Origin of the sequence: Acinetobacter sp. YH16042 (genome assembly GCF_013417245.1) — a bacterium.
Lineage (GTDB): Bacteria > Pseudomonadota > Gammaproteobacteria > Pseudomonadales > Moraxellaceae > Acinetobacter > Acinetobacter amyesii.
On the sequence record NZ_VPEJ01000025.1, the window covers coordinates 1 to 45709 of the forward strand.

At 37.7% G+C, this 45709-nt stretch carries 41 protein-coding genes, 12 pseudogenes and 1 other annotated feature; of the genes and pseudogenes, 26 read left to right on the top strand and 27 right to left on the bottom strand.

Annotated features, from left to right (window positions below; all coding sequences use genetic code 11):
* Positions 1-156: 156 nt before the first annotated feature.
* Both FTV37_RS14145 and FTV37_RS14150 read left to right on the top strand, forming a co-directional pair.
* Positions 157-1539 (top strand): transposase, encoded by a 1383-nt coding sequence (locus FTV37_RS14145; RefSeq protein ID WP_180060142.1) that lies wholly within the window; start codon positions 157-159, stop codon positions 1537-1539.
* Between the two features lie 30 nt (positions 1540-1569).
* A complete protein-coding gene (locus FTV37_RS14150) occupies positions 1570-1788 on the top strand; it encodes a hypothetical protein (protein ID WP_000550047.1) in 219 nt (72 codons plus the stop codon).
* Between the two features lie 144 nt (positions 1789-1932).
* Here the strand turns inward: FTV37_RS14150 and FTV37_RS18180 are convergent, their stop codons facing one another.
* Genes FTV37_RS18180 through FTV37_RS14165 form a run of 4 tightly spaced genes read right to left on the bottom strand, consistent with a single transcriptional unit; the run spans position 1933 to position 8081 of the window.
* Positions 1933-2040, bottom strand: a complete 108-nt coding sequence (locus tag FTV37_RS18180; RefSeq protein ID WP_372551473.1) for a hypothetical protein — start codon at positions 2038-2040, stop codon at positions 1933-1935.
* Positions 2041-2100: 60 nt separating this feature from the next.
* Entirely contained in the window at positions 2101-5301 is a 3201-nt protein-coding gene (locus FTV37_RS14155) for a site-specific integrase (protein ID WP_127800785.1), read from the bottom strand.
* A gap of 4 nt (positions 5302-5305) precedes the next feature.
* Positions 5306-7645: a hypothetical protein gene (locus tag FTV37_RS14160; RefSeq protein WP_127800787.1), complete on the bottom strand. Its 2340-nt coding sequence runs from the start codon at positions 7643-7645 to the stop codon at positions 5306-5308.
* The gene (locus FTV37_RS14165) at positions 7632-8081 is read right to left on the bottom strand and encodes a hypothetical protein (protein WP_002046161.1); all 450 of its coding nucleotides are present in this window, start codon (positions 8079-8081) and stop codon (positions 7632-7634) included. The genes FTV37_RS14160 and FTV37_RS14165 overlap by 14 nt, the downstream gene beginning before the upstream one ends.
* Positions 8082-8398: 317 nt before the next feature.
* On the opposite strand from FTV37_RS14165, the gene FTV37_RS14170 reads away from it, so the two are divergent.
* The 7 genes and pseudogenes from FTV37_RS14170 to FTV37_RS14200 form a co-directional block, all read left to right on the top strand.
* Positions 8399-8566, top strand: coding sequence for a YhfG family protein (locus tag FTV37_RS14170; protein WP_000946583.1), 168 nt, complete (start codon positions 8399-8401; stop codon positions 8564-8566).
* Between the two features lie 12 nt (positions 8567-8578).
* Entirely contained in the window at positions 8579-9175 is a 597-nt protein-coding gene (locus FTV37_RS14175) for a putative adenosine monophosphate-protein transferase Fic (RefSeq protein ID WP_000362164.1), read from the top strand.
* A 349-nt stretch (positions 9176-9524) separates the two neighbouring features.
* A complete protein-coding gene (locus tag FTV37_RS14180; protein ID WP_004726728.1) occupies positions 9525-9782 on the top strand; it encodes a hypothetical protein in 258 nt (85 codons plus the stop codon).
* Between the two features lie 920 nt (positions 9783-10702).
* Positions 10703-11008 (top strand): helix-turn-helix domain-containing protein, encoded by a 306-nt coding sequence (locus FTV37_RS14185; protein WP_000366814.1) that lies wholly within the window; start codon positions 10703-10705, stop codon positions 11006-11008.
* Positions 11008-12273 carry a type II toxin-antitoxin system HipA family toxin gene (locus FTV37_RS14190; protein ID WP_000934717.1) on the top strand — a complete coding sequence of 422 codons (1266 nt, stop codon included), beginning with the start codon at positions 11008-11010 and terminating at the stop codon, positions 12271-12273. The genes FTV37_RS14185 and FTV37_RS14190 overlap by 1 nt, the downstream gene beginning before the upstream one ends.
* A 747-nt stretch (positions 12274-13020) precedes the next feature.
* Complete coding sequence (locus FTV37_RS14195; protein WP_179990953.1) at positions 13021-13215, top strand: heavy-metal-associated domain-containing protein; 195 nt, start codon at positions 13021-13023, stop codon at positions 13213-13215.
* Positions 13216-13391: 176 nt separating this feature from the next.
* Positions 13392-13613: pseudogene (locus tag FTV37_RS14200) on the top strand (cation transporter); the annotation flags it as partial.
* A 113-nt stretch (positions 13614-13726) separates the two neighbouring features.
* On the opposite strand, the pseudogene FTV37_RS14205 reads toward FTV37_RS14200, so the two are convergent.
* The 6 genes and pseudogenes from FTV37_RS14205 to FTV37_RS14230 form a co-directional block, all read right to left on the bottom strand.
* Positions 13727-14191: pseudogene (locus tag FTV37_RS14205) on the bottom strand (reverse transcriptase N-terminal domain-containing protein); the annotation flags it as partial.
* Positions 14192-14766: 575 nt separating this feature from the next.
* Positions 14767-16141, bottom strand: a pseudogene (locus tag FTV37_RS14210) (IS66 family transposase); the annotation flags it as partial.
* Positions 16142-16215: 74 nt separating this feature from the next.
* Entirely contained in the window at positions 16216-16551 is a 336-nt protein-coding gene (tnpB, locus tag FTV37_RS14215; protein WP_000619347.1) for an IS66 family insertion sequence element accessory protein TnpB, read from the bottom strand.
* Positions 16548-16931: a transposase gene (locus tag FTV37_RS14220; RefSeq protein WP_179990955.1), complete on the bottom strand. Its 384-nt coding sequence runs from the start codon at positions 16929-16931 to the stop codon at positions 16548-16550. The genes tnpB (FTV37_RS14215) and FTV37_RS14220 overlap by 4 nt, the downstream gene beginning before the upstream one ends.
* A 430-nt stretch (positions 16932-17361) precedes the next feature.
* On the bottom strand, positions 17362-18273 hold the full coding sequence (locus FTV37_RS14225) for a ParB/RepB/Spo0J family partition protein (RefSeq protein ID WP_127800993.1): 912 nt from the start codon (positions 18271-18273) through the stop codon (positions 17362-17364).
* Between the two features lie 13 nt (positions 18274-18286).
* Complete coding sequence (locus FTV37_RS14230) at positions 18287-19060, bottom strand: ParA family protein (RefSeq protein WP_127800991.1); 774 nt, start codon at positions 19058-19060, stop codon at positions 18287-18289.
* A gap of 856 nt (positions 19061-19916) precedes the next feature.
* On the opposite strand from FTV37_RS14230, the gene FTV37_RS14235 reads away from it, so the two are divergent.
* Positions 19917-21089, top strand: coding sequence for a replication initiation protein (locus FTV37_RS14235; RefSeq protein WP_127800989.1), 1173 nt, complete (start codon positions 19917-19919; stop codon positions 21087-21089).
* Between the two features lie 152 nt (positions 21090-21241).
* On the opposite strand, the pseudogene FTV37_RS14240 reads toward FTV37_RS14235, so the two are convergent.
* Both FTV37_RS14240 and FTV37_RS14245 read right to left on the bottom strand, forming a co-directional pair.
* Positions 21242-21655: pseudogene (locus FTV37_RS14240) on the bottom strand (integrase core domain-containing protein); the annotation flags it as partial.
* Positions 21656-21709: 54 nt separating this feature from the next.
* Entirely contained in the window at positions 21710-22642 is a 933-nt protein-coding gene (locus tag FTV37_RS14245; protein WP_180022931.1) for an IS5-like element IS17 family transposase, read from the bottom strand.
* Positions 22643-23210: 568 nt separating this feature from the next.
* Here FTV37_RS14245 and FTV37_RS14250 point away from each other — a divergent pair.
* From FTV37_RS14250 to FTV37_RS14275, 6 genes are read left to right on the top strand one after another with little or no spacing between them, the layout of a single operon-like run.
* On the top strand, positions 23211-24746 hold the full coding sequence (locus tag FTV37_RS14250) for a phosphorylase (RefSeq protein WP_159153817.1): 1536 nt from the start codon (positions 23211-23213) through the stop codon (positions 24744-24746).
* A gap of 19 nt (positions 24747-24765) precedes the next feature.
* Complete coding sequence (locus tag FTV37_RS14255; RefSeq protein ID WP_151208075.1) at positions 24766-25713, top strand: CBASS oligonucleotide cyclase; 948 nt, start codon at positions 24766-24768, stop codon at positions 25711-25713.
* Positions 25714-25716: 3 nt separating this feature from the next.
* Positions 25717-26214, top strand: coding sequence for a four-carbon acid sugar kinase family protein (locus FTV37_RS14260; protein ID WP_151208077.1), 498 nt, complete (start codon positions 25717-25719; stop codon positions 26212-26214).
* Positions 26211-27107, top strand: coding sequence for an ATP-binding protein (locus tag FTV37_RS14265; RefSeq protein WP_127798918.1), 897 nt, complete (start codon positions 26211-26213; stop codon positions 27105-27107). The genes FTV37_RS14260 and FTV37_RS14265 overlap by 4 nt, the downstream gene beginning before the upstream one ends.
* A 28-nt stretch (positions 27108-27135) precedes the next feature.
* A complete protein-coding gene (locus FTV37_RS14270) occupies positions 27136-27675 on the top strand; it encodes a 3'-5' exonuclease (protein ID WP_127798920.1) in 540 nt (179 codons plus the stop codon).
* Between the two features lie 40 nt (positions 27676-27715).
* Positions 27716-28231, top strand: coding sequence for a hypothetical protein (locus tag FTV37_RS14275; protein ID WP_127798922.1), 516 nt, complete (start codon positions 27716-27718; stop codon positions 28229-28231).
* 154 nt (positions 28232-28385) lie between these two features.
* On the opposite strand, the gene FTV37_RS14280 is transcribed toward FTV37_RS14275, so the two are convergent.
* Positions 28386-28952, bottom strand: a complete 567-nt coding sequence (locus FTV37_RS14280; protein WP_180023089.1) for an IS630 family transposase — start codon at positions 28950-28952, stop codon at positions 28386-28388.
* The gene (locus FTV37_RS14285; protein ID WP_004973749.1) at positions 28942-29397 is read right to left on the bottom strand and encodes a helix-turn-helix domain-containing protein; all 456 of its coding nucleotides are present in this window, start codon (positions 29395-29397) and stop codon (positions 28942-28944) included. Before FTV37_RS14285 ends, FTV37_RS14280 begins: the two co-directional genes overlap by 11 nt.
* 177 nt (positions 29398-29574) lie before the next feature.
* On the opposite strand from FTV37_RS14285, the gene FTV37_RS14290 reads away from it, so the two are divergent.
* Positions 29575-30794, top strand: a protein-coding gene (locus FTV37_RS14290) for an IS3 family transposase (RefSeq protein ID WP_159153816.1) whose coding sequence is annotated in 2 segments (ribosomal slippage) — positions 29575-29851 and positions 29851-30794 — 1221 coding nt in all. Because the reading frame shifts where the segments join, the coding sequence is not laid out codon by codon here.
* Positions 29850-29966 (top strand) — a sequence feature (AL1L pseudoknot). Its footprint overlaps the gene before it by 117 nt.
* A 121-nt stretch (positions 30795-30915) precedes the next feature.
* Here the strand turns inward: FTV37_RS14290 and istB (FTV37_RS14295) are convergent.
* Positions 30916-31689: an IS21-like element ISAba8 family helper ATPase IstB gene (gene istB / locus FTV37_RS14295; RefSeq protein WP_180060248.1), complete on the bottom strand. Its 774-nt coding sequence runs from the start codon at positions 31687-31689 to the stop codon at positions 30916-30918.
* Entirely contained in the window at positions 31689-32708 is a 1020-nt protein-coding gene (istA, locus tag FTV37_RS14300) for an IS21-like element ISAba8 family transposase (RefSeq protein ID WP_159153814.1), read from the bottom strand. Before istA ends, istB (FTV37_RS14295) begins: the two co-directional genes overlap by 1 nt.
* A 520-nt stretch (positions 32709-33228) precedes the next feature.
* Here istA and FTV37_RS14305 point away from each other — a divergent pair.
* A pseudogene (locus FTV37_RS14305) lies at positions 33229-33600 on the top strand (ISNCY family transposase); the annotation flags it as partial.
* Between the two features lie 75 nt (positions 33601-33675).
* On the opposite strand, the gene FTV37_RS14310 reads toward FTV37_RS14305, so the two are convergent.
* Both FTV37_RS14310 and FTV37_RS14315 read right to left on the bottom strand, forming a co-directional pair.
* Positions 33676-33996 carry a hypothetical protein gene (locus tag FTV37_RS14310; RefSeq protein WP_127800962.1) on the bottom strand — a complete coding sequence of 107 codons (321 nt, stop codon included), beginning with the start codon at positions 33994-33996 and terminating at the stop codon, positions 33676-33678.
* A complete protein-coding gene (locus FTV37_RS14315; RefSeq protein ID WP_127800960.1) occupies positions 33996-34277 on the bottom strand; it encodes a type II toxin-antitoxin system RelB/DinJ family antitoxin in 282 nt (93 codons plus the stop codon). The genes FTV37_RS14310 and FTV37_RS14315 overlap by 1 nt, the downstream gene beginning before the upstream one ends.
* A 156-nt stretch (positions 34278-34433) precedes the next feature.
* Here FTV37_RS14315 and FTV37_RS14320 point away from each other — a divergent pair, with 156 nt between their 5' ends.
* Both FTV37_RS14320 and tnpB (FTV37_RS14325) read left to right on the top strand, forming a co-directional pair.
* Positions 34434-34817 carry a transposase gene (locus tag FTV37_RS14320; RefSeq protein WP_163143575.1) on the top strand — a complete coding sequence of 128 codons (384 nt, stop codon included), beginning with the start codon at positions 34434-34436 and terminating at the stop codon, positions 34815-34817.
* On the top strand, positions 34814-35149 hold the full coding sequence (gene tnpB, locus FTV37_RS14325) for an IS66 family insertion sequence element accessory protein TnpB (protein WP_004780063.1): 336 nt from the start codon (positions 34814-34816) through the stop codon (positions 35147-35149). The genes FTV37_RS14320 and tnpB (FTV37_RS14325) overlap by 4 nt, the downstream gene beginning before the upstream one ends.
* 248 nt (positions 35150-35397) lie before the next feature.
* Here tnpB (FTV37_RS14325) and istB (FTV37_RS14330) read toward each other — a convergent pair.
* From istB (FTV37_RS14330) to FTV37_RS14345, 4 genes and pseudogenes are all read right to left on the bottom strand, one after another.
* Positions 35398-35652 (bottom strand): annotated as a pseudogene (gene istB, locus FTV37_RS14330) (IS21-like element ISAba8 family helper ATPase IstB); the annotation flags it as partial.
* A gap of 53 nt (positions 35653-35705) precedes the next feature.
* Positions 35706-36046, bottom strand: a pseudogene (locus tag FTV37_RS14335) (transposase); the annotation flags it as partial.
* Between the two features lie 35 nt (positions 36047-36081).
* Positions 36082-37172 (bottom strand): annotated as a pseudogene (locus FTV37_RS14340) (IS3 family transposase).
* Positions 37173-37270: 98 nt separating this feature from the next.
* Entirely contained in the window at positions 37271-37816 is a 546-nt protein-coding gene (locus FTV37_RS14345; protein WP_127800924.1) for a DNA-binding protein, read from the bottom strand.
* Between the two features lie 105 nt (positions 37817-37921).
* On the opposite strand from FTV37_RS14345, the pseudogene FTV37_RS14350 reads away from it, so the two are divergent.
* The 6 genes and pseudogenes from FTV37_RS14350 to FTV37_RS14375 form a co-directional block, all read left to right on the top strand.
* Positions 37922-38407: pseudogene (locus FTV37_RS14350) on the top strand (IS3 family transposase); the annotation flags it as partial.
* Positions 38408-38699: 292 nt separating this feature from the next.
* A complete protein-coding gene (locus FTV37_RS14355) occupies positions 38700-39023 on the top strand; it encodes a transcriptional regulator (protein WP_104505828.1) in 324 nt (107 codons plus the stop codon).
* Positions 39004-39318, top strand: a complete 315-nt coding sequence (locus FTV37_RS14360; RefSeq protein ID WP_104505827.1) for a DNA-binding transcriptional regulator — start codon at positions 39004-39006, stop codon at positions 39316-39318. Before FTV37_RS14355 ends, FTV37_RS14360 begins: the two co-directional genes overlap by 20 nt.
* A gap of 38 nt (positions 39319-39356) precedes the next feature.
* Positions 39357-39671: a hypothetical protein gene (locus FTV37_RS14365; protein WP_104505826.1), complete on the top strand. Its 315-nt coding sequence runs from the start codon at positions 39357-39359 to the stop codon at positions 39669-39671.
* 544 nt (positions 39672-40215) lie between these two features.
* Positions 40216-40644 (top strand): hypothetical protein, encoded by a 429-nt coding sequence (locus FTV37_RS14370; RefSeq protein WP_000877730.1) that lies wholly within the window; start codon positions 40216-40218, stop codon positions 40642-40644.
* 207 nt (positions 40645-40851) lie between these two features.
* Positions 40852-41463 (top strand): recombinase family protein, encoded by a 612-nt coding sequence (locus FTV37_RS14375; RefSeq protein ID WP_015060246.1) that lies wholly within the window; start codon positions 40852-40854, stop codon positions 41461-41463.
* 189 nt (positions 41464-41652) lie between these two features.
* Here the strand turns inward: FTV37_RS14375 and FTV37_RS14380 are convergent, their stop codons facing one another.
* The 5 genes and pseudogenes from FTV37_RS14380 to FTV37_RS14400 all read right to left on the bottom strand — a co-directional run.
* A complete protein-coding gene (locus FTV37_RS14380) occupies positions 41653-42537 on the bottom strand; it encodes an Mph(E) family macrolide 2'-phosphotransferase (RefSeq protein WP_000155092.1) in 885 nt (294 codons plus the stop codon).
* 55 nt (positions 42538-42592) lie between these two features.
* Positions 42593-44068, bottom strand: coding sequence for an ABC-F type ribosomal protection protein Msr(E) (msr(E), locus tag FTV37_RS14385; RefSeq protein WP_000052512.1), 1476 nt, complete (start codon positions 44066-44068; stop codon positions 42593-42595).
* A gap of 492 nt (positions 44069-44560) precedes the next feature.
* A pseudogene (locus tag FTV37_RS14390) lies at positions 44561-44629 on the bottom strand (transcriptional regulator); the annotation flags it as partial.
* A 14-nt stretch (positions 44630-44643) separates the two neighbouring features.
* A pseudogene (locus FTV37_RS14395) lies at positions 44644-45069 on the bottom strand (AraC family ligand binding domain-containing protein); the annotation flags it as partial.
* A 173-nt stretch (positions 45070-45242) separates the two neighbouring features.
* A pseudogene (locus FTV37_RS14400) lies at positions 45243-45709 on the bottom strand (IS1 family transposase); the annotation flags it as partial.

Consider the following 45709-nt stretch of genomic DNA (forward strand, 5'->3'; position numbering starts at 1 on the left):
CTAGACAAAATGACACCAAATGAGTTTTACTATGATCAGCTACCCCAACAAAACAAGGTGGCTTAACTAGAGCGGAATATCACTTATAAATACGCTTTTAGTTGTTCAAACAAGTGGAACCACCTCTATCCAATCCCTTAACCTAGGCATGACTTTGTGAAATTAACACGCATTCATCACTGTAAAAACTTGAATGTGCAAAAGTACAAACAGCTTGAGAAACAAGCTGTTTTACTTGGTCGTATTCGTAGCGAGGTGTGGGCTAAATATGGTGCTATTTCAGGTTTGAATATCAGTGACAGAGCTATTCGTGATGCGTGGATGAAAGAAAGTCGTGACTTTGGTGTTTCTGCAAATGCGTGGAAAGAAACGCTACGTGATTGCATAGGTGATATTAAAGCCTATCGAGAAGCATCAAAAGACAAAGTAAAGCAGGCGATCCGAAAACGCACCTCCTGTAATAATGAACAAAAAAGACTATACACCTTGCTTAAAAAAGATGAATGGATGACTGATAATTTCCTCCATCGTCAAATGCGTAATCACTTTAAGCATGGTGTTAATCACACACATAATCAAATTATTGTTCGTGCGGATATGTGTAAAACCTTTGAGTTAAATGGTCAATGTTGGCTTAAAGTACCAAGCCTAATCCCTCGACAAACCATTAAAATCCCATTAAATACGACTGTTGATTTTGCACCGCAAGGCACATTAAGAATTATTCTAAAAAATGGCAATATTGAAGTTCATTCAACCTATGATGCAGTTGAAACACAAGATTGTGGTCAGGAAACAGTAGGTGTTGATAAAGGGTACTCAGAAGCTTTTGTGGACTCTGATGGCGATGTATATGGGAGTGGTCTAGGCAAGCTGATCTCAAGTGAATCAGATTATTTAAATCAAAAGTACAAGCACAGAAACAAGCTCAGAGCGATTGCTAAAGCTAAACCACACAAGAAACAGAAAATTGAGTTAAATAATCTAGGTCGAAAAAAACTAGATAAGCGACAAGATACTCAAAAAGCAAAGCTCAAAACATTAATATTTACAGCAACTCACAAGTTGGTTGATAAAGCCAAAGTGATTGTTGCGGAAGATTTAACATCCCCAATTCAAAGTAAACGCAACTATGGCAAAAACACCAATAGACGCTTAAATACATGGGTTAAAGGCTTATTAGCCGATGCCCTAACAGGTATATCTCACCGTAGAGGTTCTACGGTGCATCTAGTCAATTCTGCATACACTTCGCAAAGTGATTCTTTCTTACGTGGGCTTTTAATAGGCACACGCAAGGGAGATCGTTTTCACCGTTTCAATGGGGAAGTTGTGCAAGCTGATTGGAATGCTGCGAGAAACGTGCTTGCAAGATTAAACGACAATGAGATAAGTCGTTATACGCCTTACAAAACTGTAAAGCGTATATTGCAAGAACGGACTGACCGCTACAAGTCGGAACTGACCGACTCAGGCTCTAGTTACACGCTTGGCAACAAGACATTAACAGAGTGCGAATTAGTCCTTGAGTATGTTTGAATACATTTTAAGGAACAGTAGGATAAAAACATGCACTTATTTAAATTAACTGACGAACAACTCGCACAAATTCTTATCCCGAAACGATTTGTACCACCTACTCCACCTGAACATGAAGGCAAGAATATGGTCTATGTATTTGATAGTGAGGATAAGTTTGAACTGACTTATGATGAGCTGGTGGAAATCATTAGCAAAGCTAGAATGGCTGGTCCGAAGTTGATACCTGTCTTAGGCACCGTGAATTAAATTGTGCAGTGTTCGCACGCCACTTGAAACATAACTTGATTGGAAATGAATTTGGGCTGAGAAAAATTCAGTTCAAATTTAACCTGACGGGCACACTAAAAAATGGGTAATTGTCAGATCGAGTTTGGACTACAACACTTTAGCTCATCGATTTACCATACCGCTAATCTTCACACCATTTTCGTAAATCCAGCGATCAAACTGTGATACTACATTCCGCTTATTAATCCAAGTCAGCATGGTGCTTTTCATAAAGGCAGTTTACTTATAAACAGGGAAATTTCTAAACAATTCCCCTTTAACATGCTTAGGCTATTTGATCCAGAGTTCATCTTTTTGCATCATTTTTAACATTAAATTAAATATAACCAGCGGAGTAACATTTTTTTTGTTAGAGCCGACAACTCTTTGAAAACTAAATTTAACGGTTCGCTCAGGAGCATCCAAATTAACTGGGTAGTTTTGTTTTTCTAAATACAGATGATCTCCTAACATTGGCTCTATACCAGTAATAAAATTAACAATTTGTTGCTCATCACCTTTCATTCGGCATTGAAAATGTAGAAAATTCTTACGCAGTTTTCCAAATAATAATAATATTTTAAGCGCCTTAACCATGTTCTTTTCTTTCAGTGCATCTTGCTGCCTATCATCTTTATAATGAAAATCAAGGAGAGGAATTATTTCATCTGGACGAGTCAGTTTTTTAGCCTTTTCGTAAAGTTCATCAAACCAACTCTCTTCTAAATTCTTACTATAAACATAATTCGTTTTTAAATTAAATTTTTGGCGATCCATCCATTTAGTGCTCATCCATTGACATCGTTGCATCCATTCTTGAGCTTGGGTATCTTCGCTTAATCGACCTTCTCTAAAACTTATCAAACGTTGAAAAGGTGTCAGAGTACTCTTCTCTATACTAAACTTCTTTTCTTGTCGGCCAGCCATCGTAACTGGCTGTGTTTGCTGATAAGAATTAAACCATTTCTGCTGCTGAGTATAACGATTTAGGTTTATGTAGTCTGTACTTGACTTCACTGGACTAAAACACTGTTCTAATACTTTTTTTGAAATGATACACGGCGAATTATAAATTCGATCGACTGCTAATAAATCCAAAACATGAAGGTAATTTGAAGCCGTTTGCTCAATACTGCTATGCCCCATCCAAGAGGCGAGCACCTGCCATTTATGTTGAATAATCTCTTCTTGAGCACGTGCTTTCATACCAAACAATAAATCCCTCATCTTTTTTGCTTTTACCCAAGGACAATCTGTGTAGGTCTTGATCATTTCTTTTGAACCGAGCAAAGTTATTGCTAGATAGTTAGCAGCACTGTGGCGTAATGTATGAAAACTAAAGCCATGATGCATACCTAATATTTGACTAAACAAATCTACTGTAATTTTGCTGATACATTGATCAGTTAATACACGATGATTCACACTAAAAAGTAGATCATCCTGCTGATTAACCAAATATTGCTCATAACGATGTTGTATGTAACGTTGTACTACTAAAAACTCATGTTCTGACAATGCAATTTTCAATGGTATTTGACGATTCGCACTTCGCGTTTTCAGACGGCGATATGAATTGTCTTGGATATGAAGCGTGATATTATTAAAAACTGTATTTTCTTTTTCTTTATAAAGTAGCTCTGGGCAAATAATATCTTGTATTTTAAGACAACGAACTTCATTTAATCGAAGTCCAGTTCTATAACTTAGTAAATACATCAGCTTTAAACAACTCAGATGATCGACCCACTCTGATGCCGTTGGCTCTTGACTTAAATTTTCTAGTTTTTCCAATAATTTGCCAAATAGCAAAGGACTCACTAGCCGTGCATTGCAAATTTGTAAATGCTTAAAACTTGAATTCTGTAACACCAATACCCCTGGAGCATCATAATTCTCTATACAGAATTGATGAAAATCTTTTAGGCGACCAAAACGGTATTCTGCGCTTTGGTGCATCTTACGAGAGGTTTTTCCTTTCACCGAATCTCGTTGAACTGCTTTTTCATCACGTTCACTGCTGTATTTCAATAGCTGCCGATATAAATCCTCATAGTCATCTATGGATTGTTGCTTTAAATCTAATTTATTGAGCCAAATCTCAAATATAAATTCTTTGCCAAACGATCCTAAGTAGCTTTCAATAGTTGATAATTGAAGCCCTCGTTTTTTTAAATGCATTAACCAGTGAATTAAGCGTAGTTGAGCATCAATTAAAGACTTTTCCTCCGTATTAGCATCAACTATCTTCTCCTCTAACACCCTTCTAGTTTCTTGCCAAAAACGTAGCGTGCGTTCTTCTTTATTCCTCTTTTTATCTAAACGCTCAACTTTTTGACCTTTACGTTTCTTTTGACCAAACAACATCAACTCATACGGAATCGTTTGTAATTTGCTTTGAACAGTCGGAACTTCAGGAAGTAACTGCTCTTGTTCAAAATGAATAGGGCGATTATCTGGTTCTGTGACTTGATTGTAATCATTATTCCACAGCAATCTAAATTCGGATGGCCTTAAAGCAACAGTATTAATCTCTTGCTGAAGCACATTACTCAAAAATATATCTATGCTGAGGTTTGGATTAAATTCGAGTACCATTTGCACATCATTAAATGCACGAAATCCACGGCGTTTAATTTGATATTGCAGATCCCCAAGACTTTTTTTCCTGCCTATCTTACTCAAGCTTTCTAAAATACAATCTTCAACTGAATGTTGCAGACAAAATTCTTTCTGAGCAGCTTTCAACTTTTTTAAATATTGCAAAATGAACTGCGCATATGGGTTAAAAAAAACATGTTTCCATTGGTACAACTTTCCCTGTTCTACATCGTTGCCATATTGAGAGTTTTCAACACGATAATGTAGTAACAATGGATTAGTGATTTTTTTGTAGTCCGAATGGTATAACCGAAAACAATTCAGATCTGTACCAAGCTCAATGGCCTCCTGCAATTGCTTCTGAATAGCAATCAAATGCTGTTCATCTGCACAGCCTGAAATATATATAAAACTTAAGCATAAATTTCCCCATAAGTACTTTGGTTCATTCCAATATTCAAATGAATCTTGCCAATACTGCCTTAATTCCTTAAGTACATGGATATGTAGATGCCCCTGTTCTAACCGTGACTCTGTACTCTCAATTTTTCTAGGCAGTACGATCCGTTTAGTATGTGGATTTAGCTTAATTCTGTATGATTTTTTATCTACATTCTGGTTGAATTGCTTCCTTCTTTTATTAAATTCATCTTCAGTAAATTGCATCAGTTTTGATTGTTCGTCTCGGCTCAACTTTTGACTCAAACAATCAACACTATCTTTAATGTCATGCCATTTTTCAGCGATCTGCTGATCAAGTTTTTGCTGCATTTCTTTCGTCAATACTTCAGGTGGAGAAGGCTGTCTATCTAGCGACTTTTTCACCATTTTATGAATATCAACAAATAGATCATCTAGTTGTGGTTTTATTAGTTCTTTGATTTTTTGCATACAACTATTTTCGCTCTAAGTGTTTAATCGATAAAGATTTGACATTATCTTGCAATTGCTGGCGGGCTTGCTGTACATAGACATTCGGGATAAGTGAAGAATGCGGATGAAAAGCCTCTCGGTCACGTTGGTCATGACCATACAGGGCCTGAATTAAGTGAAAAGCTAATGCTGGTTTACCCTCTTGCTGCTCATGCATCAAAAAGTTCATGTCAAAATGACGTAACCAATTCGAATACATATTCTTTGGAAAGACTCCTTGCATATATGAATTCACCCATTTTCTCGATAAAGGGATTAACTTAATTTTCCTGCTCTGCCATTCTTTGACAGTTATCGGCAAGATATCTTTACTAAAAATGACCTTACCAAAAAGATCATTTACAGTTATCTTCTTCTTTGCAAAGACTTGTCTAAAAAATGAACCGTACGCTTCAATAATTTGTTCTAAAAAGGCAGTGTAATTTTGCAGTGTTTTTATGAAAAAATCAGATAAAGGGATAAAACGACCATCTTTTCTTGCTTTACTATTTTTTTTATCATTCACATATAAAAGCTTGAGCTCAACACAATAATCATCCAAATTCCCCAACAGGTTTTTTTTAGGCCGACTTGCCAAACTCAACAAACTGATATGCCACATCCAACACGCATATGCATTAAGTTGATTAATAATGTGCTTATCTTCTTGGATGTTTTCGTGACAATGTCTATGTAAAATATGGAATTGCTCTTTCACAAAATTGGGTTCAAGTGCCAGTTGGCTCCCTATCCTTCCTATAGATAATGCAGATTGCACTTTGAATTGTTGTTGCAATATTTTTAGTTCAGCCGTGTCTTCAGTAAAATGTGTGGAATGTGGTGTAAGTGCTTTTTCTAAAAAGGCTAGATATGTGCTACTGAGTTGAGTTTTCGGTAGCCCGCCATAATAGATACCAGGCATGTGATGCTGACTATCCCGCCCAGCAATTACATGAGCAAGATATTCATTATATGTTTCATAATATATATGAAAATATAATTGAGCCTGCAGTTTTTCTACAGTGATCGAACCTACAAACCGATTATCAAGCCAATTCTTAAGTTTCGTATTAATGTGTGTTGATGAAATTAGTGGATTCGATGCTTGTTCTATATAGTCAAACCAAGCAGAAGGTAAATGTAGTTGATGTGTCATCACTTCATTCCACCGCACATGATTTAAGCTCTTAATCTTCTGCTCTGTAATTTTAAGATTTAATTTGAGTAAATATTCGCGACGTCTACTTGAACCATTCTGGATCAAAATTCCATCTTGAATAAGCTCGTTAAAATCCATCAGTGCGACGGGTGATAATCCCGTCAAAAGTGACAATAAACATGCTGCAGCGATTGCAGCATCCCTCCAGTGCCCGGATAACTCGGTTCTCAACACATAAACAATTTGCTTCAGTATATCTGGCGCCAAATAATGTGGATTTGTAACAAAAGGAGCATGACGGCGCTGGCGATGCCGCATTAGATGCGTCGCATTATCGCTGAGTATATAATTTAAATTTTTAGACTTTTCATCTTCTGAATAAAACTCCATTTCAGGATCTAATAGATCAACTTCACCCTCTTCATCTTTGTGAAGAGCGGCATCATAAATACTAATCTTTGCGTTATGTCCAATATCTACTTGCTTACCCGTTTTAATTTCACGAAATTTTTTGAGTTCATTTTTCGTCGGCCATTGCAAAACTTTGCTTTTTTTTGACTTACGCTGACGATGAACTACACGACGATCATCTAGTCTTTTAAAAATTATTAATAGAGCCGATAAATACTCTATGACTTGTACTTGTTCGAAATCTTTAATATTAAAAAGTTGATTACGATCCTCTTTTTTCAAATTACGTTCGTACGTGACATAACAATTTAGCAGCTTACTACATTCATGAAATAATTCAGCATGATTAGAATCCAGCACATATCGTGAGACATAGCGTAATAGGTCACAAACATGTTTTTGCTTATTCTCAGCTTTATCAATTTTTGCAAATTCTTGATACTGCCGATATGTTAAAAAACTCGCTTGTAGAATCAAATAACGTTGCGATGACAGCTCTTGTGTATTACTAGAATCTGGACATGCAAAAAAACTCACAGCAGCTAAAAAAGAATACTTACCGATCTGTCTGGAGCCTGATATATAGCTATAAATTTGTTGTGCTAATTTGTATAGAGCGTAGACATCTTTATACAAATCATCTGATAGATCGACAAATTGTGTATTTACAATATCATCACGTAATAGACAATAATCTTGTTGATATTTTTCTGCTAAATCTAAGAATTGCTCTTGTGTTTCAATGTTTGGCATATTCATTTTCGCTTAATATTTTTATCACGTTGCATTGTTTAAATTCATTGTGATCAGAACGATTTGGTAAAAGTTGATCCTTTATTGAATTCTTTGTTAGCTTAAAAAATCTTGCAAAAAATTTAGCATCCAGTTCTTTCTGAGCTTTTCTTTCAAAGCACAAGTGTTGTTGTGATTTTTCGATAAAATCATCAAGATTATGTATCAACTGTAAGATTGCAACATAATTAGAATGCACACGTAAGCCTGGCTCCGTTTGCATCAATAGCAAGATTTTTTGCCAAATTTTCACATAGATTATTTTGAACTTTGCTTGTACTACTACTTTCTGACTCTGTTTAATCTTTTTGATTTTCAGTAGTTCTGAGTTAATTTTTACTATCTCAAGTTGAACATTTTTTCGGTCAAAGCAAAAGGGCATGATAAATTGCCCCATAAAAATTTCTATATTTTTTACCAAATAGTCAAATCTTAACATTTTTATCGATTTAAAAAATGAGCATATCTTTGTATATGAAACTTCATTTAATTTATCAACTAAATTTTCTCAAAATTACAATTCTCAACAAATACATACGGTTTGCTTATCTATGACGGTCTAAATTTTAAGAATTCTTCCACTTTTTTTTAGTTTTCTGTTATTACATGAAACAATACCGTTGTATTACATTTTAGAAATGCTGTGTATGCAGCATTGATCAAAAAGATTCTCTGCTATACTTACTTCACGTGTAGCATCAATGGAGTTTCGAAATGCTCAGAACCACTGAACAGAAAAGAAAATATATTCAAGCGACACGTTCGCAAAACTATCAAGCCAGCCTAAAGCTTGAAGGCATTACAACGACAGCTCAAACAACTCAACAAAGTAAAGCTGAAATCTTGCAAAAATATAAGAAGTATTCGCAACCCGAATCTTAGTCAGGTGCATGTATGGATAAATATGGGGAAATGGGTGACAGCCTGTATTGTTACCCTGGCACAAATATCCTAAAGAACAAACTCAATATTCGTGATGAACAAATTTTAGAACAAGCTGAACTGGAACTGTCTGGATTAGCAAGTAGTCTCATTGAATATGCTGAACCACCCTACGACTTAAAATACTTAAAATCAATTCATGTACAGCTTTTTGGCGACTTATACGACTGGGCAGGAAAATTAAGACAAATCGATATTTCCAAAGGTGATACCCGTTTTTGTAATTTTTCCCGTATTGAAATTGAAACCAATAAATTACTTAGGCCACTTCAAGAAAAAAAATACTTTCAAGGCTTAGCACCACAAAAACTAATCCCTCAACTTGCCGACTTGTATTGTGAGCTTAATGTCATACACCCATTCCGTGAAGGTAATGGACGTACACAACGGATTTTCTTTGAGCATCTGATTGCTCATTGTGGTTATGGTATTGATTGGTCTCGCATTGACTCTCAACAACAATGGATTCAAGCAAATATTGAAGGTTTTTATGGTAATTTAAATCCATTAATTCAGATTTTTGAAATATGCTTTATTCAAAATACCTAAAATTTAAGTAGTCGAAGCCCACAATCCTTAATGAGCCATCATCTTTGCTTCAATCCACTGATTAATTTCCCAAATAAACCAACAATCACGATTCTTAGAAATCTTAATACTCTTCGGGTAATTTAGGATCGTAATATTCAGATTACTTATCCAGAATTGAATAGATCGTTAACTTAGATAGACTTTTAAGCAATGTAACTTGCCGCATGTTTATCAACATATGTCTCAAAAAAGTCTGCCCATACATAGATTTATGGTGTTTAGTGCTTAAATTTCAGATTAATCTTCGTCTGATGACCTGAATGGATGTTACAGATTACATGCAGGTGAATTACTCTGTGGCTGTATCATGGCTTTTGTGCAATCCAATCCATTTGATCCGAATGTTCTCTTTTGCAATAAAGCAGCCTCTTCTGCTTTTCCTGAACCAACGAACTATGTCATTGATTTGATTCAACCGACAACAGTGATGCTGAATCAAATCTCCAAAGAAGGGATTAAATGCAAGAAATGTGGTAAGAAAAAGATAGGGGATGGAAGTTATTATCCGTCTAATTGGAACCAGCCCATGAGTCGAGATCAGTTGAGTAAGAATCATTTTAAATGAATAAGAGAAGGATGGCTTACCTCACTTCTCCGAATAACAATGCTATGCTTTTCAACCAAGGTTATAAATTGGCAACTACATTTCATTCTTCTTCATGCTGGTCCTATAGCCTGTAGACAATTACTACATCATTTGCATTCAATGCTCAATACAGCCTGTCAGCAGAACCGCAGCGATACTTTTTTTCGTGCATACATGTAGTGTTTAAATCCATTCATTTTTCAATGATCCTCTGCCGTTTATCACATTTATGGTCGATCTTTAACCTTGTGAAAAATGCACATACCGATCCCTTCAAACTGTCAAATTTATGTATGCATGACATTTAAAGAAAATTATCTGATCAATTTTTTTAGGTAAAATTCATCAAGAAAAAAGTTATTATTATTCATAACATCACCAATAACCACATAAAAACAATAATTTAATAAATTATTCTTCCAATTTTTTTATATTTAGTGTTATTACCTCTAAATCCATGTTTACCACCTTCTATTACATAAGTAATTTAGAAGTATCCACGATATAAATTGCTTGCCCTCACACCTCTCCCCTCTCACGCCCAAAAAATTTATACTGAAAGGCAGATTAAGCCCGTTCGAGTTACATATAGCCGCATGCTATATTGAAAGCATTAAGAAAATATCCTCAATATTTATAGGATTTTTAAAGTATGAACTAATTTTCGAAGAACCCTTTCTAAGTAATGTGACCTATTAGGAAAAATGAAAATACTGAAATCTCCGTATCAACAATCAGTCAAAGTACATCCTGATGATTTTCTGTAACCGATACCCAAGGACTATACCTACCCTTCTGATGTGCTGTGCAACAAAGCCCTCCTTAGCCACACTATAGCTATAGATTAATTCCATTATTTTGTGATTTAATTAAATTATTCATTCTTAAGACCCAATTTAATGGATTTATATTTCACTAAACCAGAAGAAGTTGTGACTCTTTTAGGTGAGCGTTTACGTAAGCAACGACTCTTTCTGGAGATGTCTCAAGCTGAGGTAGCAGCACGCGCTGGTGTCGGCGTGAATACAGTTTCGAATCTTGAAGCGGGACGAAATGTATCTGTTGAAAATTTAGTCCGTATTGCAATGGTCTTGGGTCGATTAAACGAACTTCAGGAACTATTTAAACCTCAGCTTAACAGTGTGAATGACATTCTTCGCTATGAGAGTCAAAGTAAGCGCCACCGTATTAAGAGGAAGGGATAATGCTCAATAGACTTAATGTTTATTACAACGGTTGGGGCGAATCATGGTTATGGGGAACGCTGATTAGTTCAACAGCCACGACAGGTAGACCCACCATTGCTTTTGAATATAGTCCAGAAGCAATACAGCAAGGTGTTGAGCTCTCTTCTTACTTGCTGCCTTTAAAAGGTCTACCATTCAGACAAGGTTTTCCTACTCATCAAATGGGACTCCCAGGTCCAGTCTATGACGCTTTACCAGATGGTTGGGGCATGATGTTGATGGATCGATATTTCAAAAAAATTGGCTTAAATTCAGCACGAATTGGACCTTTGGAGCGTCTGACCTATATTAGTAGTCACGCAATGGGTGCCCTCTCCTTTGAACCTTGTGTTGCTGACATGCAAACCTCAGAAAATATCCCTTTACAACAACTGGCCCAGGAAGTTCAAGAAGTACTCAAAGGTGAAGGTGGTGAATTTCTACAGCATTTATTGGTCATGGGTGGCTCCCCTCAAGGTGCCAGACCAAAAGCGTTGGTTTACCGAGATCCTGTCAATTTAGAGTTTTCGACTCAAGATTCTGATCAACATGAAGCCTGGCTGATTAAGTTTCCTGCTCAGCAAGAGCATCCTGAAGTCTGCGCCATTGAAGCCGTCTATGCAGAATGTTTGCGACTTTGTGCAATTGAGACTCCAGATACCCATTTCTTTAATTTGCCCAATGGTTTAACGGCTTTTGCTTCTAAACGATTCGATCGTCAAAATGGTATGCGGATTCCAATGCAGAGTTTGGCTGCATATACAGGAGCAGACTATAAAGTTCCAGGTAGCCTAGACTATCGCAATTTTCTCCGGGCAACCTTGATGTGTACGCAAGATGTACGAGAAAGATTGCATGCTTTTAAACGTGCTGTGTTTAATGTGCTTTTCAATAATCGGGATGACCATACTAAGAACTTTTCATTTCTCATGGAGAAAAATGGTCAATGGAAATTGGCTCCAGCCTATGATGTGACCTTCTGCGAGGGTCCAGGTGGTTATCATCAAATGGACATTATGGGAGAAGCGCTCAATATTTCCCGAAATGACATACATAAACTCGGTACTTCAGAAGCTAATCTGACTACTCTAGAAGTCGATGAGATCATCTTGACCATGCGTGAAATTGCACTTCAATTTAGTCAAATTGCGCAGCGCCTGTATCCCCATCAAATTCGAGAATCTACCCTACAGATGATTCAATCACGGATTCAACAGAATATTGATTTTTTAACTGAAACCTAAGCGTAAATATAAACTAAGCGCCAACCATCAACTGCAAATAGACTTTGATATAGTTAGTCGCTACATAATCTGTAGAACCTGTGAATTAGCTCTCTTTATAATCACGAATATTAGATGGATCACCGCCAAGATATATTCTGCAAACGTGAAATCACTACATCCAGATCGAAAATCACTAAGAAAAAACTGTCACCAAAAAAAGGTCTGCACTATGGATAGATGCAGACCAAACTCTGGATAACTACCAGCACGAGAAATATGTCGCAATTTTGCATAGACATGAATTTGATAAAATCAGCCCAGAAAGCCAGAAATTCATAAAAACTATTTCATCAATCCCCTATAACTTAATCACGTTCATGGTCGATCTTAAATCTTGTGAAAAGTACTCATGCTGACCTAGCCAAACTGTAAAACTCATGTATTCATAGCCTTTAAATGAATCTTTCAATCGGTATATTTAAGGTAAAAACTAGTAATCAGAAGTTATTATCACCCCCATATAAAACAAGGATCAACTTAAAAACAATAACTTAGTAAATTATTCTTCCATTTTTTTTATATTTAGTGTTATTACTGTAGTCATTAGAACACTCTTCTTTGGAATACTCTGAAGAAAACTGTAAGGTTGTAAACAGACCAAGTTACAGCGAGTAACTGATTCAGAAAAAGGCTGGTTGTATGGTGAAAGTTTAGAGTTACTGTTCTAATGTTTTAAACAAATGTTTTGTTAAAAAGGAGCAACATATGAAATTTCACATCGCTAATATGACTTGTGGTGGTTGTGCACGCGGCATTACTACCGCAATTAAAGAGCTCGACTCGAATGCCTCACTCGATATTGATTTACAAAACCGTATTATTGAAATCAACACAACGGTGAGTCAGGATCAAGTCATTGCCACTCTCAGTGAGCGTGGATTTACAGCTGATCCTGCTTAATCTCTGTTAGAGTAACAGTGGGAATTCCTTACCACTTTTACTCTCTTATTTTCCTCATCGTACAGATAAAACCTGTACTTGCTTGAAATAAAAGTAATCCCTGAATTCCACCTAATCTTGGTTCGAGCTGATCTTCGCATATAGAACTCAGCATATCTAAATGATAGAGATCGTATATGAGTACCGAAATGACTGATACGCCACACTACAGTGAAACATTAGAGATTGAGGGGATGACATGTGCTTCTTGTGTAGGCCGTGTGGAAAAAGCTTTAAAATCTGTTGAGGGTGTTGAATCGGCTCATGTAAATCTGGCTACCGAAAAAGCAGTCATTTATGCGCATCAACCACTTGATCGCGCTACTTTAATTAAAGCCGTAGAAAAAGCAGGCTACGAAGGGCTTTGTTGCATAAATATGTAAGCATCTGATTTAAATAAATTTAATTTTGGATCAAAAAACAATCAAAACTTTTAAAATCATATAGTTATGAAATCTTTGTGCAACAAAGCCCTGAATCCATAAGAGTTCCGATCAGCAGTGGTCTCCGCGATGGGTTCCAAAGCCAGCAGATGGAGCGCCTGCATGGCCCGGCATTTCATCGTGGGTATCCCGAGAGGTCTCATCTTGCCATTTTTCTTCGGAATAAGGACTCTCCGAAGCGGAAGGGGCGTGTAACCTCGCCTCTTCAACGACATCATCGCACCGGTCTTGGCCTTGGGTGTATTCCAAGTCACCTTGTCGACCCCAGCCGTGTTTTTGCCTTTGTTTTCAGACACTCGTTTTACGGCCAATGCTTTGCCACTAAACGAGTGAGTCAGCAGCCATTGCAAAGCTTTCGCCTTGTTATACCTGCCGTCTTGTACCGCCTTCACAATACGCGCTTGCAGCCCTCTGACATGACGCTGTACAGCAATCCAATCGATGCTGTCCCACGATGTGCTGGAAGGCGCACACGCTGATACTGCTGCGTTCATTTGCTCTCCCTCCATTAAAAGGGTTCTACACACTCTCTTGTGATGAGAGACCATAAGGACGTCAGCCCGCTTTCGCGTGAGGTAATGTTTCAACCTCTATCCAACCCATTACAGACTGGCATTCGCTTTTTCCTCGTTCCTTCGCCCGCATCACCATGGGCAGTTTTTGCAAACTGCTTTCCCAATGGGGGTAATACGGGATTTCCACGTTCCGCTTACTGAAGTACATCGGCTTAGGTGCCTGCTATCGACCGGGAGGCGTATGGGTCACGAATGCGTAGTAGAAAGACGCGATTCCCACCTCCATTACCGTTTTGGTTCGAGCGTATTAGCCATTTCCGCTCGTTCAATTTAACGATCGTTGCGCAGATTCACATGTGTTCACCATACCGATTATCTAGCCCTTGTCCGGCTATGGCTGCCAGAAGAGTACGCCTCTCACGATTGATACCCCGCACCTTGCGGTGCCTCGTTACATTGTCGAAGGCGCTCTTTATTCAGCCTTCTAGATTCACCCGGTGACACGGGTGGTTCCCGCAGGGGGAACAACTTCATTAAGCGACTTCGTGTCGCACCTCTACCCAATTATTGCAAATCGGTAGATTGCCATCATCCAAATAGCGGCTTAAAGCTGGCCAACGCTTCAGAGTGTAATTGATGGCCTTGGCGGTGGGAGAACTCGATGGCACCGTCAGATGATGTTGGTTGAGCCATTCATATAGTTGTTGCATCACTGGTTGACTATGCTGTTGTCGGTATTCGCGGCGGTCTTCCGCTGTACCATCGGTCTTTTTCCTGAGCTCTGCTTCTATCGCATACAGTTTCTGAATCAGCACTAATGCCTGTTCAGCGACCTGACTTTTCCCAGTTACATGCAGTTCATGGAATTTACGACGTGCATGCGCCATGCAGCCCACCTCAATGACATCGCCTGATTTAAAGCGTGCTTTATAACCACTGTAATCATCACAGACTAGATAGCCCTGCCAGCCTTTCAAGAACTCTTCAGCATGCTGGCCTGAACGACTATCCTGAAAGTCATAGATCACCGCCTGAACTGGATTGTACTGTGTAGTGGCATAGGCCCAGACATAACCTTTCTTCGGTTTTTTATTATTCTCACCCATCCGCATGATGGTGACCGGTGTTTCATCTGCATGCAGCACCTGCTGTTGTAGTACCACCTCTTTTAAGGCATTGGCCAGAGGTTCCAGTTCTACACCGCAGCGACCTATCTGAGAAGCACTGCTTCGCAAGAGATAAAGTTGATCTAGAAAGTTCGATTCCCGCCCGCTGATAGATCAGACGTTGACGGTACAGCGGCAAATGATCGGCATACTTCGATACCAGCACATGGCTGAGCAATTCAGGTGAAGCAATGCCTTTATCAATCACATAGGCGGGCATCGCTTGCTGAGTCAGAGTGTCACACTGATCACAGACCCATTTACCACGCACATGCTGTTCCTTATAGAACTGTGCCGGTCTGAAATGCAGTTTTTCACTGACATCTTCGCCGATACGACGGAGTTGGCAGCCACAAGCACATTGGGTTGATGCAGGTTCATGCTCAATACGGATGGTGTGTAGATGATCTGGCAGTGGTCGACGTTTAGGTTTGTTGACTGTTGCTTTGTGTGTCGCTGCATTGGTTTTATCTGCATTTAGCCGTTCCAGTTCTAGATCAACCGCGGCAATATCTTCTTCAACCGCTTCATCCCACAGATGGATTTGTTTTGCCGTTAAGTGTTCATTCTTTTGGGCGAATTTGTGCTTTTTAAACAGCGCCAGTTCATGCTCGTATTTTTGATTGAGAATAGAAAGATGTTGAACTTTAGAATCTAATTGCTGGTTTGATTGTGCTAGAGACTGATGCTGCATCGCCAACTGCCGGGTAAATTCCAGCAGTTGTTCATGGGTCAGTTGGCTTAAGTCAGGCAGCGTATTCATGACCGCAGTATGCCTGAGGTCATGAAGAGAATGAAATAGAACGTTTGGAGGATGGCAGAATGGTCGAGCTTGGTTTAGAGCATATTCACCACTTGCTGCAATCCAATTCTCTGCCAGGGCAAACCTTGGATTAATGCCTGTAACTGTTCCGGGCTGAGGGCCACGGTTTCACCTTGGTGAACTTGAGCCCAGTGAAATTTACCCTGTTCCAAACGCCGGGCACACAGCCAGATGCCCAGTCCATCATGTACCAACACTTTCATACGATGACCACGTTTATTACAGAACAGGTAGGCGCAATGCGGTTTGATGTAGCCAAAGGCTCTCACCACCTGAGCCATGACAGTATCCATTCCTGCTCGCATATCCATGGGCTGGGTAGAGAGCCAAATTTCATTGATACGGATCATGTTGCCAGTGCCTTGAGTAATTCTGCCAAGGCAGGTATTTCTGATGTCTGCCATTTTAGCTGAATATCATTATTCGTATGAGGCACGGTGATACACAACGTGATCCTCTCATCAATAGGTTGGCTGATTGCAGCAGTGTAAGGCAAAGCAATAAATGCTGGATTCACATGAGTAGGATCCTGCACGGCACCATCATGATGGCTGAAGATCCTGATCCAACGACTGACAAGGTTGGCATTAATACTATGTTGCAGTGCGACCGAAGCGATCGAGGTATTAGGATTTTTGCAGGCATTGACAATACTGAATTTGAATTCTTTGCTGTATGTTCTGCGTTTTTTAGCAACAGGAGGTGTTGCTGAATATATATCCATGTTCATAGATTAAGTCCCCACTTGTTTTTAGGTGGGAACTAAATTAAGGCTTATAGGATCGCTTGGTAAGGCTGTGTTAGCTGGATGCTTACTTTCTTTTACCTTAATAACGTATTTTTTTAACGGCAGCATACCTTTTGAAACACCACCAAATTATTTATGTTCCACCAGCATATATACTTCCCTATCGAAAAATCTGATAAGAATTGATTATTTTGATACAAAACCTGAAAACTGGGAGTGCTTATATGGACATATATAATATTTCCGGATAAATATAAAACTACTCCACAAGAAGAAAGGCAGAATTTAATCTCAGTCCGAAGTAACAGTACTCTCAAAGACCAAATGTAAAGAAGCATACTTAAGAAAATAAAATTCAATAATGCATGAGGATGTAATTAGTTTCAGGGTGCTAAGAAAGTGTAGCAACTTGCTACACTTTTTCGCTTTTTTGAATCAGCTGTTTTAAGAAATCTTCTAATTGTAAGAGACTGGCTTCGTCAATTTCCGAGATATTCAGAGAAACCTTAAGCTGTTTTTGATTCAGTTTGATATTCCCCGCAATCTTACCGGCATATTCAATTTTTCTGACCACGGATGTTGTGGTCAGTTTTTCTGGATTCTGACTCAATAGTTTTTCAGCATAAGTAGTAACTTTGCTTTGCTCGAGTTTTTTGTCTTTTAATTTTTCCCAAGCTCCGAGTAAGGCCACTTCGGCTTCAGAGAGTTGTTCAAGATGATCCGATAGAAATTTTTTGAATGCAGTTGCAGCAGTACGGCCTAGCAAGCCTGGTTCCACATCAAGGTCATTTAAAATTGCTTGCGGCAGTTTTTCGTATGCTAAATACTTGTACATATCTTCGCGATTTAAACCCAGTGAATTGGCTAAACGTTGCTTGTTTTTCTTTAATTTCTCATCAAGTGAGTTCAGGCCAATAAAAATCTCATAATCTGTCAGATCCTGACGCTTTAAATTCTCGGCCAGGGTTAACAAAGATGCTTCTACATTATTTGCATCAATGATAATGGCTTCAATCACAGACTTTCCGAGTAACTGATGTGCCCGTAAGCGTCGCTCGCCTGCAATCAGTTCATATTTCAGATTATCCAGTTTACGCACTGTAATGGGCTGCAAAAGGCCGATTTCATTAATAGAATCCGCCAGTTCTTTTAACTGTGATTCTTCAAATATTTTACGCGGCTGGTTTAGACTTCGGCTGATATCCTCAATAGGGACATTACGTCTAAACTCTTTCAGCTCTTTAATATTGTCTTTCTGTGCTTGCTGATGTTTTTCTGTATTCTGTTTCAGTTTCTGAGCTAAAAGCTCTTTGGTGCTTGCCATAATGCTCTCAGGTTTAAATTTTCAATACAATTTCATTGGCAAGGCTTTCAAAAGCCTTACGTACTTTTGAATTTTTTTCTACTTTCAAAAGTGGTTGTTGCAGAATGGCTGCTTGATTGACTTTAGTACTTTGAGGAATTGTGGTTTCTAAAATTTTACCCACTTGTTTCAAGGCTTCATCCCGAATCAGCTTACAGACATTCTGACGTTCATCATGCTTAATTAGTAAAGCGCCTAAAAGCTCTAAATCTGGATTAATACGTTTGATCTTTTCAAGATGATTTAAAAGATCTGTTACCCCATATAATCCATATTGTGATCCTGATTCGATAGGGATAATGACATGTGTTGAGGATGCCAGGGCATTGCTGGTTAATAATTTAAGGCTAGGTGGGCAGTCAATCAATATAAAATCATATAGATCTTTTAATAGTTTTAACTTGATATTTAACTCTTCTGAAGGACGGGGAGCTTCTTCTTTTAGTTGATCTTCAGTTTTTCCTAAATTCAAGGAACCATAAATTAATGATACTTTTTCAAAGTTCGTTTCTTCTTGTAATGCATCTGCCAACAACGAAATATCGCCCACTAGTAATTCTGCTGTAGTGACAGCAATTTCGCTTGGATGTTGGATCCCAATGTGTAAACTTGCGTTTGCTTGAGGATCTAAATCAATGACTAAAACTTTGTTGCCCAGATTGGCAAGTTCTGAGGCTAGGTGTACAACAGTCGTTGTTTTGCCACATCCGCCTTTATGGTTAGCAACAGTAATAATTTTTGCAGACATGCGTGTCAGATGCTTCCTTATTTGAATGTTTAGTAATATAAATAACTTTCATTCATCTTACTATAGTTTTTAAATTTATAAATCCTATTTATTCAGCTGTAAAACAGTTTAAAAAATAAATTTTTAACTAAGCTAGCTTAATTAAAAATTAGAATAATTAGTTATTTAGCTAATTAATAATTAGGATCATATTTTTATTATATAAAACAAATGCTTATAGATTTAAAAGTGGAAGGTTTGTCACTCTAAAGTGGAAGGTTTGTCACTCTAAAGTGGAAGGTTTGTCACTCTAAAGTGGAAGGTCTGTCACTCTAAAGTGGAAGGTTTGTCACTCTAAAGTGGAAGGTCTGTCACTAGGGTGGAAAGTTTGTCACTGCTATTTTTATATCTGCTATTTTTATTTAAAAATAATTGCAAAAACAAATATTTAAGCTGTTAATAAAGTCTCATAACTAAGCTTTAAAGGTGGAAAGATTGTCACTGTATCTTCTTAACCTGTGGATAATCTTTTTTTATTGGATATTTCCTGATGATTATATGTGCAGTTATACCTTTTAAATCTAACAAAAAGGTGGAAGCCTTGTCACATCAGGGTTTTTATCTGACTTAACCTAACTAGATCTGAATGAAAAAAGTAAAAATAGGCCTTCTGAACTGTAATTTCGAGACTAAAGGTGGAAGGTCTGTCATCATAGGGTGGAAAGATTATAATTAATTCCACTTTAAATGCAGAAAACCGGCTAAAATGCTTCTTTTTGATGACAAACTTTCCACTTTTAGAATCTTGTGGTGAAAGTCTTGAAAGTTTTTCCACTTTTGTATATAAAAACTAAGTTAAATTATAAATATCACGGTTATGACAGAATCTGAACCATTGCAAGAAGAATCGAATTATATTCCTTACTGTATAGGCAACATTCGCCATAATGGCGTTGTCAGTACCAGTAACCGTTTAATTCGCCCAATCGAATTATCAGCCAATGAATATAAGGCACTTCTATATGCAATGGCGGTTGCGAATTATAGTGAGAAAAATAGGGTAGATGGTGAAATTACCGAACAAACTTATATTTATTTGTATAAGGATGATTTGGCAGATTTACTAGGATTAAATAAACGTAATTCAATTAATGTTGCAATAGATCGGATCTACAAAGAGCTTTCATCCCGGGTAGCTCATTTTATTATTGAGGAGCCTGCTGATAATGGTAAAAGAAAGACTAAAAAAGTACATTCTGTCGTTCCCATTATCCGTGAGTTAAGATGGGAAGATGATTCTAAAAATGCGATTCAGATTCGTTTTACCAGTGAGGTGTTGCCGTATTTCACTCAACTGGCTGGGGGTAATTTTACTACCTATCAGCTAAAACATCTTTTTGCCCTAGATTCTGTTGCCAGTATGAGTCTCTATACTTATTTCATTAAAAATGAATTTAAGTACGCCAATCAAAAGAGTTATGAAGTGCCATTACTTTTAGAAAACTTGAAAGCACTGATTGATATTAATGAAACCAAATATGATCGCTGGGTAGATTTTAGACGCTATGTATTAGACAAAATAGTGGCAGAAATTAACGAAAATACAGATCTACAATTAGAGTATGAAACCGTTAAGAAAGGCCGTCCAATTGTAGGTGTGAATTTTAAACTGCATCATCGGATTGCTGATAAGGCACTGGATGAATTTGCAGTGATTGAAAAAATCTATCTTGATGTTCCATTTGAAGACAATGCATCCGTAAAAGAATTAGGGGCTAAATTCGATATGAATGTACGTTCTTGGTATATTTTTAATAATGATGAAAATTATCAGCAGTTCAAGAAGTGGTTTAAAAAAGTAGGATGCCTCACTGACTCTCAAGCAAATATTGTCATTAATGACACTTTATTCCAAATGGATTTTGCTGAAATTGGTATGGGGTTGAATGACTTTAAACGAAATATGAAGCATAAACTTAAAAGTAATCCGGAATTCGTCCATAGTATTCGTGAAAGACTGAATGATATTTTTGGTAAAGAGTTGATCTAGCGAAAAGTGTAGCAACTTGCTACACTTTTTTTGATATATGTTCGTAAAGAATACAAGTGGTAAGGACCTTAGGATAAAAACGACTCTGTTGCATGAAGTGTGAAAATTGAGACTGAACCGTACCGGGTTTGTCGGAGACTTTTTTATTTAAGTTAGGCCACCTGACCTAACGGGTTAATCTTATCATAGTACATTGCTTCAAACTCAAAAGGCGACTTGTAACCCAATGCACTGTGTACACGCTCTTTATTGAACCAATCTACCCAGTTGAGTGTCGCAAGTTGTACATCCGCTAAACCTTTCCAATCTGCTTTTAAATACTCAATCACCTCTGTTTTGTATAAGCCATTCACTGTTTCAGCCAAAGCATTATCGTATGAATCACCAGTCGTACCGACTGATGCTCGTAAATTTGCAGCTTCTAAACGATTGGTATAGCGAATAGAAAGATATTGAACACCTCTATCGGAATGATGAATCACATTCTTTGGCATGCCTCGATCGTGCAATGCTTGCTCAAGTGCATCGAGCACCATATCTGTATTCATCCGTGTAGATACTTTCCATCGGCTTTGTTGCACAAAGATTTGAAATGCAAAGCGCCCCTAATTGAGCCAAATTTAAGGCGTAACTTGGGTAAGTGGTCGACCTAATTCCGTAAATCTGTTGAGGACTGCTACACGTGCATGAATTTCATTCACCTGACTAGGAAAGCTTCTTGCCATTAATTTATCGCCTAATAATTTGATGCAATGCATCTTGGTTTCCACCAAACTGCGGCGATGATAGCCTGACCATTTTTTCCATAATGTCCTGCCTAAACGTTTAACTGTTCGAAGTAATTCATTTCGCTCTAGCGAGCTGATCTTTGTATCTTTCCATGGTTTCGCATTTTTTCTAGGTGGAATCACCGCATGTGCTTGCCGATCTGCAATGACCTGACGGCATTGCTTGGTGTCATAAGCTCCATCGGTATAAACAGAGTCAATCTGCTCATCTTGTGGAATCTGATTAAGTAAATCACCAAGCACCTGTGAATCACTGACATTATTGGTTGTGAGCTGAATAGCGCGTATTTGTAGGGTTTTGGCATCTATACCAATATGTAGTTTACGCCATTGGCGACGATATTCAGCTCCATGTTTCTTGCGTTTCCATTCGCCCTCACCTAGAAACTTCATGCCTGTAGAGTCTACGAGTAGATGCAGCCCATCGCTACTTTTTTGGTAGCTGATTGCAATATCAATATGCTTTTGTCTTCTACAAAGCGTACTGTAATCTGGTGCGGTCCAATTTAATCCGCAAAGTTCAATCAGACTTTGCACAAAGCCAGTGACCATACGTAAAGATAGACGGAATAAGGATTTAATCATTAAGCAGCATTGGATAGCTGCGTCGGAGTAGGTTTGATTTCGCCCTTGTTTGCCTTTTGATGGAGCATACCATTGCGTAGCAGGATCAAACCAAATGACAATATTTCCGCGACTCATGAGTGCTCGGTTATATGCGGGCCAATTGGTTGTGCAGTAGATTTTGTGTGTAGGCTTCTTCATTTGAAAATTATATCGCTGAAAAAGCCTTTACAGATAGGTTTGTGCAACAAAGCCCTTCACAACTATATATTTACCATTTCATCCATCTAATTCAGTGGTTAGTAATTTAATGAAGATTCAGCAAATGTTTAGATTAATGATTTTATTGGAGTTATCATATTTGCCGGGTCATAACTCACAACTCACATAGCAACTGTAGATTTGAGTGCCGCCTTTCTCAGCATGCTCGTGCAATAATTGCGACTTTATTAGGAGTTCTTCTTCTATCTAGACAACTTTTTCCAAAATTATGGATATTCCTTCAGTAACAATTAGTAATCTAGGTGTTTTGGTGGTTTTTCCTTTTAACAGCTGGTACTACAGTATATTACTTTATCTCATTCAATCGCGTTTGTAGGGTTCTTACCACTGTACAGCCATATTTGCAGTGATACCTGGAGGAGTGAACAATTAAACTACTTGCATACTAAAATTACAAAGCTAAATAAATTTTCAAAGAACACTTGCAATAGTTAATGTAACCTTCATCTATTAAAAATTATTATATTTTTTAGGGGGTAAGGGGAGAATGAGTAATCCAGTTTCTCTTTCAAATAGTTGTATTCTCCTTGCAGGTAGCATTTCTCTTACTACAAATGATGACCAGATCGATAAGGCTCATTCATTTGTTGAAGCTCTTGTAACAGAAGTTATTAATGCTGGAGGCAGCTTTATCGGTTATTTTTCAGCAGAGCCTGTAAATCAAACTCAAAAATCTTTAGTTTTTGATTGGACTATTGCTAGAAAAATAAACGAACTAACTCAAGGGATAGAAAACAAAATCTTTCTTAAGATTGTTGCATCAAATGATCGGTTGCAATGCAAAACCAATTCCGAACAGCGACGGCTTTTAAATAGCATGATTGCTCGTGGGGTTGCTGAACATATTTGTATTGATGACGAAATCTTAACAGGTAGCAATGTAGGTGAAGAACAAATTGAGCATGCTACAGCAATGATTGCACTAGGTGGTGGTAAAGGAGTATTAGATAGAGCTCACAAAATGGTAAAAAAAGGGTTGCCTATTTTGCCTTTAGATCTACAAATCGGATCAAATAAAGAAGATGGAAATGGTGCATTAGGATTGCTAAAAAAATTTAGAGACACTCCTCAAACTTATTTGCAAAATACCGGTTCTACTGTGGTAAAAAGTATTTCAGCACTCTCTTTAGAAGAACCTGTATTAGAATTTTCTCAAATTGCAAAGAGAATTATTACGATCTTTTATAAAGAGGAACAAGCTAGACACGCAGCTCTTCCGCCAGATGTATTAGTCTTGACAGCTTTACCAATTGAATTATCAGCTGCAAGGCAAGCATTAAATATTAATGAAGGTGTACAGCCTATAGTTACAAGTACGGGTCTCCATGTATGGAAAACAGAAATAATTCGCAATGATGGTATACGGGCTAATTGCGCAATAGCATGTTTTTCTAGCGCTGGAAATGTAGATGCTTCTTCAATCACCACCACATTACTAATTGAATTACAACCTAAAAATGTAATCATGTTAGGTATTGCTGCGGGAATGCGCGAAAAATGTGCTTTAGGCGAAGTTGTTTTATCTGAACAAGTCGTTGCATACGAAGGAGCAGCTCTCATTGAAGGTGGCGCTACAGAACACCGGCCTAAAAGCACAGTGTTAGATCTTAAAGTTAGACAGGATGTTAGCACATATTTATCTAACAAAAGTTCTTTAGAAAGTCGCTTAATAAAGAGCTATGAAGCCTTAGAAATCATACTTCCAGATAGTATTGAAATTGGCCCAGTAACTAAAAGTGTTATGCCTAAAACAGTCACTATTGGAAGTGGTGAGAAGCTTCTTCGAGATCCTGAAAAATTTAAAGCCTTAAAAGAACTTAATGGAAAAATTGAAGTTGCTGAAATGGAGGGTGCAGGAGTATTTGCGGCTTGTGCTTTACATAAAAAACCCGTGTTAATGATTAGAGGAATTAGTGACTTTGGTGATTCCACAAAAGACAATCGCTTTCATGACTTAGCCGCAAAAGCAGCTGCTGCAGTAACAGCAGATTATATTACTCATGGCTTAACACTTAATAACTAACTTGGGGAAACACATCAGAATGTCACTTACAAATTCAGATCTTCAATATTATGATGGTAATGTACTTCGTTTACCTTCAGAAAAACGTACAGAATATCATGCACAAGTGGATAATTTAATAACAGAGTTACGCAAACATATCACTTCAAACTCTGACTTAAAAATAGCAAAAGTAGTTAAAGCCGGTTCTTTTGCAAAGTATACAATTTTGAAGAAAACTGTAGATGATCCTATCGATGTAGATATTGTATTTTATATCAGTAATAAAAATGTAGATGATTCGACATTAGACAATCTTAATGACTTAATTTACACGTTACTCACAAAAATTTATCCAACTAAAGCTGTTGAAGATTTTGAGATTCAACGGAGAGCAGCTACAGTAACTTTTGTCAAAAGTGGGCTGAGTGTAGATGTAGTTCCTGTAATTCAAGATGCCCAAGAACCAAACCATGGTTGGCAATATGATCTAAAAACTAAAGAAAAAAACCTAACTTGTGCTCCTTGTCATATTCAATTTATTCGTGATAGAAAAAATTCAGATAAGCATTACCGCACTTTAGTGCGTATGGCAAAACGATGGAAAAATTTTGCGTGCCCTCCGGGCCTTAAATCTTTTCATCTAGAGTTGATACTAGCTTATTTACAAGATCGTGATGGACCAACACAAAATATTGAACAACGTTTTAGAGAATTTTTAGGATTTATAGCTCAAAGTGAATTAAATGAGCGTATTGATTTCCCTGAGAACTCGGCTAAGGTGCAGAAATATTTTTCAGATCCTGTTGTAATTATTGATCCTGCTAACCATGAAAATAATGTAGCGTCTCGAATAACTATAGAAGAGAAAGAACAAATCGTCAAAATAGCCTTACAAGCTTGGGAAACTGCAAATTATGCATCAGTAGAAGATGATAACGACATTTGGAAAGAAATATTCGGTAATAAATTTAAAATTAAGGATTAAAGCATGAGTTCATCATACTCAAGTACTTATTCGAGTACTTACACTGTAGCTGATGTTGAAAAAGTTGTACGTAGTATTAAAGCAGATTTAATTATGATCGCTAGTAGCACAAGAGCGATGACTGAAGATAAAGCGAAAGAATATGCCCATGATATTGAACTATTAGCAAAAAATGAATATTTATCTAAAGTTGATGTAACTTTGATATCTTCCTATGGTTCAGAAGTTAGAGCTATTAAGTACATATTTCAAACTGAAGGTGCATCTGGTACTGAAAGACCTGGCGGAGTAATGTGGCCCCACACACCAGATGGACGAATTAGAATTATATTGTCACATACCGATAAATATCGTAATGAATCAGAAAAAGCTTCCAAATTACCATTGGAAATAACTTGGGTCTCAACAACAGAAAGTACCACTCACAGTAGCCTTTCTGCATCAGGGGAGCGAGGTTATAGCAGTAATGGTTATGGAGCTAATAGGAGCGACTACTCATGAGTAAATCAACAGTTTTTGAAGTTAAGACAGATTTACCAATTAAACAATTTGATGATTTAGCTGACAAATTACTCGGTTTTGAATCTAGATATTCCCGTATTAAGAAACAAGTACAACTTTTGCTTCAGGCTGATGAGTTAGAACAATGGAGTAAACAAAAACATGGGAAAAAACTAGCGGTTATTGATCTTCTTGTCGATCAATATCCTTTAGCTATTTTTCATGGTGATGTAGGTACTGGAAAAACTGCAAATGCTGAAGCAATTGTTAATAGATTAGCTCGTGATGCGAAAATAGAAGATGCTTTGCTATTTAAGCTTAGTAATAAAGTCAGAGGAACTGGTAAAGTTGGTGAAATGGGTACTCTCATTGCACAAGCATTCGATGAAATCACTCGGTCTATTGGACATGGAAATGGTCGAGCTTTTCTTATTATTGATGAAGGTGATTCGCTTGGAGCATCTCGAAGTCAAGAAAATAGTCATCATGAAGATAAAGTTGGTGTGAATACTTTAATTCAAGCAATAGATGATTTAAGAAAACATGGTGGCCGTATCTTTGCAATTTTATGTACTAATCGATTAGCTGCTTTAGATGCAGCTGTTTTGCGTAGAGCTTCCATTGTAGAAGAGTTTGTTCGCCCATCTAATGAAGAACGACATGAGCTTTTTACTAAAGATTTGTCTGACATCGATTTTTCGGAAGATGAAATTGCCGAATTAGTAAGTGCAACTGCTCCTCACGGAGCAGAACCAGGTTGGACTTATTCAGATATTCGTACACGGTTATATCCAACGGCAGTTTCTTTAGCTTTTCCTGATTCAGAATTAAAAATCTCACACTTCCATCAGGCTCTTAGTAAGCTAAAGCCTTCACCTATAATGGCTGGATAACATAATTCTAATTGGAAGGAGCATAAGAATGTATAAAAAAGAGGTTTATATTTCTGTAGACATTGAAACAGCAGGTCCTATAGTAGGTGAACACAGTATGCTGACTATAGGAGCATGTTTCGTATATAACCCTGATATAGAATTTACAATAATGCTCCAACCAATCAGTGATCAAGCAATTGAAGAAGCTTTAAAAGTGTCAGGAATAACTTTAGACCAAGCACGAAAGAAAGGTATTCCCCCCATAGAAGCAATGTCTCAATTTGAAAGTTGGATACTCAAGTATTTACCAGAGGACTCTAGACCTATATTTGTAGGACTTAATGCGCCTTTCGATTGGTCTTTTATAAATTTTTATTTTCTAAAATATTTAAATAGAAATCCTTTTGGTATATCAGCTATAGATATCAAAGCTCTTTTTATGGGAGCCACAAAATGTAGCTGGTACGATACAAAGTCAAGTTCAATAGATAAATATGTACATCCTACTTTACAAGGAGATCATAATGCTTTGCACGATGCAAAGTATCAAGCAGAATTATTTAGATTAGTTTATTCAATTGAATAAATTATATAATTCATATAATTTTCAATTGGGTAATATTAATATGACAAATAGGATTAATTCTGAACAAGCTGTTGAACATGCCTGGAAGTACTTTGAATTACATTCCAACCAAAGAATAACAATGTTCAATTATTTTCTTTTTATCATTGCTGGATTAGGAACCGCTATAGGTGTTTCCATTCAGTCCTCAAGTACCTTTGCTTACATAGGAATATTTTTATCCATTTTCTTAAGTATTACGGCATTTGTTTTCTGGAAGCTAGATCAAAGAACATCTTTTTTAATCAAACAATCTGAAGAAGTCTTTAAAAGATTAGAAAGAAATTCTTCAATTGATATTGGAATATTTTGTAATGAAGAAAGTAATCTTATTAGAGCTAATATGGGAAAAAAATATTTAAGTAAAATTTTGACTTATGGCTTGATATTTAGAGCAACTTTCTTAATTATGGGACTAATTGGCTTAATCGGAGTCTTAATCTTTAGTTTAATAATTTTTGAAAAAATCTCTTTTGAAACTCCCAAAAAAAATGATACTACGTTAATTTCTAAATAAGTAATAACCCTATGCATATCTTTGCATAGGGCTAGATAATATTTTTAGGCTGTTAATATCTAGATATTTTACTAATATTCTTCTGATGAATTTTAATACCAGTGAATAAAAAAAATCCAAGGACTATTAATGGAATCAACCACATAAGCTGTCATTAAAAAGTAAACATGTATTCTTTTCCGAATTGGTTTGATACTCTCTCCACCCATTGCTCTATTTTATCAGCTGTCATGACTTGAAAATCTCGCCAATAATATTTCATCTGCTTCCATACCATCTCGATTCGATTTAACTCAGGGCTATAAGCTGGAATAAAATACAAATTCGTCGAAAAGTTACTTTTAAGTAGCTCTCTGTAATCAGCCATCTTTTTACTTCTATGAATCGAGGCATTATCAACAATAAGAACCAATGGAAGGTTATAAGTCTGTTTTACTTGTTGAGCTATTCCAGTTAAATAGGCATAAAACCAAGTGCTTGTAACTGACTCTTGTAAACAACTTGTCACCAGTTCCCCCGTTGAAAGCAAACACCCCATGACATTAACTCGTTTTAATCTTATTGCATCAACCGCATGAACATCACCTATCTTTGTCCATGCATAGCGGTTATCAGGTGTAGATGAAAACCCTGTTTCATCAACATAACCTAATATAATTTCACCACGTGCCGCTTGCTCTCGTAATTTTTCAATCTGCTGTGTTGCTTGTTCAAATGCAATCGGATCTCTTTTTTTTCAAGCTATGACGGGTACGCTTGAAGACCATACCTGAATCACGTAAAAACTTACGAATGGTTTCAACAGACACGGACACTTCGTATTCTTCATGTAGTTTGACTCGGATTTGTTCTGCATTGAGTGGACTTGTATTGACCCAATCTAGGATTTTCGCCTGATAGTCTGAGATCAATGTATTGGGCCGACCTGAGCGATGACCTTCTTTAATCGATTCAAACTCATACAATTCCCAACGTCGGCGTTGTAGCCTTATGGTTTCTGGGATACGTTCTTGTAGAGTGGCAACTTCCGCAACACTTTTACCTTCAGAAAGCCAGAGAATAGTTTGGGCACGTTGTCTTTCACGCCAATGTTTTGCATGCTTGGCCAGAAAAATGAGTCGTTCTCGCTGTTCTAAACTAAGTGGTACAGAAACAATTCGAGGCATGGGTGAACATCTGTTAACTAAAAAAACTTTTTCGCATGATTAGTTATTTTTGTCAACTTACCATGTATAAGATAATTGATATTAGTCTCTATTATTGATCTAAAAGGGAATTGTCCAAAGAACTGAATGAACCGTACCGGGTTTGTCGGAGAGTCAATATTCTGAGAGACTATCCCGATGACAAAATTAAAATATACCCCTGAAATCAGAGAAAGAGCGGTTCAATTATTGATTGAATCCGAGAAAGATTATCCATCGAATTGGGCTGCAATCACAGCAATTGCGCCTAAGATTGGTTGTACTCCTGAAACACTTCGTGCCTGGCATCAAAAGCATTTAGATCAGCAAAATCCTATTAAAGTACAACAGATATCTGACCAAGAAAAAATGAAGCAAATGGAACGTGAAATTAAAGAATTAAAGCGTGCCAATGAAATTCTACGCAAAGCAGCCGCTTTTTTCGCCAAGGCGGAGCTCGACCGCCCACACAAATAATGGTGGATTTCATCCATAACAATAAAGACTTATATGGTGTTGATGCGATTTGTAGGATTTTACCGATCGCAGCTTCAACCTATTACCGGACTCTAGATCTCTGCGAAAATCCAGAACATCGAGCAAAGCGAGATTTACATGACTTGCATCATGCTGAGGAGATTAAACGAATTTGGAAGGAAAGTTCAGGTCGGTATGGTGTACGTAAAGTCTGGCAAAAACTGAAACGTGAAGGCTATATTATTGCACGCTGTACTGTTGCTCGATTAATGAAAAAGCTAGGTATACAAGGTGTTTGGCGAGGTAAGAACAAACAAACCACCCGTAGCCGAGATGACCAAAAACGAGCAGATGATTTAGTGAAACGTAATTTTACTGCTGATCATCCTGACCAACTGTGGGTCAGTGACTTTACGTATATTCAAACAAATTCAGGCTGGGTCTATACCGCCTTTATTATTGATGTGTTCTCACGAGCAATTGTTGGCTGGAAAGTATCTACACGAATGAATACAGATATGGTGCTCGATGCATTAGAGCAAGCATTGCATGATCGAGGCATGCCAAAGAATGTGATTCATCATTCCGACAGAGGTGTGCAATATCTTTCTATTCGCTATACCAATCGTTTAGAAGCTGCAAATTTACGAGCATCAGTCGGTACAACTGGTGATTCATACGATAATGCTCTGGCTGAAACGGTGAATGGCTTATACAAAACAGAGGTGATTGAATATTTAAAAGCAGATTGGCAAGGTTTAGCAGATGTACAACTTGCGACACTAAACAGGGTAGATTGGTTCAATAAAAAGCGTGTACACAGTGCACTGGGTTATGTATCGCCTTTTGAGTTTGAAGCAATGTACTATGATAAGATTAACCCGTTAGGTCAGGTGGCCTAACTTAAATAAAAAAGTCTCCGACAAACCCGGTACGGTTCAATTTCTGGAACCAGAATTCATACCAAAATTTAAGTGCGAGCATTGTCAACGGCATTCTAAAATTGACCCCTTTGATCTCGTATTAAATTTCAACCTGGGGCTGAATCCCAATTCTTTTTTTATCCTTCAAACGATAACTCTCACCCGATATTTGTACCACATGACAGTGATGCAGCAACCGATCTAACATCGCAGCGGTCAACGTAATATCATCCGCAAACGACTTAGACCATTGGCTAAAGGGTAAGTTACTCGTCAATATCGTACTGCCTTTTTCATAACGCTTGGCAATCACGTTAAAGAACAGATTCGCTTCTTCACGTCCAAACGGTAAATAACCAATTTCATCGATAATCAGTAACTTTGGTCCCAGTACCGCACGTTGCATATAGGTTTTCAATTTACCTTGCTGATAGGCTGTACTCAGTTGCAGCGTGAGATCGGCGGCGGTAATAAACTTGGTTTTGACATTGTTCATGATGGCCTTATAGCCTAATGCCATAGATAAGTGCGTTTTCCCTACACCGCTAGCCCCGAGAAACACCACATTTTCTGCTCTAGCAATAAAGCTCAGGTTGAACAACTCGACCACCTGTGATTTGGGAGCACCCAGTGCATAATTAAAATCGTAACCTTCCAGCGTTTTCACTTGAGGCAGGCCTGAGAGTTTCATCAGGACCTGCTGGCTGCGCTGTTGCCTGGCAGCATATTCATGCGTCAAGATAGCTTCAACAAAGTCGGCATAACTTCCATCTTGACCTAATGTTTGTTGTGCATGATGTGACCATTGTGATGCGATGGCAGGCAGATTGAGCTTTTGGCAAAGTTGCTCTATACGGTCGTATTGCAGATTCATCAGGAAACTCCCAGCAACTGGTCATATACCGATAAGGGATGCTGCAAACTCTCGTAGGGCATGACATGCTGTGCTGCTGCAACAGGTACAGTGCTAGAACCTGTATCTGATTGCGGTAATGGCGTAAATTTTTGCTGCTCCTGTTGCAGTCGAACAGCCGGTTTTTCTTGCGTGGTGGCATGAATCCGCTGATTGGCGGTTTCATGCAGCCACCGGCCAATGTGGGCATTGGCGACATCAACATCTAACAGTAAACCCGAAGTCTTCAGGCTTGCTTTCAATGGCACAATAAAGCTTGATTTGAGGTATCCATTAAAGCGTTCAACTTTGCCTTTGGTCTGTGCACGGTAGGGCTTACATACGCGAGGACGAAAGCTGTATTTCTTGGCGCAGTCGAGCAGTTTGGGATTCCATTTATGCTGCCCCTCCTGATAGGCATCCCGTTCAATCATGATCGTTTTAGCGTTATCAAACAGGATTTCTTGAGGTACTCCTGCAAAAAACTGAAATGCATTTTCTAGACCATCGATCCATGCATCCGTACGTTCATGATCATAAAATTTCACGAAAGTCGCTCTGGAATACCCTAATGTTGCGACAAAGGCTTTTAAAGTCGTGTTGTTGCGTCGAATTGTCGTGAAATCTACCTGCATTTGTTGGCCAGGTTGGGTTTCAAAACGAATGATCGGTTCCGGTTGAGCAACTGGTTTTAATGTTGCAAGATATTCCCTCAAGATCCTGATCTTTCCTGGATATCCCAACCCTAAAATTTCCTGGTAGAGCACAACAGCAGGAATCCATTCAGGATGAGCTGCGTTTACACGTTGGAGTAAATAGGGTTTATATGGGTCAAGGATACTTATTCTAGGCTGTATACGCTGATACTGAGGTGTGGTGTTTTGCCGTAAATATTTACGTACGGTATTTCTGGACACCCCCAGTTCACGACTAATGGCTTTAATAGATTTACCTTGTTGATGAAGTATTTGGATTGTCACTGCTTGCTCCAAAGTTAACATGTTGAGCAGTCCAAAATGACCGCTATATTAACCAAGGGGGTCAGTTTTTAAATGCCATTAGGGGGTCATTTTTACACTGCCGCTAACAGCATATCTGATTGTTGGGTAGCTACACTTTGAAATCTCAAAACAGATAAAGAATAGAGTAATGGATAAAGACATGCCGTTGTAGTCGAAGCATTGAACAGCACAACAATTCGATTTTGAGTTGAATGCTTTTTTGAGAGTTTGATTGTCTTTAAGAAGAACATTACACAATTGAAGAACTAAATGAAGTAAACACTATATAGACTTAAATAAAATTAGCCTAGAATTATTTTTTTAATAAGTCATTGTTTTATATATTGTTTATCTATAAACACAGAGAGTTATGAACTTAAAGTACTATGTACTTAATTTAACATAATCTATATTATACGCAATTGGCATGTTAGAACCCATTCAAAATGTCTATATTCTCACCAATAAAAATGTCTAGTTTATGATGGCTTAAACATCATGGACTGGATATGAAATATAGATGCTGATCACTATGTCTGACAAAGAAATTCAACGTCTTGCTGTTCTGCAAGACGTTCGAGATCATCGTATTACCCAAGTCCGTGCTGCTGAAATCCTTAATCTTTCAACCCGTCAAATTACCTGGTTATTATAGAAGCTCAATCAAGATGGTGTTTCAGGTATGGCGCATGCCAGTCGTGGTCAACCTGGCCATCGTCGCCATGATGATTTATTAAAATCAAAATGTCTTTCCATTATTTCTGAACATCTGCTGGGATTTGGATCTACCTTGGCTCATGAAAAGCTCACTACCATTCATGGATTCGATATTTCAGTGGAAACACTACGTTCCTGGATGATTGCAGCCAATTTATGGATTCTGCGATCCAAGTGCAAATTCTTATTTAATGATCATTAAATTTTGTGCTAACTTGGACAGATATTATTCGGCTAATTGGACAAACAGTTATTGTTCTTTAAGATGATTAATTAATCGCTCATAGTCATTTTTAGAAAGTTTACCAATGTAAGTTAATTTTGTTTTATCAATTGGCAACTGATATGTCTGTACGGTATCAATCCATGATTTTTTACTTAGTCCAACCGATTCCCAATCTATAATTTCAATATATTTACGTTTAATAAAATCAGATTTATTGTCATATTGACTACTTAAACGGAATACGATGTAGTCTTTTTTTGTTTGTCGAATATATAAAACAGGGCGAGTTTTGCCATCTACTATATCTGTCAAACCAACATAAGCCCAATACAAATCCTGTGCCATTAGTACCCACCATCATCGTTTAAAAATGCTTGAGCAGATTTTGTATTAGATACTTTTACACTTGGGATATTATGGCTAAGAGCTATGAGCTGTGCTGTATTAAAATCATCATCACTTATTTGATTGCTTACAGGGATTCGACCTGTTTTGGCTATTTCAGCCATGACCATACTAAAAACAGATGCAGGGGTTAGCCCAACTTTTTTAATAATGTACTCTGCTGATTCAGAAATAGCCTCATCCACAGAATATTGAACTCTCTTTTTTATTAGCTTAGACATTTAACACCTCTCAATCTTGTTAAGGCCATTTAATGCCATAAAATGGTACAAGGCAAGTGAGTAGTAAGTGGTAAGCATCCGGCTAACACAGCCTTACCAAGCGATCCTATAAGCCTTAATTTAGTTCCCACCTAAAAACAAGTGGGGACTTAATCCATGAACATGGATATATATTCAGCAACACCTCCTGTTGCTAAAAAACGCAGAACATACAGCAAAGAATTCAAACTCAGTATTGTCAATGCCTGTAAAAATCCTAATACCTCGATCGCTTCGGTCGCACTGCAACATAGTATTAATGCCAACCTTGTCAGTCGTTGGATCAGGATCTTCAGCCATCATGATGGTGCCGTGCAGGATCCTACTCATGTGAATCCAGCATTTATTGCTTTGCCTTACACTGCTGCAATCAGCCAACCTATTGATGAGAGGATCACGTTGTGTATCACCGTGCCTCATACGAATAATGATATTCAGCTAAAATGGCAGACATCAGAAATACCTGTCTTGGCAGAATTACTCAAGGCACTTGCAACATGATCCGCATTGATGAAATCTGGTTGTCTACTCAGCCCATGGACATGCGTGCAGGTATGGATACGACCATGGCTCAGGTGGTGAGAGCCTTTGGCTACATCAAACCGCATTGTGCTTACCTGTTCTGTAATAAACGTGGCCATCGCATGAAAGTGTTGGTACATGATGGATTGGGCATCTGGCTGTGTGCCCGGCGGCTGGAACAGGGCAAATTTCACTGGGCTCAAGTTCACCAAGGTGAAACCGTGGCCCTCAGCCCGGAACAGTTACAGGCACTGATCCAAGGTTTGCCCTGGCAGAGAATTGGATTGCAGCAAGTGGTGAATATGCTCTAAACCAAGCTCGACCATTCTGCCATCCTCCAAACGTTCTATTTCATTCTTCTCATGACCTCAGGCATACTGCGGTCATGAATACGCTGCCTGACTTAAGCCAACTGACCCATGAACAACTGCTGGAATTCACCAGACTGAACCGTACCAGGTTTGTCGGAGACTTTTTATTTAAGTTGTCAACGGCATTCTAAAATTGACCCCTTTCACCTTACAAATGGCAAAGTAAAATTGACCCCTTTGATCTCGTATTAAATTTCAACCTGGGGCTGAATCCCAATTCTTTTTTTATCCTTCAAACGATAACTCTCACCCGATATTTGTACCACATGACAGTGATGCAATAACCGATCTAACATCGCAGCGGTCAACGTGACATCATCTGCAAAGGATTTGGACCACTGGCTAAAGGGTAAGTTACTCGTCAATATCGTACTGCCTTTTTCATAACGCTTGGCAATCACGTTAAAGAACAGATTCGCTTCTTCACGTCCAAACGGTAAATAAAGAGATGGATCCGGAAATTTGAACAACTTCTATAAGTGATATTCCGCTCTAGTTAAGCCACCTTGTTTTGTTGGGGTAGCTGATCATAGTAAAACTCATTGGGTGTCATTTTGTCTAGACTCGAATGAGGTCGTTTCAAATTATAAAACTTGAAATATGCACTCAATTGCTTTTTTGCATCTGTGACACTGCTATAAGCTTTGAGATACACCTCTTCATATTTAACGCTCCGCCATAATCGTTCAACCATCACATTATCAATCTATGAGCAGTATACTGCGCAAGTTTACCATCCATACTGATTTGAATGCCATTTGATTTCAATACATCAATAAATGCATCACTCGTGAACTGACTGCCTTTGTCTGTATTAAATATTTCAGGTGATCGGTAATCCTCCCATAAATAACCGAAGTTAAAAGTAGAGGTTAAGCAGCCATTAGAGGTGGCTTTCCTTTGTTAGCTTGATGTGGTCTTTCATGGTTGTAATGCCACAACCAGTTTGTTGCATAATCTTGTACTTCATCCAAAGTATCAAATAAATGCTTGCTCAGCCAACTATAACGTATAGTCCGATTATAGCGTTCAATATACGCATTCTGCTGTGGCTTACCCGGTTGAATATATTCAATACGAATACCGTGCTCAGTAGCCCAGCGCACAAATTCGTGACTGATAAATTCGGGACCATTATCGCATCGGATCACTAACGGTTTTTCTCTCCACTCCAGCAATTGATTCAACGTACGAATAACCCTGATTGTGGGCAATGAGAACCCTGCGTCAATGGCTAGGCCTTCGCGGCGGTAATCATCAATCACATTCAATAATCGAAACTTGCGACCATCGGAAAGCTGATCATGCATAAAATCTAATGACCAAACCTGATTTTCTCGGATTGGTTCTTTCAATGGTTCAGGCGCATGCCGTTTTAGTCTTCTTCTCGGTTTAATACGCAGATTCAGTGCCAACTCACAGTAAATGCGGTAAACCCGCTTGTGATTCCAGCAGCAACTCTCAACATGCCGTAAATACGAGAAGCACAAACCAAAGCCCCAATCGGAATTTTCCTCAGTGAGTTCAATGAGCTGTTCAGCAATGAGTGCATTGTCATCGCTGAGTTTGGCTTGATAGCGGTAGCAGGTTTCACTAATGCCAAATGCTTTACAAGCCAAACGAATACTAATGGCATGCTGGGCAACTGCCTGTTGTGCCATCTTACGCCGGCAAGATGGCTTTACCCTTGCGCAGCAGTGCTGCTCATTGCCATCGCTTCCTGGATGATTTCGGCCTTTAATCGCTCTTCCGCATACATCTTTTTAAGTCTGGTATTTTCGGCTTCTAGCTCTTTCAGTCGAGCCATTAATGATGTATCCATACCACCATATTTGGCACGCCATTTATAAAAGGTAGCATTACTCATGCCGTGTTCACGGCAAAGGGTCGCTACAGGTGTGCCAGATTCTGCCTGTTTCAAGATGGACATGATCTGACTGTCAGTAAATTTAGATGTTTTCATGCAGAATCTCCTGCTCGTATCTTAAGAGAAAATTCTACTTTTAGATCCTATTATTTTTAGGGGGGATTACCAGCCTTCATCGTCAGTTACTTGTCTTTTTACATTGTAATCTGTTTTTCTAATTCAGCTATCCGTGCATTTGCATTAGTGAGTTGTGATTCCACATATTTGATCGAGCCTGATTTTTCGAGTAGCTGTTCATATTTGGCTTGCAAGGCGTTGTAGTCTTCTTTTGCCTTATCTGTACTAGCAAGAGCGACTTTCAGCTTGTCGGTGGTGTCATCAGTTTGTTTGACCTGTTCATCAAGTTTGATTTGCACCTGTTCCAGTTTTTCTGTGGTATCTGCAAGCTGCTTTTCCAGTTGTTGCACTGTTTCCGCATATCCGCCTTGTACTGCATCAATCCGTTCTTGCAATAGGGTTGCAATGACTTGTGACACGGTAACAAGTTCCGCATCTTTCAGAGTTTTTGCCGTAGTAACGGCTGCCGCCAGTTGCTCTTCAAGGATCTCTTTGCGGTATTTGTTGATAGTGGTCTTTGAGCCGCTACCAAGAACCGCAAGGATATTATCGTTAGTTGGGTTTGAGCCTTGTGCTGCAAGGGATTCGATGGCTTTTGCCACATCTGATTTAGTGATTGCCATGGGTTTACTTCCTATTGTGTACTGTACTGTATCGTATTTTAGTACATTACAGTACAGTACACAATCGATATTTTTTATGAATTATGACTAGCTAAAACTCACCCGTATATTCAAACCAATTCAGGTTGGGTCTATACCGCCTTTATTATTGATGTGTTCTCACGAGCAATTGTTGGATGGAAAGTATCAACACGTATGAATACAGACATGGTGCTCGATGCATTGGAGCAAGCATTGCATGACCGATGCATGCCAAAGAATGTGATTCATCATTCCGACAGAGGTGTGCAATATCTTTCCATTCGTTATACCAATCGTTTAGAAGCAGCAAATTTACGAGCATCAGTCGGTACGACTGGTGATTCATACGATAATGCTTTGGCTGAAACGGTGAATGGCTTATACAAAACAGAGGTGATTGAATATTTAAAAGCAGATTGGCAAGGTTTAGCAGATGTACAACTTGCGACACTAAACTGGGTAGATTGGTTCAATAAAGAACGTGTACATAGTGCACTGGGTTATGTATCACCTTTTGAGTTTGAAGCAATCTACTATGATAAGATTAATCCGTTAGGTCAGGTGGCCTAACTTAAATAAAAAGTCTCCGACAAACCCGGTACGGTTCAGAGTGCTAAATTTTTAAATACAGAGCTTCTGACATTGGGATAGATTTCCCAAAAGTAGTCATGGTGAGTACTCTGTATTGATTGCCTGTACTGATGTTTCAGTTTTTTCATTGTTCCTCCTAGGTAACATTACCTAGAAGGGATCCTCTGCAAAATAGTACATCGTCTTTAATCCTGTGAACTAAGAATTATCATTTAAAAATACCACAAAGTAGTATAAAATAAACTACTACAAGGTAGTATGAATGCAATCAATGTATACAATATGTGAGACTCCATTATTTACTAAATACTGTCTTGTTTATTGGACTCAGGAAGAATATGAGGAATTCAAAACATTCTTAGCATTAAATCCTGAAGCAGGAGATGTAGAGCCTAATGCAGGTGGTATTCGTAAGATTAGATGGACTAGCGGTGGTAGAGGTAAAAGTGGTGGTGTCAGAGTCATCTACTTTAATCGTTTAGCAAATGGAGAGATTTGGTTATTAACCTTGTACAGTAAAAAGCAAACTGTACAGCTTAGTAAGAAGACTCTTCAAGCATTAGTGGAGAAACTAAATGACTCGTTTAATGACTGAAAAAGAACTTGAGGCTTTTGAAGCAACTAGGGATATTGAAGCTGAAATATTACAAGGCATCGACGATATGCTTACTAGTAATGCAGCGAAAAGAACCGTAATCACTGAGACAGATGTAGCGTTAGCTCGTAGAAAGGCTCAACTAACACAAGATCAGTTTGCTAAGATTCTTGGCGTATCAAGACGTACTCTTGAATCATGGGAACAAGGTGCGAGAAGACCATCAGGAGCAGCAACATCCCTTATTCGATTATTTATTGTTGATCCAAAATTTGTAAAAGAGAGTCTGGCTTAATTTAGACAGCTCTCTACTATATTTATTTAAGGTTTTTTATGAAGCACTTAGGATTTGTGGGAAAAAGTACTGAATATTTAGGGTATACCCATATTGAAATTATCAATAGCTCATTACGCTTATCTTTCAATATTCCATCAACAAAAGATCTAGAAGAAACCTTTAAAAAGATAGTCGAAAATAACTATGATTTACTCATGGAAACATCAGCAGAAATCGAGTTCGAATTAGAAAGTGAAACGCTAGCAAAGATAGAAACCATCATAAAAGAAAAAGGGATTGAACTTGATGAGTTTGTTCAAAATGCGCTGATTAAACTTATCAACCAAAATGAATTGGCTAAGACTGATTAGACCTTAAATGCAGACAATAAAAAACCCCGGCATCCTGCCGAGGTTTTTTATTGGAACTTTAGGTCTGTGCTGGCTTAGTGCTTGTCGTATCTGGCCCCATCCTGGTGCTCATTCTTTGTAATTCTAAGGAACTTCCTGTTCCTGACCAATTAATCATATGAAAATTCTACTATTCCGAATAGCCGCAAAGGACCGGAATTTACGTAAGCTAAAGCGTACAAAACAGCCTAAGTTTTATCCACAAGAAATGGGGATAATTTTGAACATTCACGCATTGATAAAATTTAAAAAATCTCAAAATCGACTACTTTTTAAACAAATTTATTGGCAAGAACTATCAAAACTGCTCATAAAAAAGCCGATTTGTTTCAAAATCGGTTTTTTGGGCATTTTTGGATTTTTCTTGTTTTATTAAGTATCTGATATTTATATTAATATACAAGTGTATTGCGTATAACCACCATTATGTTAAATAGAATCAAAAAACCTCCAATAAAATCGTTATAGTATTATTATTTATTGAGTAGATAAGAGAATTAAATTAGTGAAATATTCAAATGAAAAAATAGTAAAAGCTCTCTTACTTTCTCCTTTACCACTACTTTTTTTCACAGCAGTCCTGTTTATCGTAATGAATCAGGAATACAGCCTATACTCGATTTTAGTGGTTCTTGTAGGGCACGGTCTTGTCTACTTGGCTTATTGTATTTTGACTGTACCTTTCAGCTTCATATTCTCAATTCTTTTAAATCGTTATAACAGTCTTAATTTATTAACTATCTGTATTGCCTCTATAATTATTGCTACTCCATTTTTTATTCTTTTTGGATGGAGTCACACAGGAGAAATTTCGAAAGAGTGGTGGAAGATGTATACAGATACATGGACTATCTTTATGGCTCTATTTCCTGGCTTATGTTATTGGCTATTTCTGATTAACCTAAAAGATAAGAAATCAAAGAATATTGAATAAACCATTGCATAGAGATTCTTAAATTTCCCTAAAATTAACATAATACACGTTATACGAATTCCCAAGGCATGGCTTCCAGTCATGCTTTTTTTATCAAAAGACTATACCTGAATGATAGCGAGCCAAATCGCATACAATATCTATCATTAGACTTAATGCAATAATTAAATGATAGTATTATCATTAATCTAATAGAATTAAGATTAAATGATAGAAATGAATACACGTATTTATCTACGAGCTTCAACTAAAGATCAAGATGCAGAAAGGGCTTTGCAGATTCTTCAGGATCTAAACCAAAACTTGAATTTGGGTGAAACCATTGTGTACGTGGAAAACTATAGTGGTACGAAGTTAGACCGACCTGAATTGAATAAGCTACTGTCAGAAGCAAATCAAGGTGACACATTGTTAGTTGAAAGTATTGACCGCTTATCACGCCTAACCCAACGAGATTTTCAAGAGCTGAAGCGCAGGATCCAGGAGAAGGGACTTCGTTTAGTCGTAGCAGATCTTCCTACTACCTACCAAATGATTCAAACCAGTGACAGCATTACTCATTCAATCTTGGAACTCATCAACAATATGTTGATTGATCTTCTGGCAACAATGGCCCGCCTAGACAATGAGAAACGTATAGAACGTATTAAGCAGGGCCTGGCACGTTCGGGTTACAAACCAACAGGCAAGAAGGCAAATGAGGCTAAACATAAACGAATAAAAGAATTGCTAGTAGTTGGCAATATGACTAAGGAAGAAATTGCCAAAGCAGTGAATTGTGGAGTTGCAACTGTCTATCGAGTTGCTAAAGTTATCTAAAAGAGGCTTATCTCAACGCGCCCCCAATGGGGCACCGCTGCATTCAGGTTACTTCACATAAGAAATTTTATGTTAAATGATTGTTAGAAATGCCCCTTGATCGAGGCATTTTCTATAAAGAATACTAAAAACTAATTAAAGCCAACCAAGTTTCAAAACAAGGCAGTTCTCAGCAATCATATTTTTAAATTATATAACTCCCAACTGAGCTTTTGCTCCAACGATAAGGCTTTCATTTTGAGTTTCTAAGGCAAATAAACCATACATCAAAGGAGAGGCCGCTGCTCTTTCTAAAGTCTGTTCATATAGTTTATTCCAAACTTTACCCCCTAGTTTTTCATACTCGATGATTAGAGTTTTGAGGCTTTCTTCTCCAAACAAAGTTACATGCCCAGCAAAATCAATCGCTGGGTCATCTATATGGGCTGTTGACCAATCAATAACGCCTGAAACAGCTCCATCCTTTGAAGCTAGTACATGCCCAGCATATAAATCGCCATGTATAAATTGGGTGAAATCTGCCCATAGAACATCATTATCCAACCATTTTCTGTAGCGGGTTTCCAATTGCTCACTTATACCAATTTCAGATTTTACTAACTGCAAATTGTTTGCTATTTCAGGTCTTAAATCTGAAGGTTTCATAATTTTCAAATCATTTTCCCGAACTTCTTTTTCAGGAATACTATGGATTTCAAATAAGGTTTTTGCCAAAGATGTTATGTATTTCGGGCTATCTTTGTCCATATTCCAAATTATTTCATAGGTTTCAGCATCCAAATTTAAAACAGGATTATCTTTAAGTATGGGATAAGCCACTAATTCTGTAGATGAAATTCTCCAATCAGGAACCTCTACAGAAAGATGTTTTTTTACCAATTCTAAAATGCGTTTTTCTTTCTTGATTTGTTCCCTCATGCCATCACGACGAGGAATACGCAGCAACCATTGTTGCCCCTTTGTATCAAGAGCAAAAACGACCTTAAAATCAATGCCCATTTCATTGAAATTCATTTTGTCCGTAAGCAACAAGCCGTGTGCTTCAGCAAGTGATTGAATATCTTGAATTGTCATTTTTAATTTCCTTTAAAGAGTTCAATAATTAATGTTCGGATTAGATTGGCTATCATTAACAATCTCTCTCAAAAGTCTTGATGATTTTGTGGTCTTTGATCTCGTAGATAATGTCAGCAATATTATCGACCAATTGCTTGTCATGAGATACGAAGATAATAGTTCCTGCATAGGACTTCATCATTGTTTCTAATGCGGCAATACTTTTTAGGTCAAGATAGTTTCCTGGTTCATCCATAAGCAAAATATTATATTTTCCTAAAAGCATTTTGGATAAAAGCAGTTTGATGATTTCACCTCCCGATAAGTCGGATAAGTTTTTTTGAATATCATTCGCTCCGATCCCCATTGAAGCCAATACTGCACGAATTTCCGCAACTGTGTACTCGCACTCTTCCTGCATAAAGGAGAGCACAGATTTATGCGTGTTAAATTTATATCCTGTTTGTGTAAAGTAGCCAATTTCAGCTTTTGGAGATATGGTTAATCCATCAGCACGTTCTGATATCATTTTTAACAAGGACGTTTTCCCTGTTCCATTCGATCCAGTTATAGCGACTTTAGCGCCAAGCGGTATTATAAAGTTAGCGTCATCAAAGATAGTACGGCTACCAAATTTTAAGCTCAGACCATCTGCCGTAATCGGGAACTTATTGTGCAGTTCTAGGGCTGAACTTTGACGAAAACGAATAGAACGCAAATGCTCTGGTGCTTGAATATCTTCTAATGCAGCCAAACGCTTTTCCATACTCTTAGCTGCCTGATACAGTTTTCTTTGCTTGGTGCCAGTCATTTTTGCATGCCCAAGTCGTCCAGCACTTTCGGTAGAGTTTTTGGATTTTTCTCCTTTTTTCTTATTGTCTAATCGATTAGCTTGCTGGCGTTTTTCTTGCACAGCAGATTCTAATCGCTCCCGTTCCTTCATCATCAGCTCATATTCTACGGCTTGGTGTTGTCGCTCTTCTTCTTTTTGACGCAAGTAATCCGAGTAACCACCCCAATATTCCGTAATTTTACCGTCTTTTAACTCCCATATCTTGTCTACAACCATATCAAGAAAATATCGGTCATGACTGATAACAAGTAATGCTCCATCAAATGCTTTAAGTTGACCAATAAGTAGATCTATTCCATTGAGATCAAGGTGGCTGGTTGGTTCATCCGCTAGAATGCCATGTACTTGTTGGGAAAATGCGGCAGCAATTTTTGCACGAGTTTCCTCTCCGCCACTCATTGTGTCGTTTTGTACATTGGAAACACCAAGGCGAGATAACATTGCCCGGTCTTCGACCGTTTCTATTTCGATTCCGCCCAGTTGGCTGATATGTGCAAAATCACCAAAACGCTGTAATGTCGCTTCGGCTAAAACAATTTCGCCATTAAGTACTTTGAGTAAACTACTCTTTCCTGCTCCGTTATCACCCACAAGACCAATACGGTCATAAGAGTGAATTTCCAATTCATCAATATCCAAAACATCACGCCCAGCATAATCCAAGCGTATGTTTCTCGCTTTAATAATTAAACTCATTTTTATTTACTCCTGTTTAGCTCTTGAAATTTTTTATGCAGCAAACAGGATTTAGGTGAAAACAAAAGCTAGCATCACAGTGTCCTCCCAAAAAAAAAGCTATTCATCCACAGGGTGGACAAATAGCTAGTCAATTAAGTTATAACTGGAAACTATGCACTAAAAGCATACTTATAAATTAAGCATACTTTTACTTTATATATCCGCATATATTCTTAAAGACACAACAAAAGCCCACCATTATAAAATAGTGTCACTATGCAAATAGTTGTGTCTTAACGAATGCGGATAGAATGCATAAACTTACCTAAAAAATAAAATTCAGTTTTATGATAACTTTACTGTTAAAAGAAGTCTAGACAACCTTGTTTTATGCTTGGATATAAGGCTTATTTTAAAATAATAGTAGTGAAGATTTTCTAAAATTAACATAATACACCTTATACGAAATAAAAATGGGAGCCTTAAGCTCCCATTTTTTAAGTAATTTTTTCAAATAAGGCTTGGGTGAGCATCTAAAATTCGAATCAATGTAGCTGCTGGTCCAGTTGGATAGCGTTTTCTAATAAAAGATCTAAATACGTATCTTTCATCAATTGAGATTCATTGTTATTCAATATATTGTAGGTTGAAAGTATCAAATGTGAAAGTTGAGGATCAGAACGTAGGGTTGATTCGATAGCAAGTTCGATAGGCTCATTAAATATTCCTTCATAGCTTTTTTTTAACCATGCTGGATCTAAATGCATCATTTTATAAGTGAAGCCGAGAGGATCTGGTGCATTACCATCATGAACTTCTTCAGGTTCAAGCATGAAAGTTTGACCTTGATAGCTATCAATAATTTTTTTTCTACAATTGAATTGTTGATGTCCTAACTCTGTTACCCCTATAAGATAACTTGAGTGTAGATGAGGATCGTATGCAAAGCCTTTGAAGTGGGCATGAATTAGTTCTATACCTGTAGACTTATCCTGTGTGACATTGACCCAATTGCTCATATTTACTTAATTAGTCCTAATGGATTTAGCTTATCAAAAATTATCTAATGAAGAAATTCTAAAATTAACATAATACACCTTATACAAAATGCCCTTGTAAGCCCTTAATCAAGGGCATTTTTAGTCTCTACTTAACATAAAATTTTGGTGGTGCTTCAAAAAGTATGCTGCCTTTAAATGAAGCCATTATTGATGTAAAAGAAAAGAAGGCTAAATCAAAAGCTTTAAAATGGTTTTCAAGCTTTTTTGAAAAATTACAGCTTCTTCTGAAGCTACGCCTAATTCTATGCCTTATTTTGCAATTATTGCCTTCAATACCTACAGTAAAAAATTTACCAATACTTTGCTTACCATTTTTAAAAGCAGTGATGAAACTGTCCCAATGATCACTTGCAATTCGGGTGTAGTGAATATCTAATTGTTTAAGCTTTGTCTTCAATTGTTAGACTGTAGCTAAATCTCGTTTACCCCAAACATAAGCAACAATTTCACCTGTTTCTCGATGATAGGCGTAAATAAGCCATTGTTTATTCTTTTTATTTCCAACAAAATTCCAGAACTCATCTACTTCGAGAGATTCATAATGACTTTGCTGAGGCTGAATTTCATAGGTTGATTCAGTTAAAGTACGTAAAACTTT

Bases quoted from the DNA above. Each gene is read 5' to 3' on its own strand.
- FTV37_RS14160 (WP_127800787.1), bottom strand. From the start codon at position 7,645: ATGCCAAACATTGAAACACAAGAGCAATTCTTAGATTTAGCAGAAAAA.
- FTV37_RS14220 (WP_179990955.1), bottom strand. From the start codon at position 16,931: ATGAACATGGATATATATTCAGCAACACCTCCTGTTGCTAAAAAACGC.
- FTV37_RS14265 (WP_127798918.1), top strand. From the start codon at position 26,211: ATGAGTAAATCAACAGTTTTTGAAGTTAAGACAGATTTACCAATTAAA.
- FTV37_RS14235 (WP_127800989.1), top strand. From the start codon at position 19,917: ATGACAGAATCTGAACCATTGCAAGAAGAATCGAATTATATTCCTTAC.
- FTV37_RS14315 (WP_127800960.1), bottom strand. From the start codon at position 34,277: ATGTCTAAGCTAATAAAAAAGAGAGTTCAATATTCTGTGGATGAGGCT.
- tnpB (WP_000619347.1), bottom strand. From the start codon at position 16,551: ATGATCCGTATCAATGAAATTTGGCTCTCTACCCAGCCCATGGATATG.
- FTV37_RS14260 (WP_151208077.1), top strand. From the start codon at position 25,717: ATGAGTTCATCATACTCAAGTACTTATTCGAGTACTTACACTGTAGCT.
- FTV37_RS14250 (WP_159153817.1), top strand. From the start codon at position 23,211: ATGAGTAATCCAGTTTCTCTTTCAAATAGTTGTATTCTCCTTGCAGGT.
- FTV37_RS14310 (WP_127800962.1), bottom strand. From the start codon at position 33,996: ATGGCACAGGATTTGTATTGGGCTTATGTTGGTTTGACAGATATAGTA.
- FTV37_RS14285 (WP_004973749.1), bottom strand. From the start codon at position 29,397: ATGCCTCGAATTGTTTCTGTACCACTTAGTTTAGAACAGCGAGAACGA.
- FTV37_RS14270 (WP_127798920.1), top strand. From the start codon at position 27,136: ATGTATAAAAAAGAGGTTTATATTTCTGTAGACATTGAAACAGCAGGT.
- FTV37_RS14195 (WP_179990953.1), top strand. From the start codon at position 13,021: ATGAAATTTCACATCGCTAATATGACTTGTGGTGGTTGTGCACGCGGC.
- FTV37_RS14190 (WP_000934717.1), top strand. From the start codon at position 11,008: ATGCTCAATAGACTTAATGTTTATTACAACGGTTGGGGCGAATCATGG.
- FTV37_RS18180 (WP_372551473.1), bottom strand. From the start codon at position 2,040: ATGAAAAGCACCATGCTGACTTGGATTAATAAGCGGAATGTAGTATCA.
- FTV37_RS14230 (WP_127800991.1), bottom strand. From the start codon at position 19,060: ATGTCTGCAAAAATTATTACTGTTGCTAACCATAAAGGCGGATGTGGC.
- FTV37_RS14180 (WP_004726728.1), top strand. From the start codon at position 9,525: ATGGCTTTTGTGCAATCCAATCCATTTGATCCGAATGTTCTCTTTTGC.
- FTV37_RS14225 (WP_127800993.1), bottom strand. From the start codon at position 18,273: ATGGCAAGCACCAAAGAGCTTTTAGCTCAGAAACTGAAACAGAATACA.
- istB (WP_180060248.1), bottom strand. From the start codon at position 31,689: ATGAATCTGCAATACGACCGTATAGAGCAACTTTGCCAAAAGCTCAAT.
- FTV37_RS14355 (WP_104505828.1), top strand. From the start codon at position 38,700: ATGTATACAATATGTGAGACTCCATTATTTACTAAATACTGTCTTGTT.
- istA (WP_159153814.1), bottom strand. From the start codon at position 32,708: ATGTTAACTTTGGAGCAAGCAGTGACAATCCAAATACTTCATCAACAA.
- FTV37_RS14375 (WP_015060246.1), top strand. From the start codon at position 40,852: ATGATAGAAATGAATACACGTATTTATCTACGAGCTTCAACTAAAGAT.
- FTV37_RS14165 (WP_002046161.1), bottom strand. From the start codon at position 8,081: ATGGGGCAATTTATCATGCCCTTTTGCTTTGACCGAAAAAATGTTCAA.
- FTV37_RS14275 (WP_127798922.1), top strand. From the start codon at position 27,716: ATGACAAATAGGATTAATTCTGAACAAGCTGTTGAACATGCCTGGAAG.
- FTV37_RS14175 (WP_000362164.1), top strand. From the start codon at position 8,579: ATGGATAAATATGGGGAAATGGGTGACAGCCTGTATTGTTACCCTGGC.
- FTV37_RS14365 (WP_104505826.1), top strand. From the start codon at position 39,357: ATGAAGCACTTAGGATTTGTGGGAAAAAGTACTGAATATTTAGGGTAT.
- FTV37_RS14170 (WP_000946583.1), top strand. From the start codon at position 8,399: ATGCTCAGAACCACTGAACAGAAAAGAAAATATATTCAAGCGACACGT.
- FTV37_RS14345 (WP_127800924.1), bottom strand. From the start codon at position 37,816: ATGGCAATCACTAAATCAGATGTGGCAAAAGCCATCGAATCCCTTGCA.
- FTV37_RS14320 (WP_163143575.1), top strand. From the start codon at position 34,434: ATGAACATGGATATATATTCAGCAACACCTCCTGTTGCTAAAAAACGC.
- FTV37_RS14380 (WP_000155092.1), bottom strand. From the start codon at position 42,537: ATGACAATTCAAGATATTCAATCACTTGCTGAAGCACACGGCTTGTTG.
- FTV37_RS14185 (WP_000366814.1), top strand. From the start codon at position 10,703: ATGGATTTATATTTCACTAAACCAGAAGAAGTTGTGACTCTTTTAGGT.
- FTV37_RS14255 (WP_151208075.1), top strand. From the start codon at position 24,766: ATGTCACTTACAAATTCAGATCTTCAATATTATGATGGTAATGTACTT.
- tnpB (WP_004780063.1), top strand. From the start codon at position 34,814: ATGATCCGCATTGATGAAATCTGGTTGTCTACTCAGCCCATGGACATG.
- FTV37_RS14245 (WP_180022931.1), bottom strand. From the start codon at position 22,642: ATGAAGAAGCCTACACACAAAATCTACTGCACAACCAATTGGCCCGCA.
- FTV37_RS14150 (WP_000550047.1), top strand. From the start codon at position 1,570: ATGCACTTATTTAAATTAACTGACGAACAACTCGCACAAATTCTTATC.
- FTV37_RS14155 (WP_127800785.1), bottom strand. From the start codon at position 5,301: ATGCAAAAAATCAAAGAACTAATAAAACCACAACTAGATGATCTATTT.
- FTV37_RS14360 (WP_104505827.1), top strand. From the start codon at position 39,004: ATGACTCGTTTAATGACTGAAAAAGAACTTGAGGCTTTTGAAGCAACT.